The following is a 57,671-nucleotide window of genomic DNA, read 5'->3' as shown; positions in this document are numbered from 1 at the left end:
CAGTGTGGCGTCTGGATTCCGGGCGGCATGCCGCACAGCAACCGCGCCACCGCCAACGCGCGCCTGTGCTACCTGTTCGTCGAGCCCGGCATCGTCGACCTGCCGGCGCAGTGCGTGACGCTGGCCATCTCGCCGATGCTGCGCGAGATGATCCTGCACCTGGCCGACGCGCCGCTGGACTATCCGCATGGCAGCCACACCGACCGGCTGGCGCGGGTGTTGCTGGACGAGCTGGTACAGATGCCGGCCGAGCATCTGTCGCTGCCGGTCAGCCATCACCCGAAGGTGCGTGCGCTGGCGGCGGCGCTGTCGGCGGATCCGTCAGACCGCAGCACCATCGGCCAGTGGGCCGTGCGCCTGGCCCTGGGCGAGCGCACGTTGACCCGCCTCATCGAACGGGAAACGGGATTGTCCTTCGGGCGCTGGCGGCAGCAGCTGCACCTGCTCATCGCCATTCGTGAACTCGCCGCCGGTGCACCGGTACAACGCGTTTCCGAGACGCTGGGCTATGAGTCGGTGACGGCCTTCATCACGATGTTCAAGAAAGCGCTTGGCCTTTCCCCGGCGCGGTACTTTGCGGTGCGCCTGCGTGGGCAGTAGCCGGGAACAACGGGGGAAGCCGTTGCCTGGAACGGCTACTTCAAGGTGCCGGAGACTGATTGAATCGCGGCCACCACCGCAGCGGGATCCTCGCGCTGGAGGGTGTGGCCGGTTGCCAGGTAGCGGTGCGAGCCGCGCGTGAACCCCGAGAAGAGCAGGGCGTGCTGCGCCTTCCAGAGCGCCTTGCCCGCTGCGGTTTCCTCGAAGAACAGCGGTTCGGCAGCCAGCTGCGTTGCAGTCAGCAGCGCTACCGGCACGTCCGGCATCGTGCGCGGGGTTTCCGCACCGGGTGCATCCAGCTGTTCGGTCAGCACGGCGTAGTCGGCGGCCATGGCTGGCGGCAGCATCGCCCGCAGCTGGGCATCATCTGCCTGCACGCGGGCACTGTCGGCCTGCTTGAACGCATGGCGCTGACCCATCGTGGCCGGGTCCACCAGCACCAGGCCCTGCAGGCGCTCCGGATGGCGGCGTGCAAACTCCGTGGCCAGCAGGCCGCCATAGGAGTGACCCACCAGCACAACGCGGCGACCGGGAGCGAGCGTATCGATCACGGCCGTGAGGTCGGCCAGATGCGCATCGATGCGCTTGGGGTGACCGTCGCTGCCGGACTTCCCGAGTCCCGCACGGGCGTAGGCGATGCTGTGGTAGTCGCGCCCCAGACCGGCAACCACCTCCTTCCAGGCCCCCGCGCCCTGCCCGAAACCGGATTCAAAGACCACGGTGATCGGGCCGGCCCCCATCTCTTCGGCCTGCAGTGTGTAAGCGCCTCGATCCACCTGGATTTCCCCTGCGTGCGCGGTGCCCACTGCGGCCATCATGGCGGCCAGCGCCCACAACGTCACTCGGCTGCTTTTCATTGCCATTCCCTTGGGCCGTGACGCGTGCCAGCCCTTCCGATGGGTCAGGTCTGCAGCGGAGTGCCACAGCCTGCCGACCTCGCGACAGGCCGTGCTGGTAATGTAGTGAGGTATAACACCTAATCCCTGTGCAGGAAGTCATGGTGCATGAGGTCGCTGCGCCTGTGATGCGGGTTGTTCCGCCCGCCTATCAACGCGGCTGACCTTGCCGGCATCTGGTGCGTCGGATCTGACGCTGCTTTTGCCCATTGTCGCCGGCGTTGCAGCATTTGGAGGAAGGGATGCCGGCAATCTATTAGGTTGCATTGGCTATCGTCTGCGCTATGGTTGGAACTCAAACTGTGTATTGAGCCCTATGAAGCTGACGCGCGGATGGTTTCTTGCACTATCTGTAATGTGGCTGGCCATTTCCGCTTTGATGCTGTGGCTGGGCCGAATCTGGGATGCGTTTGGTGCCTTCCTGGCTGCGACAGCCTTCGTTCTCGTTGCCTTTAGGAGAAAGCGGCATTTTGCAGACGGGTCCCCGGAATAGCGGGCCTTCTCAACCACCGCTTTGCAAGGGAGCTTGAGATTATGACGTCATAGGTAATCGCATCGCGCTGGTCACCTCGGCAGGTACCGCCAGCTACACCATCCGGCAACTGTTGACCGTGGTGAATGCGAACGTCAGTGCGTTCAACAGGTGCATTAACAATGCGAAGAAGGGGCGAAGGTGAGGTATGCCGCAGCTGTCATTGCCGGTCTGGTTCTGGCCGGCTGTGCAACATCGGGTGGCGATATGATCGTGCGCGTCTCGGGAAGCGTGCCGCCAGGTCAGGGTGACGTTCGCGCTCTCGATTGTGAGCTGAGCATGCTCGGGGAGGGCGAAGGTGTAGTTTCGTCGAAACCGGTTGGAAGCACATTCTCGGTCCCCATGATGGTCGTTGCAGGGCCGGAACCCAGAAGCTACCAATTCGCAGTCGAATGCAGGGACGGTCGAAGGTTCGCATCCAAGGAAGTACGGATCAGTAGTCGGCGGTCCTATGCCCGGGACCTCAACCTTGGGGAGCTTCAGGAGCGGGGAGAGAGAGGAAGGGGCGGATGAGGTCGCACCACCGTCGTATGAATCTGGCGGATTCCAGTAGATGAACCAAGATTTCAACTCCCTTGAATGGTGTGACGCCACGTTGCTGGCCTTCAACATTGACAGGAGCAATCCTGGTGTGTGCGATGAGGTAAAGGTCCGGGTGCGCTGGCCGGATGGTCGGGAGTCAATCGTTTGCTTCCCGGAAGCCTACGGTTGCTCCGCGCTCATGAACTTCGGCGTACTGGGGGAGGAGGGAATAGAGTTCGCCATGGTGGACGATGACGAGCCGGGACTTGCTCATCTTCTTGATCGTTGGAAGGCGGTCGGCTATCCGCTGTCCGGTCTGAAGTGTTTCCGTATCGAGACCAGCTCGACCGGAAGCGTCATTCTCATCTACGCCAGGACATGGCGGATCGAGCATCTGCCGATGGCGGATGCAGTGCCCTGAAGGACATTCCGTGCCCAGATTCCTCACCCCCGACGAGGTCTCCCTCATCCACAGGCTTCTGCCCGAGACGACCGAGCTGTCCGAACGGTTGTTGAAGGATCTGGCACTCGCCCAGGTGGAGGACGTGGAGGTCGTCGGATTCGGGGGCGTGGTGTTCCTGTCCAGCACGACTCAGGTCTTCGGAAGTGACATTGCCACGGCCATGCTTGCCGATGCCGACGGCGTGCCGGTGAGGGTCACCTTGTGCCTGGACAATCAGGATCAGCTCTTCGAGCTGGAGCTGTGCAAGGTGGACTTCTCGCCGATCATCGGCATCGATCTGAGGAGCGCTTTCAGCGAGCACTGACGCCTGCTGAAAGCGATCCTCCCTGAAGGGCGTGGCACATGGCATTCACCCTTCGGGCTGCAACCGCCCCACCGCCTGCGCGCACAACGACTGGCAGGCCATGACCAACCCCTCCATCACCCGGTCGCCCACGTACTCTTCCGGTTCGCCATTCTGCCGGGTGCGTTTGGCCGCCAGCAGCATTTCCAGCACCACCCGCAACCCGTTCAACGCGCAATCGGCATCGGCCAGGGCCAGGCAGCGCCCGGGCAGCTGATGCCGCTCCGGCCAGGGTTGTCCGTCGGCCGCCGCACCGGAGCCGATGCGGTGGAGATTGGCAATGAAGGTGTTCCTGTCCACTGTTGGCGCAGCCGGAGGCGAACCGTCGTCGCCGGCGGTGCTGCGGTAGGCGTGCAGATGCGGGAAGTCCGATTCGTTCATGGCAAGGCTCCGTGGAGGGCAATCGGTAGCCGCCACCCATAAAAGTGGCGGACGGTACGTGGTTCGAACACCGGGTTGATGTCAGTCCGGCGGGCCCGAAGGCCCCCACGCACCGCCCGCCATAGCCGGCAGACGGATTGCCAGCCGGCGCCACGCTAGGGTGGCGCCGGCTGGCAAGCGCATACATCAACATCAACTCGGGTGTTCGAAGCCCGGCCACCCTTTTCCGGTGGCACGCCATCTGAGCCCCTGGCGCTGTGCAATGCCAATCAGAAGAGTTGCAAACATCACTCGATTGGAGACGCTTTTGACATTGTCCTACGCTGTTAAGCCCCGCCAGTGCTGGCTGGCGTAGTGACCCGCCCGCAGCGTGCAATCTGCGACAGGGGTCGAGGTTGTCACGGCGAACGGGACGGGCGGGGAGGGCCTATCACGACAGGTGGTGCCAATTCAGGCTGCGTGGCTCCCGGGTTGACGCTTTCAACGCCCCAGCGCACTCTGCGGGCTGGGGTCGACAACCCGTTCAGGGGCAGGGCTGCAGGGTGGTACCAGGAGGCGGAACAGCCATGAGCCAACTCACCGACAGCTTCGGACGCAGCTTTCCGTACCTGCGCTTGTCGCTTACCGAGGCCTGCAACTTCCGTTGCAGCTACTGCCTGCCCGACGGCTACCAGGCCGATGGCCGCCCGCGCTTCCTGCAGGTGGAGGAGATCGGCCGCCTGGTGCGGGCCTTTGCCGCGCTGGGCATGAGCAAGATCCGCCTGACCGGTGGCGAGCCCAGCCTGCGCAAGGATCTGGACGAGATCATCGCCACCGTGGCGGCGGTGCCGGGCATCCGCAAAGTGGCCATCACCACCAATGGCACGCTGTTGCCGAGGCGCCTGCCGGGCTGGCACCGGGCAGGCCTGACTGCGCTGAACGTGAGCATGGACAGCCTGCAGCGCGAGCGCTTCCACACAATCACCGGCCACGACCGTCTGCCAGAGATCCAGCAGGGTCTGGCGCTGGCGCAGGCGCTGGGCGTTTCGGCAATCAAGCTCAACGCAGTGCTGCTGCGCGGCCTGAACGACGACGAGCTGCCGCAGTGGATGGATTACCTGCGTGACCGCCCCTTCAGCGTGCGCTTCATCGAACTGATGCGCACCGGCGACAACGAAACCTACTTCCAGCGCCATCACCTGCGCGCCGATCGGGTGATCGAGCAGTTGCTGGCCGCTGGCTGGCACGAGCGGCCGCGCGCCGCCGACGCCGGCCCGGCGCGCGAGTTCGGCCACCCCGACCATCGCGGCAGCATCGGCATCATTGCCCCGTATTCGCGTGACTTCTGCAAGGGCTGCAACCGCCTGCGGGTGACCGCCAAGGGCGACCTGCGGCTGTGCCTGTTCGGCGAGTTCGGCGTGCCGCTGCGCCCGCTGCTGCAGCGCGACGAGGACCATGACGCGCTGCTGGCACGCATCACCGCCCAGCTTGGCCTGAAAGCGGCCGGGCATGGACTGCACCAGGGCCAGACCGGGCTGACCCCGCACCTGGCCTCCATCGGAGGATGAGCAACACGATGAGTGGGGAATTGAATGCGGCCTTCCATATGGCCGATGTGCGCAACAAGCGCATCAGCCGCCGCCGTGCGGTGGCGGTGGGCGAGCTGCATGCCGGTCCGGTGGCCTATCCGCTGATCGTCGAGCGCCGCCTGCCCAAGGGCGATGCGCTGGTGATGGCCGAGATTGCCGGCCTGCAGGGCGCGAAGATGGCCTCGATGCTGATGCCGCTGTGCCATCCGCTGCCGCTGGAACTGGTGCAGGTGTTCTGCGCGCCGGTGCCGGAGCGGCAGGCGATCCGCGTGTGGTGCGAGTGCGCCAGCGAGGCGCGCACCGGCGTGGAAATGGAAGCGTTGGCCGGCGTCAACGCGGCGCTGCTGACCCTGTACGACCTGAGCAAGCCGGTGGAGCCGGCGTTGCGCATCGAAGGCATCCGCCTGCTGTTCAAGGAGGGCGGCAAGCGCGGCGTCTGGCTGCACCCGGATGGCATGGACGAGACCGAGCGCGTGCGTTTCAACCCACGTGCACCTAAGGGGTTGGAGGGTGCGGCCTGCGCGGTGATTACGCTGAGCGATCGCGCCAGCGAAGGCACTTATGAGGATGTGTCCGGCCCGACCCTGGTGACCGGCCTGAGAAAGCTGGATGGCGACGTAGTGGCCGCCGAAGTGCTGCCCGATGGCATCGAGCCGTTGGCGGGCCGCCTGCAGGCCTTGGCTGCCGAGGGCGTGCGCCTGTGCCTGTGTACCGGTGGTACCGGGCTGGGCCCGCGTGACCTGACCCCGGAAGCGCTGCGTTCCTTGAACGCGCGGCCGGTGCATGGCCTGGCGCAGATGGTGCGGGCGCTGAGCGCACAGCACACGCCGATGGCCTGGCTGAGCCGCGCCGAGGTGGTACAGCTGGGCAACATGCTGGTGTTTGCATTGCCGGGCAGCCCGAAGGCGGCGGCGCAGTGCCTGGATATCCTGGCGCCGGTACTGGGCCATGCCCTGGCGATGGTCGAGGGGGATGGCCACGCATGATCACCTACAGCGAAGCCCTGCAGCACCTGCTGGACGCGGCCACGCCGCTGCCGGCCGAACGTCTGCCGCTGCATGAGGCCAGAGGCCGTACCCTGGCCAGCGACATCCTCAGTGGGCAGTCGCTGCCGCCGTTCGACAATTCGGCGATGGACGGCTTCGCGCTGCGCGCCAACGGCGCGACGTTCGAGGCCGGTACCGAATTTGCCGTGCAGGGTTGGCAGGCGGCCGGCGATGCTGGCGCCGAAGGCGGCGAGGGTGCCTGGGAAATCATGACCGGTGCGCGCATGCCGGTTGGGCTGGATACGGTGGTGCCGGTCGAGAATGTGGAGATCCTCGCCAGCGAGGACGGCCGCCCGACCCGCATCGCCCTGAAGACATCGGTGAAGCCGGGCCAGAACGTGCGCCTGCGCGGCGAGGATGTGAGCGACGGCGAGCGCGTGCTGCGGGCCGGGCAGCTGCTGGGCATCAACGCGCGCACCCTGCTGCATGCCATCGGCGTGGGCGAGGTGGCAGTGGTGGCACGGCCGAAGGCGGCGGTGATCGCCACCGGCAGGGAACTGGTGACCGAGGCGGCGCAGGCGCTGGAATCCGGTCAGATCCGTGACAGCAACCGGCCGTACCTGGTCGGCCGCCTGCAGGCCGCCGGTGCCGAGGTGGTCTGGCAGGGCACGGTGGGCGATGACGTGGCCGCGTTCAATGCGGTGCTGGATGCAGCGCTGGACGCGGGTGCGCAGCTGTTGATCAGCACGGGCGCGGTGTCGGCCGGCCGCTACGATTTCATTCCCGACGCGCTGCGCGGCCGGGGGGCGCGCATCGTGTTCCACAAGGTGGCGATCCGCCCCGGCAAGCCGTTGCTGTTCGCGGTGCTGCCCAATGGCGCGCTGTATTTTGGCCTGCCGGGCAACCCGGTCTCCGCTGCCGTGGGCCAGCGCTTCTTTGTCGAGCCGGTGCTGCGCCGCCTGCTGGGGCTGGCACCCGAGCAGGTGCTGACGTTGCCGCTGCAGGCCGACGTGCGCACGCCGCCGGGCCTGCGCTTTCATGCGCGGGCCCGGGTGGAAGTGGACGCGCAGGGCCGCCTGAGTGCGCGCGTGCTGGCCGGGCAGGAGTCGTTCCGTTTGATGTCCATGCTGCAGGCCAACGCCTGGGTGGTGCTGGAAGGCGAGGGCGGTCTCGCCCCTGCCGGCACGCCAGTGCGCGTGCAGGGCTGGGGTCATCAGGACCCTGTGCAGCTGGCGAGCCAGGAGCCGTGATGAGACAGGTGAATCTGCAATTGTTCGGTGCGTTTTCCGATCTGGATGCCAGCCGCGAGATTGCCGTGGACGTGGCCGGTGGCACCGTGGCCGATCTGCGCCAGGCGCTGCGCGAGCTGCTGCCGCTGCGTTGGCCGGGTTTCCGTGCCGGCCTGCTGGATTATTCGGCGTTCGCCGACCAGCAACGCGTGCTGCGCGACCACGAGGCGCTGCCCGACGATGGCCGGGTGGCGATCCTGCCGCCGGTGAGTGGGGGCTGAGCGATGAGCGAGATGATCATCGCCAAGGTGGTGGATCGCGCGCAGGCGGCGATCGATCCGGCCGAGGGCATCGCGGCAGTGTCCGATCCTGGCTTCGGCGGCATCAACGTGTTCATCGGCAAGGTGCGCGATGTCAATGTGGGCCGACGGGTGACCGGGATCACCTACGATCTGTTCGAACCGCTGGTGCTGAACGAGTTCAAGCGCCTGGCCGCCGAGGTCGAAGCCACGTTCGGTCCGAAGCTGAAGCTGTATGTGGCGCATGCCAAGGGCCGGCTCGGCATCGGCGATGTGGCGGTGGTGGTGGCCGCCGGCAGCCCGCACCGTGACGAAGCGTTCCGGGCCTGCCGGCAGTTGATCGAGGTGGTCAAGCACCAGTGCCCGATCTGGAAGCAGGAGCATTACGAGGACGGCGACAGCCAGTGGAGCGAAGGTTGCAGTCTGTGCCATGCGGAAAGTGAACCTTCGCACTCCCATGACCATACGCATGACCACGGGCATTGACCGCGCCCTTCAGGGCGCGGGATTCAGTAGATCCACGCCATGCGTGGAAGAGGCCTTTCCCGCGCATCCGGCCGGCGCAGCCACGCATGGCGTGGCTCTACTGCGATGACCATCAACGGCATCGTGCTGGCCGGTGGCCTGTCCGCCCGCATGGGCCGCGACAAGGCACTGCTGCCCTGGCAGGGCCGTACATTGCTGGAACACATGCGGGGGCTGTTGCTGCAGGCGGGCGCCGGGCGGGTGTGGGTGAGCGGTGACTACCCGGCGTTTGGTGGCATCCCGGACCGGGTCGCACGCTGCGGCCCACTGGGCGGCCTCTACAGTGTGGCGATGCAGATGCCCGATGGCCCCGCCTGGGTGGTGCCGGTCGATACGCCGCGGGTGACACCCGCGCTGTTGCAGCGCCTGCAGGCCGATCAAGCGCGCGCCTGCACGGTATTCGACGATGAACCGTTGCCGATGCGGTTGCAGATCGATGATCATTGCCGCCGCGTGCTGCAGGCCTTGATCGATGACCCGACGGCGCGCCGTTCACTGCGCGCCCTGCAGGAACGCCTGGGCGTGACACGGTTGCCACTGGCGCCGGAGGATCAGGCGTTGCTGCTCAACTGCAATACCCCGTCGGAATGGGAGTCCATCACAGCATGAAGGTCCAGCTGCAACAGCAATCGATGCGCCTGCGCGTGGATGAAGAAGAACTGGCACGATTGCTGGCCGGTGAATCGGTTGAGAACCTGACGCGCTTTGGTGGCAGCGGTGGCTGGGGCGTGGCGCTGTCGCTGCATGCCGGCGACCAGGCCGTGCTGCTCGATGGTGGGGCATTCTGCCGGTTGGTACTGCCGCGCCAGGCCGTTGAGTCGCTGGCGGGTCGGCTGCCCTGCCGCGATGGGCTGGGCTTTGGTATCGCGTTGGATGACGACAGCATGCTTCAGCTGCAGTTCGATGTGGACGTGCGCGACAGCGTACGCCAGCGTGGCCCGCAACGACGTGCTGAACCTGCGCCGGAGTAGGCGCAGGTTGCGCAGGGCCGGGTGGCGCGCTGTCGTATGATGGGGGCCTTCGTTCCTGCGTTGCTGCAATGCCCCTGGACCCCTCCGCTCCCTCTGCGTCCCGACCGGCCACGCCCAATCCGGCAGCGGCCGATGACGGAGACGCGCTGCACTTCTGCAGTACCTGTGCGTTCTCCGACGCCTGCATGTCGCAGGGTTACGACAAGGCCGCGTTGGGTGAACTGCATGTGCTGGTCGATCACGTCGGCCCGTTCCAGGCCGGCGACTATCTTTTCCGTGCGGGCGATCCGTTCGACTCGATCGCAGCGGTCCGCGCGGGCATGGTCAAGACCTTTGTCGATGACAGCCAGGGCAACGAGCAGGTGCTGGGTTTCAGCCTGCCGGGCGAGGTGATCGGGCTCAATGCCATCCATGGTGCGCGCTTTCCCTGCAACGCCGTGGCGCTGGACACCGTCTACCTGTGCCGGATCTCGTTCCCGCGACTGAGCCTGCTGGCCACCCGCATGCCGGGGTTGCAGGCGCGGCTGTTCAGCCTGCTCAGTGCCGAGATCGGCAAGGTGGCCACGCTGGCTGCCAACCATCGCACCGAGGAGCGCATGGCGGCGTTCCTGCTGGATCTTTCCGAGCGCTATGCCCGGCGCGGATTCTCCGCCACCCGTTTCAACCTGAGCATGGCCCGTACCGAGATTGCCAACTACCTGCGGATGGCGCCGGAGACAGTGAGCCGGGTACTGCGCCGCTTGAGCGACGAGGGTGTGATTGCGGTGAACCAACGTGAGATGCTGTTGCTGCAACCCGAACGGCTGGCGGCGTTGGCCGTGGCTCGGGAATCCGGACTGGACTGATCAGGCAAGCGAGGGGCCGACCCATGATGCGAGCGGGGCTGTTGGTGCTGGGAATAGTGGCTGCAGTACCGGCCTGGTCGGCCGACTTGACGGTGTCGGCGGCGTCGAGCCTGACCGAGAGCTTCCGCGAACTGGGCACCGCCTACGAGAAGGCACACCCGGGAACCAAGGTGGATTTCAACTTCGCCGCGTCCGGCGTGCTGCTGCAGCAGATCAGCCGCGGTGCGCCGGTGGATGTGTTCGCGTCGGCCGATGAAGCCACGATGGACCAGGCCCAGCAGCAGGGCCTGCTGGCGGCCGGTACCCGCGAGGTGTTCGCGGTGAACGCGCTGTGGGTGGTGGTACCGCCGCAGGCCAAGGCTGCACCGCGTACCTTGAAGGACCTGGCCGGTGCCGGCGTGCAACGCATCGCACTGGGCAACCCGGACAGCGTACCGGTTGGCCGCTATGCCAAGGGCGCGCTGGAAGCAGCGGGCCTTTGGCCGTCGGTGCAGGGCAAGACCATCACCACGCAGAACGTGCGCCAGTCGCTGGATTACGTGGCGCGCGGTGAAGTGGACGCCGGCTTCGTCTATGCCACCGACGCACGGGCGATGCCCGACCGGGTGCGCCGTGCCTTCGCGGTTCCGGTGGCGGGGCGCATTGCCTATCCGCTGGCGGTGACCAGGGCCAGCGCGCAGTCGGCCGAAGCCAGGCGCTTCACCGCCTTCGTGCGTTCGGCGCAGGGCCAGGCGATCCTGGCCAAGCACGGGTTCGGCAAGCCCTGACGCATGGATCTGGACTGGAGCGCACTGGGGTTGTCGCTGAAGGTGGCCGGCTGGGCCACCGCGATCAATCTGGTGCTGGGCGTGGCACTGGGCGCGCTGCTGGCGCGGCGGCGCTTTCCCGGCCGCGAGCTGCTGGATTCGCTGCTGACCCTGCCGATGGTGCTGCCACCGACGGTGCTGGGCTATTACCTGCTGGTGCTGATCGGCCGCAACGGCCCGATCGGCGCGTGGCTGCAGTCGTGGTTCGGCATCAACCTGGTGTTCACCTGGCAGGCCGCGGTGATCGCCGCGGCGGTGGCTTCGCTGCCGCTGGTGTTCAAGCCGGCACGCGCGGCGTTCGAAGAAGTGGACGGGCAGCTGGAACAGGCTGCACGCACGCTGGGTGTGTCCGAAGCAGCGGTGTTCTTCCGCGTCACACTGCCGCTGGCATGGCGTGGCATCCTGGCCGGCCTGTTGCTGGCGTTTGCGCGCGCGATGGGTGAATTCGGCGCGACGCTGATGGTGGCCGGCAGCATTCCGGGCCGGACGCAGACGCTGTCGATCGCCATCTACGAGGCGGTGCAGGCCGGTCAGGATGGCAAGGCCAATGCGCTGGTGATCCTGACTTCGGTGGTGTGCATCGTGATCCTGTTGCTGGCAGCGCGGCTGGTGGGCGGGCGTCGCCGGGAGCTGCGCGATGTGGCTTGACCTGCAGGTGCAGCGCCGCCTGCAGGCGGCCGGCCAGGATTTCGTGTTGGACGTATCGCTGCAGTGCACGCAGCGGCAGGTGGTACTGTTCGGGCCTTCAGGCGCCGGCAAGAGCCTGACCCTGAAGGCGGTGGCCGGTCTGCTGCGGCCGGACCAGGGCCATGTGCGCGTGCAGGGGCGGACCCTGTTCGACGCGGCCACCGCTGTGGATCTGCCGCCGCAGCGCCGCCGGCTGGGCTACGTGTTCCAGGATTACGCGTTGTTCCCGCACCTGAGCGTGCGCCAGAACGTGGCGTTCGGGCTGCAGAAGGGATGGCTGAATCCGCGGGTCGGCCAGCGTTTCGATGCGGTGGAGCAGTGGCTGCACGCATTCCGCATCGACACGGTGGGCGATCTGCTGCCCTCGCAGGTCTCCGGTGGCCAGCGCCAGCGCACTGCATTGGCGCGCGCCCTGGTGACGCAGCCGCAGGCGCTGCTGCTGGATGAGCCGTTCTCCGCACTGGACCATGACCTGCGCCAGCATTTGCGCCAGGAGCTGGAGACGGTGCTGGACCGGACCGGCATCCCGCTGCTGTTGATCAGCCACGATCCACAGGACGTGGCCATGTTCGGTCAGCAGGTGGCGCGCATGGTGGATGGTCGCATTGTCGGCGGTTGACCCGTGATGGACGCACCGGCGATGGTTGGTCACATCTGATGGTAGTGCCGGCCGCTGGCCGGGAACCAAGGGATACTGGGCAGCCGGCCAGCGGCCGGCTCTACCGGTCCAGGATTCGTGCGGTCCAATGGGAGGGATCAATACAACTCACAGTGCGTGCGGCCTTCACTGCGCAGCGCATCCCAGCGCCCTTCGCCACCAATGGCATCGATGGCCTCGCGCACCGCGCCTTCCAGATGGCGCTTGTTGCCGCACAGGTAAAGATGCCCGCCGCGGGCCAGCACGTCGCGCACTTCGCTGGCGCGCTGCTGCAGCACATGCTGCACATAGATCTTTTCAGCGCCATCGCGCGAGAACGCGGTATGCAGGCCGGCCAGCACGCCTCGCGTGTGCCAGTCCTGCAGCTGGTCGCGGTACAGGTAGTCGTGCTGGCGGTGCTTCTCGCCAAACACCAGGTGCACCTCGCGTTCGCAGCCGTTGGCCTGCAGTTCCTGCATCAGGCCCATCAACGGTGCGATGCCGGTGCCGGTGCCGACCAGCAGCAGCGGTGCCTGGCCGGTATCGGGCAGGTGGAAGCCGGGGTTGGAACGGCAGTACACCCGGGCGTGGTCGCCGCCATGCAGCAGGCTGCCGGTGGCAGTGCCGAAGCGTTCCCGGCCGCGCAGGGTGTAGCGCACTTCGCGCACGCACAGGCTCAGCTGGTCGTTGAACGGGTGCGAGGCGATCGAATAGGCACGCGGCAGCCGCGGTGACAGCAGTTCGCGCAGCCTGGCCAGCGGCACGCTGTGCGGGGTGGCGTGGTCCTGCAGCACGTCCAGCAGGTCCAGGCCGTGCAGGTAGGCGTCCAGCTCGCGCTTCTGGCTGACCTTCAACAGGCCCTTCAGTACCTCGCTGCCGCCGAGCCTGGCCAGTTCGCGCAGTACGCCCTTGCTCAGCAGGCGCAGCTCGCGGTCGTGCAGGGCGGCCACGGCGGCGGTGTCGCCATACCAGGCAGCCAATGCCTGCAGCAGGGCGGGATCGTTCTCGGGCACCACGTGCAGGGTGTCACCTGCGCGGTAGGCCATGCCACTGCCGGCAATGTCCAGCTGCAGGTGCCAGGCAGCGGGGTCGCTGCTGTTCAAGCGGCGACGTTCGAGAATGGGGGCGGCAAACGCATTGTCTTCGCCATAGGCGGTGACCTGCAGGCGCAGGTCCTGGCCAGCGTTGAGGTCGCCCTCCAGCACCTGGCCGAGCACCGGCCGCCATTGCTGGAAGAACTGCTCGTAGCCCAGGTCGGCGTCCACCCGATGCAGCAGCGGCTGCGCCTGGCGCTCGCTCAGTGCAGCATCCAGCGCCTTGGTGAAGCCGCAGAAGCTCGGGTAGCCGGTGTCACCGAGGCCGAACACTGCATAGCGCAGCCCAGCCAGCGTCGGGGTCTGGCGCAGTGTTTCGAAGAACTGTTCGCCATTGGCCGGCGGTTCGCCATCGCCGAACGAGCTGGAGATCGCCAGCAGCACGTCGCCGTGACCGAGACTGGCCACCTCGATGTCGTTGAACGGGAGCACCTGCGGCGCGTGCGGCTGCAGGTCCGCGCCCAGGCGCTGGGCCAGGGCGCGGGCATTGCCCGACTCGGACGCGAAACCCACCAGCAGACGGCTGAAGGGCGCACTGGTCGGGAGAGCGTTCACGCGGCCTCGTAGAAGTCGTCGAACTTTTCCTTGCTGAACTCGACCAGGTCGTAGTTCTGCATCAGGTCGTTCACCACGCGGCGGATGCTGATGTAGGAGGTGATGTTGCCGTCGGCGTCGAACAGCGGTTGCACGGTGGTGTCGACCACGTAGAGCACGCCGCCCTTGCCGAGGTTGGGCACGATGCCGGTCCAGGTCTTGCCGGCCTTGATGGTGTCCCACATGTCCTTGTAGACCGCCTTGGGCACATCCGGGTGGCGCACGATGCTGTGCGGCTGGCCGATCAGTTCCTCGCGGGCGAAGCCGGTGAGCGTGCAGAACAGGTCGTTGGCATAGGTGATGTTGCCCTGCAGGTCGGTGGTGGAGATCACCATGACGTTCTGCATGGCGTTCAGCAGCTGGGTGTTGTCGGGGGTGTAGCTCATCGCAGGGTCCTTGTGGATGCCGGTAACGCCGGCGTGTTCGGGTCCTGCGTAGAGATACGCCCGCACGGGAGCGGGCGGTTTGACATTGGTCAAGCGCGTAGCGCGAAGGCCTGCGACCGGGTGTCGCAGGGTGAGTCTCTTTGGAGATCAACCCAGCCCGGCTCAGGCGGCAAGCAGGATTCCCAGCAGCCGGGCGTGGGCTCGGCCCCATGGCAGGAGACACGTGCGGGAGGCGGGCGCCTGTCATGTGTACTGAGCTCATGACGCCTTGTCACAAAGAAATCGCCATGGCTTCACGGTTGATTGATCGCATGCAGGGCTATTGTCGTCCTGAGCCTCTCGCTGGCGTCCCCCACGTCCTGCGTCGACTTCCTTCCCAGCATCAGCGCCCGTCCGGGCGCCGCTGGCGTCTGTCTGCCTGAAGCATCCGAGATCATCCCCATGGCCCGCGCCGCCCAGTCCGCTTCACCCGTTGCGATCTCTCCGGTCACGCCCGTGCCGATCGGCACCCGCCGTGGCCACTCGCAACCACTGCAGCTGCCGGAACTGGTACAGCGTGTGTTGTTCGTCGCGACCGAGATGGCCGACTTCATCAAGGCCGGAGGCCTGGGCGACGTGGCCGCAGCCCTGCCGCGTGCGGTGCGCGGCGCCTGTGATTCGCGCGTGCTGCTGCCCGGCTACCCGGAAGTACTGCAGCGCCTGCCACAGCTGCGGCGGGTGGGACAGGTCAACGCGAGAGCGGGCCTGCCTGCGTGCGGGATCGGCATGGCAGTGCAGGCCGACGGCCTACCGATCTACGTGCTGCTCTCGCCAGAGCTATACGAGCGCGAAGGTTCGCCTTACGTCGATGGGCAGGGCCAGGAGTGGAAGGACAATGCGGTTCGCTTCGCCACGCTCTCACACGCGGCGGCGGAGATTGCGGCCGGGCGTGCCGGGCTGGACTGGTCGCCGCAGCTGCTGCACCTGAATGATTGGCCGGTGGCCATGGCGGCCGCCTACGTGCGTTGGGACCGGACCACCGTGCCGACCCTGCTGACCATCCACAACCTGGCTTACCAGGGGTTGTTTCCGTACGCGCTTGCACCGGTGCTGGGCGTACCGGCCGAACACCTGGATGAACTGCACTTCCACGGGCAGATGTCGTTCCTGCAGGGCGGGATCACCAACGCCACGCGCCTGAACACGGTCAGCCTGCGCTACGCGCAGCAGATCACCGCCCCGGATGACGGCTGCGGGCTGCATGATCTGTTGGCGCGTCGCGCGGCCGGCGGACACCTGAGTGGCATCGTCAACGGCATCGACGCCAGCTGGGACCCGCGCCGCGATATCCATCTCAAGGCCCACTTCGGCATTGGTGAGTGGACCGGGCGCGCCACCAATGCGCATGCGGTGCGCAAGGCGTTCGGCCTGGCGCCGTCGACCGGCCCGCTGTTCGCGGTGGTCTCCCGCCTGGTGCACCAGAAAGGCCTGGACATCACCTGCGACGTGGCGCCACAGATCGTGGCGGCCGGCGGCCAGTTGTGCATCATCGGTGGCGGCGAGCCGCAGGTGGAAGCGCAGGTGCAGGCGCTGGCCCGGCGCTACCCCGGACGGGTGGGCGCATTCATCGGTTTCGAAGAGGCGCTGGCCCGCCAGATGTTTGCCGGCGCCGACTTCCTGCTGATGCCCTCACGCTTCGAACCCTGCGGGCTGAGCCAGATGTACGCGCAGCGCTTCGGCTGCCTGCCCATCGCGCACGCGACCGGCGGGCTGGTCGATACCGTCGAGGATGGCGTGACCGGATTCCTGTTCCACGGCGCGAATGCCGATGGCCTGCGCCGCTGCGTGGAACGGGCGATGCGCACCTTCCGCCTGCCCGGCCTGCTGCAGGCCATGCGCCGCGCGGCCATGCTGCGGCCGGGCGGTTGGGATGCGGCGGGGCGCGCATATCTGGCCCTGTACCAGCAGACCTGCCAGGTGGCCGCATGAGTCACGACAGCCTGCAGCCGATCGCCCTCGAGGACGAGCCCTTGGCGACTGCCGGACGGGAGGAGGGCGTGGTGGCCCCGGCCCTGGACGACCTGGTTCATGCACGGCCGGCCGATGCGTTTGCCTGGCTCGGGCCGCACCAACAGCCCGATGGCCAGCGCCAGCTGCGCGTTCTGGTGCCCCACGCGCGTCGCGTGGAGGTGATTGCGGGCCCGGAGCGGCGCTGGGATCTGCAACCGGGCCCCTTGCCCGGCCTGTTCGAAGGTGCAGCAGGTGACGCGCCCGTGCCGTTGCTCGCCCTGCATTTCGAGCAGGGTGTGGAGCAGGTGCACGATGCCTATTCCTTCGGTCCGCTGCTGGATGAGGCGCTGCTGCAGCATTTCCATGCCGGTGACGCTGATGCAGCGCGGCAGCTGGGCGCAGTAGCGATGCAGGTACAGGGTATCGACGGCGTGCGCTTCGCGGTGTGGGCCCCCAACGCACGAAGGGTTGCCGTGGTCGGCGATTTCAACGGGTGGGATGGTCGGCGCCATCCGATGCGGCTGCGCCACACCGCTGGCGTGTGGGAGCTGTTCCTGCCTGACGTGCAGGCCGGTGCCCGTTACAAGTTCCGCATTGTCGGCGCCGACGGTCGGGTGATGCCCGACAAGTTCGATCCGATGGCGCGCTGGGCCGAGCTGCCACCGGCCACCGCCTCGCGGGTGCCTTCGGCCGCGCCGATGCAGTGGCACGATGATGCATGGTTGGCGGCGCGGCGGCAGGCCGGAACCTGCACGCCGCTGTCCATCTACGAAGTGCATGCGGGCTCCTGGCAGCGCAGCGACGATGGTTCGCCGCTGGACTGGGATGCCTTGGCCGACCGGTTGATTCCGTACGTGGCAGGACTTGGTTTCACCCACATCGAGCTGCTGCCGGTCAGCGAGCATCCCTTTGGCGGTTCCTGGGGCTATCAGCCACTGGGGATCTACGCGCCAACGGCGCGCCATGGCACGCCACAGGCCTTCGCACGCTTCGTGGACCGCTGTCATCAGGCCGGCGTAGGGGTGATCGTGGACTGGGTGAGCGCGCACTTCCCGAACGATGCGCATGGCCTGGCCGGGTTCGATGGCACCGCGCTGTACGAGCATGCCGACCCGCGCGAAGGGGTGCACGCCGACTGGGACACGCTGATCTACAACTATGGCCGCAACGAAGTGGCCGCCTACCTGATCGGCAGTGCATTGGAGTGGGTGGAGCGGTTCCACATCGATGGTCTGCGCGTGGATGCCGTGGCGTCGATGCTGTACCGGGATTACAGCCGTGCCGAGGGCCAGTGGATACCCAACGAGCAGGGCGGGCGCGAGAACCTGCAGGCGGTCGCTTTTCTACGGCGGATGAACCAGACGCTGAGGGAGCGCTTCCCGGACGTGCTGGTGATCGCCGAGGAATCCACCGCATGGCCAGGGGTGACCGCGCCGGTGGAGCAGGGCGGGCTTGGTTTCACCCACAAATGGAACATGGGCTGGATGCACGACACCCTGCAGTACCTCGGGCGCGATCCGGTTCATCGCCAGCATCACCATAGTGAGATCAGCTTCGGCCTGGTCTACGCCTTCTCCGAACGGTTTGTGCTTCCGCTTTCGCATGACGAGGTGGTGCACGGCAAGGGAGCGCTGCTGGCCAAGATGGCGGGCGAGCCGGCGCAGCGGCTGGCCCAGCTGCGCGCGTACTACGGTTTCATGTGGGCGCACCCGGGCAGCAAACTGCTGTTCATGGGCGGCGAGTTCGGTCAGGGACAGGAGTGGTCGCACGATGCGGCACTGGACTGGGCACGGGCGGCAAGCAACGAGGGCCAGGGCATGTCGCGCCTGGTGGGCGACCTCAATGCCGTGCTGCGCGCCGAACCTGCGTTGCATCGCGACGAACGCGACGAACGCGGTTTCGACTGGAGCGTGGCCGACGACAGCCGCAACAGCGTCTACGCCTTCATCCGCCGGGATCCGGCCGGTAGCGGCCGCACCCTTCTGGTGGTGAGCAACTTCACTCCGGTACGTCGCGACGGTTACCGGGTCGGCGTGCCGCAATCGGGGTGTTGGACCGAACGGCTCAACACCGACAGCGGTTACTACGGTGGCGGCAATGCGGGAAACCTCGGCGCAGTGCATACCGAGCCGAGGCCGATGCATGGTCACGCGCAGTCGCTGCGGCTGACCCTGCCGCCGCTGTCCACGCTGTATCTGCAGGTTGATGCATGACCACAGTGGCGCCGCGCCTGGGCGCTTGGCCGGTGGCCGGTGAAGGTGTCGAGTTCCGCGTGTGGGCACCGGACGCAGGCACCGTGGCGCTGTGCCTGCAGGGCGTGCTGCGGCCGATGCACCGCGACCCGGACGGCTGCCACTGGCTGCGGACGCAGGCGTCGCATGGTGACCGCTACCGGTTCCGCCTGCCGTCCGGCCAGGACGTGCCCGACCCCGCCTCGCGCTGGCAACCGGACGGCGTCGATGGTGACAGCGCGGTGGTGCTTGGCACGGATGGAGCACAGCCCACCTGGCAGGGGCATGCCTGGCAGGACCTGGTGATCTATGAAGTGCACATCGAGGCCGGCGGCGGGTTCGCGGCGTTGACCGCGCAGCTGCCGATGCTGGCGGCCCTGGGCATCACCGCCATTGAACTGATGCCGGTCGCGCAGTTTCCCGGTGGCCGCAACTGGGGCTACGACGGCGTGTTCCCGTATGCACCCGCGCAGGCCTATGGCGGTCCGTCCGCGCTGAAGGCCTTTGTCGACGCGGCGCACGATGCAGGGCTCTCGGTGCTGCTGGATGTGGTCTACAACCACTTCGGGCCGCAGGGGAACCGTCTGCGCGACTATGCACGGGGGTTCTTCCGTGACGATCGCACCACCCCTTGGGGCGAGGCCATCGACTTCCGCCAGCCATGGGTGCGGCGCTTCTTCGTCGACAATGCGTTGATGTGGTTGCGCGATTACGGCTTCGACGGCCTGCGCCTGGATGCTGTGCACGCCATTGACGATGACCGGTTCCTGCAGCAGCTGGCCGATGAGGTACGCGCTGCGGTGCCGCAGGCGCACCTGGTGCTGGAGAACGAACGCAACCAGGCGCGGTGGCTGCGCGGCGCCTATCAGGGGCAGTGGAACGACGACTTCCACAACGCGCTGCATGTGATGCTGACCGGCGAGCAGGAAGGCTATTACGCGGCCTATGCCGGTCGCGCCGAAGCACTCCTGGCGCGGTGCCTGGCCGAAGGATTCGCCTGGCAGGGCGAGCCGGACCTGCACGGCCATCCCCGTGGCGAGCCCAGCGTCGACCTGTCGCCTGCGCGTTTTGTGGTATTCGCGCAGAACCACGACCAGGTGGGCAACCGCGCCTTCGGCGAGCGCCTGTCGATGCTGACCGATCCTGCGCCGCTGCGCGCGGCGCTGGCCCTGACCCTGCTGACGCCGATGATCCCGCTGCTGTTCATGGGCGAACCGTGGCAGGCGCAATCGCCATTCCTGTTCTTCACCGACTACGCGCCACCGCTGGACGAAGCCGTGCGCGAGGGACGTCGCCGTGAGTTCGCGGGTTTCAGCGCCTTTGCCGATGTCGCCTCGCGCGCGTGCATTCCGGACCCGAACGATCCGGCGACCCTGCAGGCCTCGTACACACTGCCACCCGGCGATGATCCCTGGTCGCAGCACTGGCTGCGCTGCACGGGTGAGTTCCTCGGCCTGCGCAGGCGCTATCTGCAGCCTGGCCTGCTGCAGGCGCGGTCGCTGGGCGCGCGCGTGCTGGGCCATGGCGCGGTGCAGGCGGGCTGGCAGTTGCCATCGGGCCAGTGGTGGATCGCGATCAACGTGGGTCCGTCGCCGGTGGCCCACGCGATGCCGGCCGGCGAGTGCGTCGTGGGGCCGGATGCGGCCGCGATGCTGCCGGCAGGCGGCGGTGCGCTTGCGCGCTGGATCGCCGCATGAATACGGATGCGGCGGTGCGGGAGGCGGCTCGCCGTGCGGGCCTGCTGGTCCGCTGGACCGACGTGGCCGGAGCAGAGCGCGAGGTTGCGCCCGACGTGCTGCGCGCCGTGCTGTCGGAGTTCGCGTGCGACGGTGTGCCGGTGGTCCACCCGTTGCTCACCGCCTGCTGTGGTCAGCTCCTGGCCATGCCTGAGGCAACGGGCGCGGCGTGCTGGGTGGACGAGCAGGGCACAGCGTTGCCTGCACGTGCGGATGCGCAAGGGCGCTGGCGGGTTCCGGATCAGCCAGGCTATTGGCAGTGGCGCCAGGGCGGGCAGCAACAGGCGGTTGCGGTGGCACCGCAGCGTGCCTGGTGGCCGCAGGGCCTGCTGCGCGGTTGGGGTCTGTCGGCGCAGGTCTACAGCCTGCGCGCGCCCGATGATGCCGGCATCGGTGACAGCGCCGGCTGTGCGCGGTGGCGCGAGCTGCTGCACCGTCACGGCGGCGATGCACTGGCGTTGAGTCCGCTGCACGCCGGCCTGCCACCGGGTCCGGGCTACAGTCCTTACTCACCCAGCGACCGGCGCTGGCTTGACCCGCTGCAGGTGTCGCTGCCGCAGGTTCTGCCGGAGGCCGCCAGCAGCGTGTTGCGCGAGGACGAAGCACTGGCGATGGCCGTTGAAGCGGCTACCGCAGCACGCCGCATCGACTGGCCGCACTCGGCGGCAGTGAAGTGGCGCTGGCTGCGCCAAGGGCGCCAATGGCTGCGGCAGCAGGCGCCGGCACAGTACGAACAGTTGCAGACGTGGTGCGATGCGCAGGGCGAACCCCTGCTGCAGTACTGCGAGCACGCCGCCGATCGCTTCACTGGAAGCGCCGACGACCATGCGTTTGCGCAGTGGTTGGCGCGGCAAGGCTGGGCGCAGGTGCAGGCGGGACTGCGTAGCGACGGCGCGTCGATCGGACTGATCGCGGATCTGGCAGTGGGTTGCGCACCGCAGGGCGTCGAGGCCCGGACCGGCGGCGACCGCCTGCTGCAGGGCCTCGAGCTGGGCGCGCCGCCGGATGCGTTCAATCCGCTGGGCCAGGCCTGGGGTATCACCAGCTGGTCACCCTCTGCGTTGCAGCGTGAGGGGTTTGAACCGTTCATCCGCGTGTTGCGCGCCGTGATGGCGGGTCGCGGTGGATTGCGCATCGACCACATCCTGGGCCTGCAGCGGCTGTGGGTGCTGCCTCGTGGCGCAGGCGCCGGGCAGGGGGTGTACCTGCGCTATCCGTTCGATGATCTGATCAACCTGCTGGTGCTGGAATCGTGGCGCCATCGCTGCGTGCTGATCGGTGAGGACCTTGGGGTGGTTCCTCCGGGTATCCGCCAGCGACTGGCAGCCCGTGGCGTGCTGGGGCTTGAGGTGCTGCCGTTCGCCCGCAACGGTGAGCGCTTCCTGCCGGCGCCACGGTGGCGCCGCGATGCGGTGGCCATGCCCTCCACCCATGATCTGCCGCCGCTGGCCGGCTGGCTGCGTGGGCGCGACCTGCGCTGGCGTGCACGCCTAAGTGAGCTGACCGAGCTTCCCGCGGCGCTGCACGCGCGTGCCAGCGAGGTACAGGCGCTGTCCGCAGTCGCCCGGGGCGAGGGCGCGACGCTGGAAGCGCGTGCGCTGTCACTGATGGCGCACGCACCTTCACGGCTGGCGCTGCTCCCGCTGGAAGACGCGCTGGGCAGCCGCGCGCAGGTGAACCTGCCGGGTACCGTCAACGGTCACCCGAACTGGCGCCGACGCTTGCCGCTTGCGTGGGATCCGGACGCGGCCGACGCGCGCATTGCCCGGTTCAGCGCCACGCGACGCAAGGCGGGACGATGACCCGGTTGCGTGCCACCGCACGCCTGCAGCTGCATGCAGGCTTCAACTTCGAGGCCGCTGCGGCGCAGCTGCCGTACTACACCGCGCTGGGCGTCAGCCACCTTTACCTGTCGCCGATCAGCGCTGCGATGCCAGGGTCCATGCATGGCTACGATGGCATCGACCCGGCCCGCATCAATCCGGAACTGGGCGGCGAAGAAGGCTTCCAGCGGCTGGCGACAGCGGCGCGTGCGCATGGCATGGGCCTGATCCTGGACATCGTACCCAACCATCTTGCGGCATCCCCGCAGACGCCCTGGTGGAACGATGTGCTGCTGCACGGGTGCAGAAGTCCCCATGCCGGATGGTTCGACATTGACTGGGAGGCGCCGGGCTGCGAGGGCCGGCTCTGGCTGCCAGTGCTGGACCGGCCACTGCACGACGCCGTGCGCGATGGCGTGTTGCGCGTAGCAGTGGACGATGAGCGGCCGACGCTGCGTCATCACGGGCTGGCATTGCCGTTGTCTCCGCGCAGCCATCCGCTGGCACCCGCGCAGTGGCCGGCATGGGCGGAACGCTGCAACCGCAGCGTGGAACGGTTGCACACGCTGCTGCGGCGTCAGCACTACCGGCTGGCTTGGTGGCGTACGGCGGGCGATCAGGTGAACTACCGGCGCTTCTTCGACATCAACGAACTGGCCGCACTGCGGGTAGAGCGCGACGGTGTGTTCGCGGCGGTGCATGTGCTGCCGTTGCGGCTGGTGCGTGAGGGATGGGTTGACGGCCTGCGCATTGACCATGTGGATGGCCTGTCGTCACCCGGGCCGTACCTGCAACACCTGCGTGCGGCGCTCGACGCGGCCTGCGCGGCAGGCGGTCGCGACCCACAGGCAGTGAGCGTGCATGTGGAGAAGATACTGGCGGAGGACGAACAGCTGCCCGATGGCTGGGCCTGCGACGGCACGACGGGCTATGACTTCATGGACCAGGTTGGCGCGTGGCTGCATGATCCGGCAGCTGCACCCGCGCTCTCCCGCGCCTGGCAAGCGGCGAGTGCCGACGCGCGCAGCTTTGACGACCTGCAGCAGGATGCCCGCGGCATGCTGCTGCGCACGTCGCTTCACACCGACTTCCAGCGACTGCTGCGCAGCGCGCAGCGGGTCCTGCAGCCCCGGCTGGCCGAAGCCGATATCGGAGCCGCTGCGCTGGCCCGTGCATTGGCCGCGCTGCTGCGGCACTACCGTACCTACCGCCCCTATTCGCTGCAGGATGCAGGTGAACGGAAGGCCTTGGTGGACGCTGCCGTGGCAGCACGCGAGGCACTGGACGGTACGGCACACGCGGCACTGGATCTGCTGCTGCGGGCACTTCCCGGCGAGGCGGAGGCCGAGCGCGCGCTGCGGGTGAGATTCGGGCAATTGGCCGCGCCGTTGAATGCCAAGTCGGTGGAGGACACAGGCTTCTATCGTTACTTCAGGCTGCTGTCGCGCAACGAAGTCGGAAGTGATCCGCAGCGGCTGGGCATGGAGGGACGCGAGCTGCTGGAACACGCAGTGGGACGCCTGCAGCGCCATCCGCGGGCATTGCTTGCGCTGGCGACCCACGATCACAAGCGCGGGGCCGACAGCCGGGCGCGGCTGGCGGTTATCAGCACCTGCACGGTCGAGTGGCGGGAGGCTGTGCGGCGCTGGAGCCGGATGTCGACCCGCGCGGGCGCGTCGATGCCGTTGCCGGGTGCCGAGGCCTATGCGCTGTGGCAGGCGCTCGTGGCCGCGTGGCCGATGCACGGTAACCCGGGCGCCGACTTCGCATCGAGGATGGTGCAATGGCTGACCAAGGCGTTGCGCGAGGGCAAACGGGTCAGCAGCTGGTCCGATCCCAACGTGGCGGTGGAGGAGGCCGCCGCGCAGTGGCTGCACGCACTGCTGGATGGAGCGCCATTGCAGCCGGTGCGGGAGGCGCTGGCGACGTTCGTGGCGCGCATTGCGCCGGCCGGCGCCTGCAACGGCCTGGCACAGCTGTGCCTGCAGCACTGCCTGCCCGGCGTGCCCGACCTCTACCAGGGCGGAGAAGGCTGGGACCTGAGCCTGGTGGACCCGGACAACCGTCGTGCCGTGGACTATCCAGTGCGGCAGGCGTGGCTGCGTGATACGCGCGGGTGGCCCGCCCTGCTGGAGGACTGGCGGGACGGTGGCATCAAGGCATTTCTGCTCAGGCGCTTGCTGGAGTGCCGCCGCAGGCACCCGCAGCTGTTCCTGCACGGCCAACTGCAGCCGCTGTCCGCACCGGCCCGTTCGCCCTGGCTGGCATTCGCGCGCAGGCATCAGGCGCAGGTGCTGCTGGTGATCGTGCGGCGTGGTTCGCCCACCGCCGTGCCCGGGCCCAGCCTGCACGCAGCACACGACGTCGGCACTGGCGTGATGCTGCACGGGCTGCCGACAGGTCCCATGCGCAACCTGCTGGACGGGCGCATCGAACATTTCAAGGCAACCGAGGACGCGGCACGGCTTCTGGCTGGCAGCCCGTTGGCGGTATGGATCAACGAGGAGACGGACAGGAATGGACAGCAGGGAACGACGGCAGCGGATTGAGGCACTGGCCCACCAGATATGGGAAGCGGAAGGGCGGCCGGACGACCAGCAGCAGCGGCATTGGCACATGGCCGAGCGCCTGGTGGAAGCCGAGATTGCCGCTGCGCGCGACGAGGAGGGAACCGATGGCCAGCCGTAAGTGGACGCAGACCTCGCGGGTGCGCGAAGGCCGGCCGTTCCCGCTGGGGGCGACCTGGGACGGATTGGGTGTGAACTTCGCGCTGTACTCGCGGCACGCCACCCGGGTGGAACTCTGCCTGTTCGACGCGCGCAACCGTGAAGTCGAGCGTATCGCGCTGCCCGAGTACACCAACGAGATCTGGCACGGCTACCTGCCGGACGTGCGGCCCGGGCAACGTTACGGCTACCGGGTGCACGGCCCGTATGCGCCGGAAGAGGGCCATCGCTTCAATCCCAACAAGCTGCTGCTGGACCCCTACGCCAAGCAGATCGTCGGCGAACTGAAGTGGGCCCCACACCTGTTCGGCTACACCCTGGGTCACCGCGATGGCGATCTCAGTTTCGACCGCCGCGACAGCGCCGGTTACATGCCACGCTGTGCCGTGATCGATCCGGCTTTCAGCTGGGGCGTCGAGCGTGCACCTGCCACGCCCTGGGACCGGACCGTGATCTACGAAGCCCACGTGCGCGGACTGACCATGCAGCATCCCGACGTCCCGCAGGCCGAGCGCGGTACCTTCTCCGCGTTGCGGCACGATGCGGTGGTCGACCACCTCAGCCATCTGGGGGTGACCGCCATCGAGCTGCTGCCGGTGCATGCCTACGTGGATGACCAGCAGCTGCTCGAGCGCGGGCTGCGCAACTACTGGGGATACAACACCATCGGCTTCTTCGCGCCGCAGGCACGCTATCTGTCGCTGGGCACCGTGGCCGAGTTCAAGCAGATGGTCGCGCGCCTGCACAACGCGGGCATCGAGGTCATCCTGGACGTGGTCTACAACCACACGGCCGAAGGCAACGAGCTGGGCCCTACGCTGTCGTTCAAGGGCATCGACAACGCCAGCTACTACCGTTTGGCCGATGATCGCCGCTATTACATCAACGATACGGGTACCGGCAATACGTTCGACCTGACCAATGCCGGTGCGCTGCGCATGGTCATGGACTCCCTGCGCTACTGGGTGACCGAGATGCGGGTGGATGGGTTCCGCTTCGACCTGGCAACCATCCTCGGCCGCGAACGGCATGGCTTCGACGCCTCGGGCAGCTTCCTCGATGCGGTACGCCAGGACCCGATCCTGAGCCAGGTGAAGCTGATTGCCGAGCCATGGGACATCGGCCCGGGCGGCTACCAGCTGGGCCAGTTTCCGCCGGGCTGGGCCGAGTGGAACGACCGCTTCCGCGACACGGTGCGCGCGCTGTGGCGTGGCGATGGCGGGCAGCTGCCAGAGTTTGCCACGCGCTTCACCGGCTCTGCCGACCTGTTCGAACACCACGGCAGGCGACCGTCGGCCAGCATCAATCTGGTGACCGCGCATGATGGATTCACCCTGCACGATCTGGTCAGCTACAACGATCGCCACAACGAGGCCAACGGCGAGGACAACCGTGACGGACACTCGCACAACCTCTCCAGCAACCACGGCGTGGAGGGAGACACCGATGATGCGGCGGTCCTTTCGTTGCGTGCGCGGCAGATGCGCAACCTGCTGGCCACGCTGCTGCTGGCGCAGGGGACGCCGATGCTGCTGGCAGGCGATGAGTTCGGCCATTCGCAGCAGGGCAACAACAACGCCTACTGCCAGGACAATCCACTGAGCTGGATCGACTGGGAGCGCGCAGCATTGCCGGCTGCACAGGCGCAGGTGGCGTTCGTGCGGCGGGCGCTGTCGCTGCGCCGGCGCTACGGCCTGCTGCGCCGGAACCGGTTCCTGCGCGGCGAGTACGATGAGGCGCTGGGCCTGCGCGATATCGACTGGCGGCATCCCGATGGTCGCGGCATGGAGGAAGCGGACTGGCATGAAGCAGGGCTGCGTGCGCTGGCGATCGTGCTGGACGGTCGCAGTCCGGACAGTGGCCTGCGCGAGCCCGGGCGGCATGTCAGCCTGGCCCTGCTGTTGAACGCCGGGGAGCAGCCGCAGCGGTTCTGTGTGTCACACGACGCCCTGTCGTTCCGGCGCGTGCTCCTGCAGACCGACGAAACGCCGTTGGAGCCGGATGAGGAAGGCGCCTGGACGCTGCCGCCGCGCAGCCTGTGCCTGTTGGCGGCAAGCAGCAGCGCGTGATTGCACTGCTGCGCCGCCACTACGGTACGCCGGGCGTTGCCCGGCGTACCGGTAGCTACCCCATCAGATAGCGCAACACACCCGCCGAGACCACGCCGATCAGCACGGTCGGCAGCATCGACAGCCGCGTGGCGGCCAGCAGGGTGATGGCCAGTGCGGCCAGGTCGGCCGGCTTGTCGGCCACGAAGTCCGGGGCGATCACCGAGATCAGCACGCAGCCCGGCGCGGCTTCCATCACCGTCACTGCGCGTTTGCTCAGTGTGCGGTTGCGCAGCGCGAGGAAGCCGACGATGCGGGTCAGGTAGGTGGCGGCGGCCATCAGCACGATGGTCAGTACCGAGGTCCAGTGGATCAGGCCATTGAAGATCATGCTGCGTCCTCCGCCAGCAGCCAGGCTGCGGCCAGGCCGGCCAGTGCGCCGCTGGCCACGTACCACGCACCTGGCACCAGCAGGTAGGTAGCAGCGGCTACAGCCAGGCTGACCAGCCACGGTCGCGCGGCCTTCATGCCCTGCCACATGCCGCGCAGCAGCACCAGGAACACGGCGGGGAAGGCCATGTCGAAACCATAGGCGTGGATGTCGCCCAGCATCGGGCCAACGATCGCGCCGAGCGCGGTGCAGGCCACCCAGACCGTGTATAGGCCTGCCGATACGCCCAGGTAGTAGGCCAGGCTGAAGCCAAGCGCGCGTCTGCGCGCATCGGCCACGCCCATCGCCCAGCTTTCGTCGCACATGAAGAACAGCGCCGGCAGCACCCGGCGGCGCGGCAGGTGCTGCAGCAGCGGGGCCAGGCTGGCGCCCATCAGCAGGTGACGGCTGTTGACCAGCGCGGTGATGGCCACGATCAGTGCAATGTGCGGTGGCGAGGTCCACAGTTCGACGGCGGCGAACTCCGAGCCGCCAGCGAAGTTGAGGCCGGTCATCAGCGGCACTTCCAGTGCGCTCAGGCCTTTCTGAGCTGCCTGCGCGCCGAGCACCAGGGCGAAGGGAATGAAGCCGATCATCACCGGCACGGCGGCGCGCAGGCCGCGCAGGAATTCGGCACGCGGCGCGGTATCGCAGGTGTCAGGCAGGGGGAGGGTGGTACGGGCGTCCATCGAACGGCACAACAAGGTGGGGGTGGCCCATGCTAGCGGTCCAATCGCGAAATCGGGTTGCGTTGATACCACTTGATTCTGGATGATTGATATTCCATGCGGTCAAAAGTGAAAGAGGTGAAATTCCATGCAGTACCAGCTGGACAACCTCGATCGGCGCATCCTCGACGCCCTGCAGCGCGACGGCCGCCTGCAGAACCTGGAGCTGGCACGCCTGGTCGGGCTGTCGCCGTCGGCCTGCCTGCGCCGGGTGCGTCTGCTGGAGGAGGGCGGCTACATCGACCGCTATGTGGCCTTGTTGAACGAGGCCAAGGTGGCCCGTGGCTTCACGGTGTTCGTGCGGGTGTGGCTGCGCGGGCAGGACGAGGACACTACCAATCATTTCATCAACAGCATCAAGTCGTTCCCGGAAGTGCTTGAATGCCATCTGATGGCCGGTGACTGCGATTTCCTGCTGCGGGTGGCGGTGGCCGACCTGGATGCCTACCGGCAGTTCCAGATGCAGCACCTGAACCGGATTGCGGGGGTGCAGAACACCAAGACCGAGATTCCGATGCAGCGGATCAAGCAGACGACCCAGCTGCCGCTTTGAGGGATGGGGTTTGCGGCCGGGTTGCACCCGGCACCCGCGGGTAGTGCCGGCCGCTGGCCGGCAACCTCAGAAGCAACAGCAACAGCAACAGCGGGCCTGCTGAGGGATGGCGGGGTGGGTCCGGTTGCGGGGGACGCTGCAAGTACGTCCATGTAGCTCGGTCGCCGCATCCATGCGGCTCACGCCCCCGCAACCGGACCCACCCCGCCTTCGACAGATTTCCACGATCTGCCGGAACGGCATGAGCTGCTCCTGGTGGGTGTCGACCTTGGTCGACACGTTTGGGTCGGTACGGGGTCGGATCCCGTTGCTGCGCAACGGGCTCTGACCCTGTGAGCAAATGAACAGGTCTGTTCGATTCATTGATTCCTGATGCGTGACTGGCTTTACGGAGCCTGGCTCGATGCCAGGCCGTGGGCGGCGGTCATCGCAATGACATGTGGCGCCGGTACGGTTTGAGCCCGCTTGCGGGTCGCGCGCGGGCCGGGGTTCCGGTGGTGGCGCGCGTCCACTGCAGCTGCTGTCGCTGCCGAGGGTCATGTGTTCTACGTCAGGGGGCTGAATGGACACCATGCGGTCAGAACTTGGAAGGTGGCCATCGCCGCATGGCTGCTGCTGTCCTTTGCCGCTGCCGCGCAGGACGCTGTTCATGCCTACGACATCCCTGCGCAGCCGCTGGAACAGGCGGTCGAGCGCTTCAGCGTCATCAGTGGGTGGTCAGTGATGTACCCGGGTGACCTGGCCGCCGGCCGCAGCAGCCATGCACTGCGCGGCAGCCTGGCGCCGCTGCCTGCGTTGCAGGTGCTGCTGCAGGACTCCGGTATCGAGGCCGAGGTGATCGGCGAGCAGCGCGTGGTGCTGCGCCGGGGCGCGCCCTCGGCAGGCGAACCCGGTGTTGGCGCCGAACTTCCCGAGGCCGAGCGTCGGCGTCGCTACGGCGGCCTGCAGCAGCGGCTGCGTGCGGCGTTCTGTGACGACCCGGAGATCGCGCCCGGCCGCTATGCCGCAACGCTGCGCTTCCGCATCGACGGCGCGGGCCAGGTGAGCGAGCCCGAGCTGCTGTCAGGCAGTGGCAGCGCCCGCCGCGATGCGCGCCTGCTGCAGGCGCTGCAGGGCCTGGTGCTGGCGCCCGATGCCGCTGCGCTGCCGCAGCCGGTGACGCTGCAGATCCGTCCTTCCGGGACCGACCACGACTGTGGCCGGCGCGCGCCCCTTCCATGACTTCAAGGATTCGAACATGAGCAACGGTACGGCTGGGGCAGTTGACCTGATGGACCACCTTCTGGGTGCCTACGATGAGCTGAAGCGCCGGCTGGTGCGCAAGCTGGGCTCGGAGGAGCTGGCCGGCGACGCGCTGCAGGACACGTGGATGCGCCTGAGCGCGCGGCGTGACCGCCTGGATGCCGTGCAGAACCCCGCGGCCTACCTGCTGCGCATGGCAATGAATACCGTGATCGACCGCCAACGTGCTGACCACCGTCTGCTGAGCCTGGAGGAGGTGGATACGCTGATGGACATGGCCGACCCTGCACCCGGCCCGGCGCAGGCGGCCGAACTGGACTTCGCGCTGGAAGACATGGTCGGCCTGCTGCAGCGCATGCCCGAGCGCCGTCGCCGCATCCTGCTGGCGATCCGCGTCGATGGCCTGCAGCAGCGCGACGTGGCCGACCACCTCGGTGTGTCGCTGCGGCTGGTGCAGCGTGAGCTGAAGGCGGCCCAGGACTACCTGGCCGAGCGCAGCGGGCAGGGGCGCCAGGTGCGGTTCTGAACGGCGGCATCCGTCTACACTTTGACGCCGAGCAGAACCCCGCAGCGTGCGGGTCCGGCATGAGCCCCCATGGATCCTGACGATCGCCCGCAACGCCCGCTGGATGCCGTCGAGCGTCAGGCGCACGCGTGGGTGGTGCGCCTGACCTCGGGCGAGGCGACCGCCGCCGACGGGCGCAGGTTCCGTGCGTGGTGCGAGTCGGATCCGCGTCATCGTGAGGCGTTCGGCCGTGCGCGCCGGCAATGGGAGCAGGTACGGCTGGCCGGCGAGCAGCTGCCCGCCGCCGCCCGCCAACCGGTGGCGCCGACGCCGGCCCAGCGCTGGAGCCGGCGCGCCTTCCTGGGCGCGGCGATTGCCGCCCCGGCCAGCCTGGTGGTGGTGGCGGCGATCCGCCCGCCGCTGGGATTGTGGCCCTCGGTGACGGCGATGACGGCCGATTTCCACACCGGCACCGGTGAACGGCTGCAGATCGCGCCCTTGCCGCAGCTGAAGATCGAACTGGATACGCAGAGCAGCCTGCGCCGCCGCGCGGACGCGCAGGGCGAAGGCTTCGAGCTGATGCAGGGCCAAGCCGCGATCGAAACCGGGGCTGGCCTGCGCCTGGCGCTGTTCGCGGGCCCTGGTTGCGTGATTGCCGATGAAGGCGCGGTGCGCCTGGATGTGCGCAACACCCAAGGCCAGGTACGGGTGACCTGCCTGCAGGGCAGCGCCCGCATCGAGCATCCGCAGGGCCGGCTGCAGCTACAGGCGGGTCAGCAGACCCAGTACGACGAGCGCCTCAGTGGCGTGGTGGCCGAAGCCGTGGCTTCGGAGGTTGGCGCCTGGACCGAAGGCATGCTGGTGTTCCGCCGCGCACCGCTGCGTGAGGTGGTGGACGAGATCAACCGCTACCGCCGCGGCAAGGTGCTGCTGGGAGAATCGGCGTTGGCGCGCGCGCCGGTCAGCGGTCGCTTCCGTATTGATGATCCAGACGCGGCACTGGAGCAGCTGCGACTGACGATGTCGCTGGATCTGCGTCGCTTTCCGGGTGGCATTGCCGTCCTTGGATAGATGAAGACGCTGGCCCTGCGCGCCGCGCAGGGCTGTTGCAAGCGAGGAGAGGCCAAGGATGCGCAACGAGACCATCGGTGTGCTGGATCTGCGTCGCAATCTGTCGGCGCTGCTGGAAACCACGCAGCGACGGCCATTGATGGTGCATCGCTATGGCTCACCTTGGGTGTGCGTGGTGTCCGATGCGCAGTGGCAGCAACAGGCGGTGCTGCTGGACTTTGATCCGCAGTCGCACCCGCTGGCGATGCTGCTGCGCCTGCAGCAGCAGTCGCTTCCGCTGTCTGAAGCTGGTGCGTTGCCGCCCGCGGCGGTTGCACGCGCACTGCTGTTGATGGACGTGCATCGCATTGAGAATCTCGCACTGCTGCACGACCAAGTGCTTCACCATCGCCTCTGGCATTGGTTCGTAGCAGGCACCCATGGTGTGATGGACGGCTGGCAGCTGCCGGCGCTGCGCGTTGCGATGGCGTCATGGTTCGATGACGTGGACATATCCAATGCGCTGGCAACATTCGCCGCGCGCAGCGACGTGGCGATACTGGCACGCCGTTGTGGAGGCGAAGCGCCGCGGCTGGAACGCGAAGCCTGCAGGCAGATGACGCTGCGATGACGTTGTCGATGAAGCGCCACGCAGTGCACAGAGCTGCATGCGCGCTGTCGCTTCACCTGCCTTGCTGACGTCTTCTCCAGAGTACGACGCACCACGCGTCGTGGAGCACGGGCGGCGCCGATGGCAGACAGTCGCAGGATCAGCATGCTGGAGCTGGATCGTCACCTGAGCCAGTCACTGGAGCAGGCACGGCATGCACCATTGAACGTGCAGCGCTATGGGCGCTCGTGGGTCTGGGTGCTGTCCAGCGACGCCTGGGCGGACGCGGCGCGCTGGGCGGCACTGGATGGTAGTGCGCACCCACTGGCGGCGCTGCGAAAAGCCCTCGACCTGCAGCTGCGGCCCTGGCCCGAGGCGGCGATGAGCCCGCTACCGCTTGATGCAGGCGATGCGCGGCTGCTGCAGCGCGCGGCTCTGCTGGTGGTCGTGCGCGATTTGAACAGTGCCCAGCGCGTGTACGACGACCTGCGCTATCACCAGGCCTATCGGATGTTCATCGGCCTCGATCATGGAACGGCATGGTCGCCGATGCAGTGCGTGCGCCTGCTGCAGGCCTGCGCGCATCCGTTGCTGCGCGGCTGCATCGACGATGCGCTGGCCAGCGTGCCGCAGCACCTGTTCGAGTCCGCATGTGCCCCGGCTGCACGTATTGCGCCTGCACAGGGACACGCGCAGCGGATTTCCAGCGGATGTTTATCGTACTGACACATGCACCGCTGACCATGGCGCAGCGGTCTCTTCCAGGATGACGAGGGCGGAACAATGGCAAGGCAGGTTCGTGGTCGCAGGGCTCGGCAGCAGGGTTTCAGCCTGATCGAGATCATGGTGGTGGTGGTGATCATCGGCATCCTCGCTGCATTGATCGTACCGCGGTTGATGGACCGCCCCGACCAGGCGCGCGTAGTGGCGGCGCGCCAGGACATCGCTGCATTGATGCAGGCGTTGAAACTGTTCAAGCTGGACAACGGGCGCTATCCCAGTGCCGAGCAGGGGCTGCAGGCGCTGGTGAAGCCACCGCAGGGCGGTGGCGCGATGCCGGTCACGCCCTATCTGGATCGCCTGCCCAATGATCCATGGGGCCAACCGTACCAGTATCAGATACCAGGCACCCACGGCGACATCGATGTGTTCTCGCTGGGTGCGGACAGCAAGCCCGGTGGCGACGCCGGGAACGCGGACATCGGCTCCTGGCAGCTGTGAGGCAGACCGATGTCAGCCCGGATGCGTTCTGTTTCGAGTGTCCGTCAACGTGGCATGGCGGTGATCGTCGCCATGCTGGTGGTGGCGCTGGTGGCGGTGATTGCCACGGCACTGCTGACCCGGCAGTCGGCCCAGCTGCGTGCGCTGCGTGGCGATCAGCTGCGCGCACAGGTACGCATGGCGGTGGACGCAACGCTGGAGCGTGCGGCGCAACAGCTGCGTGAGGATGTAAAGGAACAGCTGACCACGGTGCGCAGCGGGCGCTGGGCGCGCCCATTGGAGCTGCAGGCGCCGTTGCCGGTGCAGCTGCAGCTGGTCGATGCCCAGTCGATGTTCAACCTGCGCAACCTTCTTGCGCATGGCAGGCCGGACCCCGAGGCGCGGCGCGCGTTCATCGCGTTGTGTGCCGGGCAGGGGCTGGGCCAGGGCGCCTGCGCGTCCGCCGCCGACCACATCCAGGCGCGCCTGCGCGATGGCGACATGCAGGCGCAGGCGCCGCTGCCGCGCGAATCACTGATCGAACAAGCGCTACCTGGTGCCGATCCGGTGGCGTTGCGGGCGCTGGCGCGGCGCACCGTGGTGTTGCCGGCGCAGACCCTGGTCAACGCCAACACCAGCGACCTGCGCGTTCTGCAGGCGGTGACGCCGGTGGTCGAGCCGGCACGGCTGCAGGCGCTGCTCGGTGAGCGCGATGCTGGCCATTGGCTGCTCAATCGCGGCGACATCGCCAACCGACTCCAACTGAGCAACGAACAGATGGCCGTGCTTCCCCTGGGTATCCATAGCGAATGGTTCCTGGCCGTCGGCCAGGTGCAGGCTGACGGCAGTGCGGTCGATTTTCGCGCGCTGTTGTGGCGCGAATACCGCGACGATGGGGTGCGTGTGCAACGGGTGTGGACGAGGATCGGCGCATGAATGTGCAGCTTCGCGTGCGCCTTCCGGCGCTGGAGCACCTGCGCGCCGACAGCGCGGTGGACTGGGCGCAGCTGCACAAGGGCGAGGTGTTGGCGCATGGCCGCGACACACTGGCGACGCTGGGCCTGCGGCATCCGCAGGCTGCGGTTCGTGCCTGCCTCGATCCGAACGACCTGATCCTGCTGGAACTGCAGCTGCCGCCGTTGTCCGGGCGCCGCCTGCAGTCGGCGCTGCAGGGTGAGGTGGAGGCGATGCTGCTGGATGACCTGCAGGAGGTGGCGCTGGCCCACGGCGCGCAGGCGGCAGACGGCACGGTTCCGGTGGCCTGGCTCGGCCAGCAGGCCATCGCGCAGGCGCAGCAGCTGCTGGCCTCGTGTGCGCTGCAGCTGCAGGCGCTCTATCCGACGCCACTGCTGCTGCCCTGGCAGGACGGCCAGGCCACGCTGCAGGTCAGCGGCGAGCACCTGCTGGTACGCAGCGGGCGCGATCGGGGTTTCGTTCAATGGTATGGCGGACGTGACGCCTGTGCGGTGATGCAGGCGCTGGCCGTGCGCCTGCAACAGGCCGGCGTGCAGGCCGTGCAGTGGATCGATAGTGTGCCGCCGACGTGGCCGGACAGCCTCCCGGCCACCGCCGTCACGCATGAACGGCAGACCTCTGGCCCCTTGCCAGGCTGGTCATTGCCGCTGCCCGGCGCAGGCCGGCAAGCACCGCGGCTCGCGATCGGCCTGGCACTGGTAGCAGTGCTGCTGGCTGCACTCGGCCTGCAGCTGCAGGTCTCGCGTTGGCGGATCGAGGGCGAGGCCCTGCAACAGGACATGGCGCGCCAGTTCAGCGCGCGCTTCCCGGAGATCACCGATGTGGTGGACCCGGTGTTGCAGGCAAGGCGAGCACTTGCGGTGCCGCTGCCGGCGCCGCCGTTGCCGGCGCTGCAGCGTCAGGTTGCCAGCACGCTGCAGGCTGTTCCGGAGCTGGCCGGGCAAGTGCGCAGCCTGCATTACCAACCCGGGCAGCTGGACATGGAGCTGGATGCCGATGCCCAGGCATTGGCCGACGATCCGCAGCGGCTTGAGCACTGGCAGCAAGCAGTTCAGGCACAGGGCCTGCAGCTGGCGCGCGAAGCCGGTGGACACCTGCGAGTGAGCGGAGCTGGGCAGTGACGACCCGCACCCTACGGCCGGGCGAGGGGCTGGTGGGCCTGCAGCAGCGCTGGCAACGCCTGCCACCGCGCGACCGGCTGATGCTGTGGGTGATGGTGGTGGCGCTGCTGGTGGCGGGCCTGTGGTCGTTGTGGCTGGGGCCACTGCTGAAGCAGCGCACGTATTGGCAGGCCGAGCTGCCGCGGCTGCAGGCGCAGTCCCGCGCACTGGCACCGCTGCTGCTCGCCCGAGAGCGCCAGCAGCTGGCGCAGGGCCAGCACCCGACACTGGCCGGGCTGCGCGATGGCATCAAGACCGCCGGCCTTGCCGCCGGCCTGCATATCGAAGCGCGCGACGGGCGCTGGCACCTGCAGGTGCAGGCGGTGCCCGCAGATGCGCTATGGAACTGGCTGCTGCCGCTACTGGCCGACCCGGCCATCGAGCTGCAGCAGCTGCAACTGACACGCACAGGGGATGCGAACATGCCTGCGGCACGGATTTCCGGAAACATCGTGATGGTGGCCACCGCGGGTGCCCATCCATGAGGGCGATGCGCAGCCTTGCCTGCAGTACCGCACTGGCCCTGATCGTGTGCATGGCCCACGCACCGGCGCTGGTACTGGCGCAGGACGCCCGTGATGAGCCGGTGCAGTTGAACCTGGTCGACACCGATATCGGTGGCGTACTGCGCATGGCAGCGCGCTTCACCGGGCGCCAGTTCCTGGTCGATCCACGGGTGACCGGCAAGATGACAGTGGTTTCCGATGGCCCGGTCAGCCGTACCCAGGCCTACCAGTTGCTGCTGGGCGCACTGCGCATGCGCGGCTTCGCCGTGGTCGAGAACGGCGGCGTCAGTCGGGTGGTGCCGCAGGCCGATGCCAAGCTGCTCGGTGGCCGCGTTGGCAGCGGCGGTGCGGGGGGCGAGGTTGCCACGCGCACCTTCGCGCTGCGCTACGAGAACGCGGCCGCGCTGGTGGCGGTGCTGCGGCCGATGATCAGCCCGGACAATCCGATCACTGCCAATCCGGGCAACAACACCCTGGTGATCACCGACTATGCCGATAACCTGGAGCGCATCGCGCGGGTGATCGCCAGCGTTGATACACCGGCCGGCATGGACACCGACGTGGTGAAGCTGCAGCAGGGCATTGCCGTTGACGTCGCGGCGATGGTCGCACCGCTGCTGGATGCGCAGGGCGCCGAGCCCACCCAGAAGGTGGTGGTGATGGCCGACCCGCGCAGCAACAGCGTGCTGCTGCGCTCCAGCAGTCCCGGACGCACCCGTCTGGCGCGGCAGCTGGTGGAGAAGCTGGACCGCGCCCAGGACGAGTCCGGCAACCTGCATGTGGTCTACCTGCGCAATGCCCAGGCCAACCAGCTCGCGGGGGTGCTGCGAGGCGTGGTGGCCGGGCAGAGCGATGCACCGGCAATGGGCAGCAACGAAGGCATCACGCCACTGCCGGGTGACGCCAACCGTTCCACGCCCGCGCAGCCGTCGCAGCCGCAGCAGGCCAAGACCGGGGGCAATGCGCTGGAATCACAGCGTCTGGACCCGAGCCGCCGCGACCCGATCGATGCGGGAAGCACCGGCTTCAGCCAGAACGGCATTTCGGTGCAGGCGGACGTGGCCACCAACACGCTGCTGATCTCGGCGCCGGAGCCGGTGTACCGCAACCTGCGACGGGTGATCGATCAGCTCGACCAGCGCCGTGCGCAGGTGCTGGTCGAGAGCCTGATCGTGGAGGTCAACCAGACCGATGCGGCCGAGCTGGGCGTGCAGTGGATGCTGGGCAACGGGCGAACCTTCGGCGGCACCCATTTCGGTGGCGCCACCGGCGGCAGCGGGTTGAGCACCACCGCGCGCACCACCCTGGACGTGCTGCCCAAGGACGGCCTGAAGATCGGTGTGATCGACGGCACCATCAACCTGCCCGGTGTCGGCCAGATCCTCAACATGAAAGCGCTGGCCACTGCACTGCAGAGCAAGGGCGGTGCCAACATCCTGTCCACGCCGAACCTGATGACGCTGGACAACGAGGCGGCCAGCATCATGGTCGGCCAGACCGTGCCGTTCGTCAGCGGCCGCTACGTCACCGACGGCGGTGGCGGCAGCAACAACCCGTTCCAGACCATCGTGCGCGAGGACGTGGGCCTGAAGCTGCGCGTACGCCCGCAGATTTCCGAGGGCGGCACGGTGAAGCTGGACATCTACCAGGAAGTCAGCAGCATCGATGCGCAGAGTGCCAACAGTGCCGCCGGCATCATCACCAACAAGCGTGCGCTGGATACCAGTGTGCTGCTGGACGATGGCCAGATCATGGTGCTCGGTGGCCTGCTGGAGGACAACGTCAGCCATGGCCGTGATGCGGTGCCCGGCCTGGGCAGGATCCCGGTGCTGGGGGCGCTGTTCCGCAGTGATACGCGCAAGCGCTCCAAGACCAACCTGATGGTGTTCCTGCGCCCGCACGTGGTGCGTGACCCGGCCGCCGGCCAGCGCCTGACCCGCGACCGCTACGACTACATGCGCAGCGCGCAGGCGGGCGCGCAGCCGGCACAGAGCTGGGCCTTGCCGGCGCTGTCGGCACCGCAGCTACCACCGCAGGACCTGTCTGTACTCGGCCAGGGCAATGCACGCGATGACCAGGGCCAGCCGCTGCAGAGCAGCAGCCTGGCGGCGCTGTACCCGTCCGGTGACGGCGACGCGCAGCTGGTGCAGTTCGCGCAGGGGCTGGACCCGGCGCGTGCCAGCCAGGGCGTGGCGCAGGTGCGTGCACTGGGCCTGCAGGCCTATGCCGAAGCGACGCCCGGCGAGAGCGGGCAACGCCTGCGCGTGCGATTGCCGCGCGATCCGGCGACGCTGGACCCTGCGCTGCAGCAGCTGCGCGGGCTGGGCTACACGCCGGAACTGGTGATCGGGCCGTGAGCGCTTCCGCGCCGCTGCCGTACGCCTGGGTGCGCAGCCATGGCGTGATGCTGTCCGAAGTTGGCGGCGAGCCCGTGTTGCTGGGCACCGCCGACACCGCAGCGTGGGCCGTGGCCGAACTGCGCCGTCGGCATGGCCCGCTGCCGTTCCAGGCGCTGGATGCTGCGACCTGGCAGCAGCGGCTGGGTGAGCAGTACCGTGACGGCGGCGATGCCGCTGCCGTAGTGGGTGCCGCCGAAAGCGAAGTCGATCTGGACCGGCTGATGCAGGACATGCCGGAAGTCACCGACCTGCTGGACGCGCAGGACGATGCGCCGGTGATCCGCATGATCAACGCGCTGCTGGCACAGGCCGCACGCGATGGCGCTAGCGACCTGCACATCGAACCATTCGAGACCCACTCGGTGGTGCGCTACCGCGTGGACGGCACCCTGCGCGACATGGTGCAGCCACGGCGCGCACTGCATGCGGCGCTGGTATCACGTATCAAGATCATGGCGCACCTGGACATTGCCGAGAAGCGCTTGCCGCAGGATGGGCGCATTGCGATCCGAGTGGGCGGGCGGCCGCTGGATATCCGTGTCTCCACGGTGCCGACCGGGCATGGCGAACGCGCCGTGCTGCGATTGTTGGAAAAGGACGCCGGCCGCCTGCAGCTGCAGCGCCTGGGCATGGCCGATGACACCCTGGCCACGTTCACCGGATTGATCCGGCAACCGCACGGCATCGTGCTGGTCACCGGCCCGACCGGCAGCGGCAAGACCACCTCGCTGTACGCCGCGTTGGGCCAGCTCGACAGCAGCACCAGCAACATCCTCACCGTGGAAGACCCGGTGGAGTACGACTTCGCCGGCATCGGCCAGATCCAGGTCAACGCGCGCATCGGCATGAGCTTTGGCACCGCGCTGCGTGCGATCCTGCGCCAGGACCCGGACACCATCATGATCGGTGAGATCCGCGACCTGGAGACCGCGCAGATTGCGGTGCAGTCGTCGCTGACCGGGCATGGCGTGCTGGCCTCGCTGCACACCAACGATGCGATCTCGGCGGTGACCCGCCTGGCTGACATGGGCGTGGAGCCCTTCCTGCTGGCCTCGTCGCTGCGCGGCGTGCTGGCGCAGCGGTTGGTGCGGCGGCTGTGCACGCAGTGCCGTCGTGCCGAGGTGGACGGCGAGGGTCGCACCGTATGGCGCGCGGTGGGCTGCGCGGCCTGCGCCAACAGCGGCTATCGGGGGCGAACAGGCATCCATGAACTGTTCGTGGTCGACGACCGCGTGCGCGCACTGATCCATGAAGGGCAGGGCGAGCCTGCGCTACGCGAGGCGGCCCGGCGGGCCGGCATGCGGACCCTGCGGCAGGACGGCCAGCGCTGGGTCGACAGCGGGGTAACCACGCTGGAAGAGATCCTGCGCGTCACCGGCGACGATTGAGGCCTGCATGGCACTGTTCGACTACCAGGCCGCCAACGCGCAGGGCCGCATCGAGAAAGGCCAGCTGGACGCCGACAGCCCGCGCGGTGCGCGTCAGCTGCTGCGCGGGCGCGGGCTGACCCCTGTGCAGGTAAGCGCCGCGCGCAGTGCCGGCGGTGGCTGGGGCGCCCGCCGGTTGTCTGCCAGCGAGATGGCCTGGGCCACGCGCCAGCTGGCCAGCCTGCTGGCCGCCAGCCTGCCGTTGGAAGCAGCATTGAGTGCGGTGATTGAACAGGCCGAGCGCCCGCACGTGGCCCAGGCACTCACCGCCGTACGCGCCGACGTGCGTGCCGGCCAGCGCCTGACCGTTGCGCTGGCCGCGCGGCCGCGCGACTTCCCGCCGATCTATCGGGCGCTGGTGGGCGCAGGTGAAGACTCCGGTGACCTGGCGCGGGTGATGGAGCGCCTGGCCGACTACATCGAAGAACGTAATGGGCTGCAGGCCAAGGTACTGACAGCCTTCATCTATCCAGCGGCGATCAGCCTGGTATCGGTGGCGATCGTGATCTTCCTGCTCAGCTACGTGGTGCCGCAGGTGGTGACCGCGTTCGTGCAGGCGCGGCAGACGCTGCCGATGCTGACCCAGGTGATGCTGGCCGCCAGCGCGTTCGTGCGCAGCTGGGGCGTGTGGGTGGGGCTGGGCATCGCTGCGCTGGTGGTTGCATGGCGGTTGGCCCTGCGCAAGCCCGAGCTGCGCCTGCGATGGGACGCGATGCTGCTGCGGGTGCCGATGGTCGGGCGCTTCGTGCTGGGCGTGAACAGTGCGCGCTTCGCCTCGACATTGGCGATCCTGCTGGATGCTGGCGTGCCGCTGCTGCGTGCACTGGAGGCGGCGCGGCAGACCCTGGGCAATGCGCTGCTGGCGCGCTGTGCCGATGACGTGTCCGCGCGCGTGCGCGAAGGTGCCGCGCTGGGTGCTGCGTTGAAGGTGCAGAAGGTGTATCCGCCGATCCTGGTGCATCTGGTGGCCAGTGGCGAGAAGACCGGTTCGCTGGCGCCGCTGCTGGATCGCGCCGCGCAGACCATCTCGCGCGAGATCGAGCGTCGCGCGATGGCACTGACTGCGTTGCTGGAGCCGACCATGATCCTGGTGATGGGCGGCGTGGTGCTGACGATCGTGCTGGCGGTGCTGATGCCGATCATGGAAATGAACCAGTTGGTGCAGTGATGCGCAACGCGCATCACAGGTAGAGTCGACTGTTAGTCGACTAGCGCGGAGATCGAGTGCATTCAGATCGTTTCCGCGTGCGAAAAGCAGTCGACTAACAGTCGACCCTACCCAGTCGATCCCATCGGGTCGATTCAATTCAGTCAATTCAATTCAGTTGGTTCAATTCAGTTGATTCAATTCAGTCGATTCAATTCAGTCGATTCAATTCAGTTGATCGGGCGGCGTCGTTGGAATGTGGCATGGGTCGATTCTCCACACAATCCTCCACACCTTTTTTCGATCTTCCACAGGTTTATTAAGCGGCCTGTCATCGGCGCGGACCAGCATAGCCACGTCGCCGCAGAGTGGGCTGGGAGGCCCTCGGCGGCAGCAGGCGTGTAGTGACCGTTCCTCCCTTGGTGTTTCCCTTCGCAGTAAACCCTTCAGGAGAAGATCATGAACAAGTACAAGACCCTGGCCGCGCTGGTTGCTACCGCGCTGCTGGCCACCGCCGGTGCCGCTTCGGCGCAGACCGCCGTCACCGGTGGCGGTGCCTCGCTGCCGGCCGACCTCTACAAGGGTTCGGCTGACAGCATCCTGCCGGCCAACTTCAGCTACGCCGTGACCGGCTCGGGTACCGGCAAGAAGGCCTTCCTGGAAAACAACTCGGCGCTGTTCTCCACCACCGGCACCGTGCACTTCGCCGGTAGCGATTCGGTGCTGAGCAGCACCGAACTGAACACCTACAACAGCACTTACAACGTGTCCGGCGATGCCAACCGCTACGGCGCCCTGGTGCAGATTCCGTCGGTGGCCACCTCGGTCACGATTCCGTTCAACAAGGCCGGTTCGGCCGTTGACCTGTCGGTGACCCAGATCTGCGGCATCTTCTCCGGCAAGATCACCAGCTGGAGCCAGCTGGCGGGCCTGGGCCGTACCGGTGACATCCAGGTCGTCTACCGTGGCGAAAGCAGCGGCACCAGCGAACTGCTGACCCGCTTCCTGACCAGCGCCTGCCAGCCGGCTGACGTGTCGGGCAGCAACCTGAAGTTGACCAACGGCGTGCCGGCGTTCTCGGTGCAGTCGACCTTCGCCAACCTGTTCACCACCGTGCCGTCGAACTTCATCGCCGCACCGGCCACCGGTGGCACCGCGCTGTACAACGCCGTCTATGCCGTTGACGGCCGCGTTGGCTATGTCGGCCCGGACGTCATCCCGAGCCTGACCGACGCCACCAAGGTCGCCAAGGTCAAGGGCTTCTCGCCGGATGAAGTGAGCGTGCAGGCCACGCTGGAAACCGCTGCGCCGCCGACCGGTGCCGCTGCCGAGAACCCGGCGAACTGGGTGCCGGTGTTCGGCAACCCGAGCGCGGGCTATCCGATCGCTGGCTACACCAACTTCGTGTTCGGCCAGTGCTACAAGAACGCCACCGTGGGCGCCAACGTGCGCGGCTTCCTGACCCGCCATTACGGCAGCACCGTGGTCAACGGTGTCGAGCAGGGCCCGAACGACGTCGCCATCCGCGCGCACAAGTTCATCCCGCTGACCAAGGCCTGGCGCGATGCGGTCCGTGCTCGCTTCGCCACCGCCACCAACGCCGGTGCGGTGAACAATCCGAGCACCTGCTCGGGCATCGGCCGTCCGCTGTAACTGCAATTGCTTTGGTAGTTGCAGGAAGTGCACAAGGGCGCCGGCAGCAATGCCGGCGCCTTCTGCGTATGTCCGCTGCATGACCGTGATGCGCCTGTCGTCTTCACGCCGCCGCCACCGTCTATGAGGTGCAGGGCGTGCCTCGCGCAGGCCCATCCGTACACACGCCGCCGCCGACGCGGCCCATCAGGTTGACGAGGTCCCCGATGTCGCACCCGCATTCGCCCACCGCCCGTTTCCCTGCTGCCCTGTGGCGCAGCCACCCGATGGCCTGGGCCGTCGCCGTGGCCCTGGGCAGCGTGGTGGCTCCGGCCACTCAGGCCCAACAGGCGTTCAGCCCCGGCTGGTTCGCCGAGCGCGGTGCGGCGCAGGGCGCGGCGGCACAGAGCGGGCGCATGCCCAATGGCGTGCCGATCCAGTTCCAGCTACCCGCGCAGCAGCAGGATGCGGCACGGCAGAAGCTGCAGCAGTCGATCGACAACCTTGGTACGGCCGCGCAGGCCATCGCCCTGCAGCAGCGTCTGCAGGAACAGGCACGGCAGGCGCGCCGCGAGGCGGGCTTCGTGATCGCCGATGGGCTGGGCAAGGATGGCCTGAAGGTCGACGAGAATCCGCTGACCCGCGGGTGGATCAACGCCCGCGAGGCGATCCAGTCGCAGGCCGCCGACGGGCGGGCGCTGGTCAACATCGAGCAGACCGCCGACCAGGCGATCCTGAACTGGGAAACCTTCAACATTAGTGGCAACACCACACTGAATTTCCTGCAGAACCCCGACTGGGCCGTGTTGAACCGGGTCAATGATCCCGCCGCAAGGCCCAGCCAGATCCTTGGCCAGCTGAAGGCCAATGGCACGGTGTTCGTGGCCAACCGCAACGGTGTGGTGTTCGGCAACAACAGCCAGGTCAATGTCCGCAACCTGGTGGCGGCGGCCGCGCGCATCAGCGACGCGCAGTTCCGTGAGCAGGGTCTGTACAGTGCCGAGGCGAACACCTCGGCGCTGACCGACGCCGTAGGCAAAGTCATGGTCGAACGCGGTGCACGCATCACCACGCACGAACCGACCACGGCAACGCGGGGCGGTGGCTATGTGCTACTGGCTGGGCACAGCGTGGAGAACGCGGGCCAGATCGAGACGCGCAAAGGTCAGACCCAGCTTGCCGCCGGCGACAGTTTCGTGATCCGCCGTGGCGTGGGCACGGCGCAGAACACTGCATCGACCACCCGTGGCAACGAGATCGCACCGCGCTTCGTCGCTGACAGCACGGCCGGCAGCGTTCGCAACAGCGGTCTGATCCAGGCACGCGAGGGCGACATCACCCTGGCCGGCCGCACGGTCGAACAGGCCGGCGTTGCGGTTGCGACCACCACGCTGAATCAGCGCGGCACCGTACACCTGCTGAATTCGGCGTCCGATGCGGCGGGCAGTGTGACCCTGGCCTCCGGCTCGACCACTGCAGTACTGCTGGAAGACGATGGCAAGAGCACGGCGCTGGACAGCCAGCGCGATGCCCTCATCAGGGAATCGGCCGAGCAGGACAAGCTTCGCGGTGGCAGCAACAGTGGCACCTTCGACAATCTCTCGCGCCTGCAGGACCGCCGCGAGCAATCGCGCATCGAAGTCGTCTCCGGCGGCGATGTGAACTTCCAGGCCGGCGCGCTGGCGGTAGCCACCGGCGGCCAGGTAGTCGCCGACGCCAGCCGACGCAGCTATCTGGATGATGGCGCGCGCGTGGACGTCTCCGGTGCGGTGGGCGTGCAGGTGGCGATGGAAAGCAACAACGTCAAGGTGAAGGTGCAGGGCAACGAGCTGCGCGATTCACCGGACAACCGTGACAGCGGCAAGCTGATCAGTAGCGAGGTGTGGATCGACCGCCGCCAGTTGATCGAAGTCGCCGCCGGTACCGGTGGCTATGACGGCACGCGCTGGTATGCCGGCGGCGGCCTGCTGGAAGTGGGTGGCTACCTGGACAATCAGGGGCATTCGATCAGCGAATGGGCGGCGCAGGGCGGCACCGTCCAGCTGGCAGGCAAGGAAGTGGTGAGCCACGCCGGTTCGCGCATCAATCTGGCCGGCGGCAGCCTGGATGTGCAGTCCGGCGTGGTGCAGCAGAGCTGGCTGCGTGGCCGCGATGGCCAGTTGTACCGGCTTGACGATGCACCGGCCGAGATGCTGTACGACGGTCTGTACCAAGGCTATGAAGTGAAGCAGGAACGGTGGGGAGTGACCGAATCGTTCCGCAATCCGCTGGTGGCACCCACCCAGCGTTTCGACAATGGCTATACCGTGGGACGCGATGCTGGCCGTCTGCTGATCTCGGCGCCCACGGCTGTCCTGCAGGGCCAGGTGGATACGGTGGCCTTTCAGGGCCTGCAGCAGACGCGCCGCCCCGACCAGGGGCAGGACGGATACGCGCAGGCACAGACGGCGGCGGCCCGCAACGCCCAGCTCTGGCTGGGGCGTTTCGACAACAACGGCCGAAGTGCAGTGTTCGATTCGCAGATCCGCATCGGAGCGCTCCAGGCCGACACCCGGTCATGGACGTTGCAGGCACCGATCGGGGAAACACAGCGCAATACCGTGTGGTTGGACAGTGAGGTCCTGAGCGCTCAGCGTTGGGGGCAGGTGGACCTCGCTTCTGCGGGCCGTATCGACCTGGATGGCACGCTCAGGTTGCAGGAGGGCGGTCGGCTTGGGCTCACTGCAAGCCGCGTCGGCTTCGGCGGAACGGTGCAGATTGCCGGCGGGCAGGTGGAGGCCGGCAACCTGCTTCCGGCGCTCGGCGGGCCCTCGGCCCTGCTGAGGTCCGGACGCGGCGCGGTGGATGTTGCGGCGGGCGCGCGGATCGATCTTGGCGGTGGCTGGAGCAACGCGCTTGCAGCGCCGGAGGGCGGTCCGGCACAGGCGTGGACCGACGGCGGGCAGGTGCGCTTCAACAGCAGCCACGACATCGCTGTGGGCGAGGGAGCGACGATTCTGGTCGATGCCGGCGGCGCGATCGATGCCAGTGGCAAAGGGCGCGTAGGCAAGGGCGGCAGTGTCAGCCTGCTCGCGGCCAGCACCGAGGTTGCCACCGACGGCAGCGGGCGGATCCGTATCGGCGATGGCGCACGCTTCAGCGCGCTCGGCAATGGCAGCGGCAACTTCACGCTGGCAACAGGCGGTGCGGTGTCTATCGGCGCGCCTGGCACGGATGCATCGGCGGCGTCGTTGCAACTGCAGCCAGCACTGTTCAGGAGTGGCTTCGCCGGCTATGACATCGCCGGGCACAACGGTTTGACGGTTGAAGAAGGTACCCGGCTGCAGGTGGAACGACCGGCGCTGCGCCTGGCCGAGGGCGCACAGCAGGCACTGGCCCGCGAGCAGGGCGTGCAGACCTGGACGCCATCGTTGTATGAGGCGGATCCGGCCAGCGGGCGTGTATCGCAGCGCGGCGGCGCGAGCCTGGCACTGCGCGCAGGGCATCTGCTGTCCACGGCCGATCTGCGCGTTGGCAAGGGCGCAAGGATCGAGGTCGATGCCGGCCAGTCGATCGAACTGTTCAGCGCCGGCAACCTGGACGTGGCTGGCAGTCTGAAGGCGGCCGGCGGCCGCATCCGCCTGGACGAGGCATTCGACCCGACCGGTGTGCGTGGCGATCAACGCCGCGAACGTCGCTGGACGATTGCCGAGGGTGCCCTGCTGGACGTGAGCGGCGATAGCGTTTCCCTGCCCGACGCGCGCGGGACATTGCGCGGACAGGTGCGCAAGGGCGGAACGATCGAGATCGGGGGGGCGTTGGACTGGGAAGACCAGGACCACGTACGCCACTTGCCGCCCGATACCTTCGTGGTGGTGGAGCGCGGTGCGCGGCTGGACGCGTCCGGTGCTTCGGCGCTGCTGGACATTGATGGCAGCGGGCGCACCCGGGTGGACAGCGACGGCGGCAGCATCGTGCTGCGCGCCGGCAATGCGCTGTACCTGCAGGGCGACCTGGACGCAGCAGCGGGCGGCGACGGCGCGCGCGGCGGCACCCTGGGGGTTGCCTTCGGTGGTGGCACCTACGGCAGAACGGCAGACGGCAAGGAGGTGCTGGCACCGCGGGTGATCTCGTTGACCCAGCACGCCGCGCAGACGGCGGACCTGCCTGCACGCCTTGAGTACGGCCATGCGGCACTGTCGATGGGGCAGATCGAGGCCGGTGGTTTCGACCATCTGGCCCTGTTCGGCGACATCCGCGCCCTGGGAGATGTCAATCTGCGCATGGACCAGAGCCTGCGCATCCAGGGCTTGAATGAGCGTTACCTCGGCCTCGTCCCGGGCAACAGCGAGGGCGGCCGCCTGCAACTGGCCGCGCCATATGTCCGCCTTGCGCATGGGCGCTGGTGGCAGCCGGCCGGGGAAGGCACGTTGCGCCCACTGGAGGCAGCGTTCGACAGCGGCCGGCAGCATCGCCTGGACGTGAGCGCCGATCTGATCGATCTGCGAGACGTCACCTGGCTGGCGGGATTTGACCAGGTCGCGCTGCGCAGCCGCGGTGACATCCGCATGCTGGCCCCGGTCGCCAGCAGTTCACTCGTCTCCACGCTGGCAAGCCCGGGTTCGATCGATATCAGCGCCGCACGTATGTATCCGGCGGCCCGGGCCAAGGGACGCATCGTGGCGGGCGTCCCCGACATTGGTCCTTCAGGCCTGTCCTGGCAGAACCCCGACGCCGTACTGCGCATCCATGGCATTGCAGGCGGCGCGCAACCGGCACCGGACTCTGCGTTCGGTAGCCTGGAGCTGGTGGCGGCGACGGTGGTGCAGGGCGGCAATGTGCAGGCGCCGTGGGGCCATGTACAGCTGGGTGGCAGGGAATTCAACGCCGATGCGGCCAGCCGCGTCGACCTGCTTGCAGGCAGCGTGACGTCGGTGAGCGGTGCCGGCCTGCAGCTGCCGTTTGGCGGCACCGTGGATGGTGTGGGCTGGCGCCGCAACGGTGCCGACTTCGATGTGCTGGGCCCCGGCTCGACCAACATCCCGATCGGTATCGACATCGTCGCCAACGCTTTCAATGGCGTGGCGGGCAGCGTGCTGGACGTCTCCGGTGGAGGCGAGCTGTCGGGTGCCGCATTCGTGGCGGGGCGCGGCGGCTCGGTGGACATCCTGAGGCACGCGCTGGCGGATGCGAACCCGCGCTACCGCTTCAGCGGCAGTGACAATGCGGTCTACGCGATCATGCCGGGACGCTCGGGCACGCAGGCGCCGCAGGCGGTCGCTGACGGCAGCGCCGATCCGCGCATCGGCCAGCAGATTGTCATTCCTGCCGGGGTTCCCGGCCTCCCGGCCGGAACCTACACGCTGCTGCCGGCAAGCTACGCACTGCAGAAGGGCGCATTCCGCGTCGAAGTCGGCGCCGAAAGCGCCATCGGCAGCCGCCAGGCAGTGGCGACCGGCACGGGTTCCTGGCGCGTCAGTGGACACCAGGCGCAGAGCCTGGGCGGTGGAGTCTCATCGCTGCTCACCGATCTGGTGCTGACGCCGGCGGATGTGGTGCGCCGCCATGCCAGCTACAACGAGACCTCCTACAGCACTTTCGTACAGGGCGTGGCTGAGCGGCGTGGTGAAGCGCTGCGCTGGCGGCCAACCGACGCCGGCAACCTCAACCTGGTGTTGGGCGATGGCGCCGGACGTTCGAGCGTGCCAGCCGCGATCTTCCAGGGCGTGTCACGCTTCAACGCCGGCAGCAATGACGGACGCGGGGGCACGCTTTCAGTCAATCTGCTCGCCTCCAATGAGGCAACGCTGGAGATTGCCACCCAGGGCGGTAGTGCCGGCAGCGGCAGCGGCGCCACCCTCTTCGATTCGGCGCTCAATGCGTTCCGCCCGGAAACGATGCTGATCGGCGGCGTGCTGCGACGTGACGCGACGACTTATTCGTTGGAGGGCAGCGCGCAGCACATCGTGGTGCGCAACGGCGTCAACCTGACGGCGCAGGAAGTGCTGCTGTCGGCTGCGTTCGGGGGCAAGGGCATCCTGGTCGAGCAGGGCGCTTCGATCGATACCTTGGCCGGGGCCGATCCCTCGCGCGTGGCGCAGCCCACGGCGCCCTACCTGGTGTCGGGCGGCCTGCTTGCCGTGTCCAACCAGCGCTTGACGGCGCTCAGTGCGCAGGGCGGCAGTGCCGGCGGTCCGGTGGCGATCGACATCGGCGGATGCGTGGTGGACTGCAATGGCCAGACCCGGTTGCTGTCGGCAGGCAGCATCAACGTGGTCACCGACGGCGCGCTGAACATTGGCGACGCGGTGAGCTACGGCACGCGCCAGCTCGGCCTGGGCATGTCGGCGCTCAATCTCGGCAGCGCCGAAGCCATTGCGGTGGCAGCGGCAGCCGGCGGCCTGCCTGCGGGCATGACCATGAACCAGGAGGTCCTGCAGCGATTGCTGCGTGGAAACACCGCCACCGGCGCGCCGGCGCTGGAGGCGCTGAGCCTGACCGCGCGCGATGCCATCAATGTGTTCGGCAGCGTGGACCTGGATACGCGTGACAGTGCGACCGGCCGCAGCAGTCTACGCAGTCTGGTGCTGGGTGCCCCTGCCATTCATGGTTACGGCACTGCGACCGACCGCGCCCGCATCTTCGCCGATGCGCTGATCTGGGACGGTACGCTGGCCGGCACCACGTTGCCCGGCGGTGAGCAGACCCAGCCGGCCGGCGAGGCGATGGTGGGTCGGCTTGGCCAAGGGCAGCTGGAAATCAATACGCGGGTACTTGAACTGGGGCGTGCGCCCTTCACCCGGCCCAGTTCGTCGGTGGCCGCGGATCGCCAGGTGCTTGGCTTCGCCGGCGTTACCCTGGCAGCGTCGGATCGCATGTTGTTCTCCGGCAAGGGCAGCCTGGATGTCTTCCAGCGGCAGGGCGACTACGTGGCAGGCAGCGGCTGGCAGTTCAGTGGCGGCGCGCTGGATATCGTCACCCCGCTGCTTACGGGTAACGCAGGTGCGCAGCTGGCAATCCGCAATGGCGGAACGGTGCAGCTGCGTGGCGCCGCGGCGACCGCGGGCAGCGATGCGTTGGGTGCGGAGTTGTCCATCACGGCCGAACGCGTTGTGATCGACAGCCGGGTGGCGCTGGCGTCCGGCCGGTTCGAAGCCAATGCCCGCCAGGGCGTGGCGCTTGGCAGCAATGCAATGCTGGACATGGCGGGGCGGAAGGTAAGCCTGTTCGACGTGGACAAGTACAGTTGGGGCGGCGACGTAGCGCTGTCGAGCCGTGACGGTGACATCGTTGCCGACGCGGCGTCGCGCATCGATCTTTCCGCCCGCAACAACCGCGGCGGCCGCTTGACGGTCGCTGCGCTGGGCCCGCAGGGCGGCCGTGTAGATCTGGCAGGTACGTTGCTTGGCGGAGCCAGCGGCCGCTACGACGCCGGTGGCACTGAAGTGCCCTACGACGGCGGCGAGCTGGTAGTGCGTGCACGCCAGTTGCAGGACTTCTCCGGCCTGAACACCCGGCTTACCGCCGGTGGCATTACCGGTGGCCGGACGTTCCAGTTGAGCGAAGGCGACCTGGTGATCGGCGATGAAGTGAAGGCGCGCAACGTTGATATCAGCGTCGATGGTGGCAGCCTGCTCGTCAATGGCCGCATTGATGCCAGTGGCGAACAGGTCGGCAGCATCCGCCTGTCCGCCCGCGATGTGTTGCGTATCGACGGAGCATTGGACGCGCATGGCAGCGCCTTGCGCGTCGATAGTTACGGCAAGATCATCGACAGCCCGAACCGGGCGATGATCGAACTGACCTCGGCCAGTGGCAGCCTGCAGCTGGGCGCGATCTCATCGATGGACCTGCGCGCCGGCACCTCCGTGGCCACGGGTAGCAGCCCGGGCCAGAACGATGGCCGCGCACGCGGCAGCGTCAAGCTCAACGTGCCACGCGTGGGCAGCAACGACGCCGCGATCGACGTGGCCAGCGGCATCCGTATCGCCGGTGCCGCCGACGTCCAGGTCAACGCCTTCCGCAGCTATGATTCGGCGCCATTGGCCAGCGCTCCGGACGTGCATGGCCATCGTCCGCAGGTGATCAACCAACACTGGCTGGACACGGTTGTGGACCCGGACAACAGCCAGTGGATGAACGCCGCGCTGACCAATACGGTACTGCAGCGGCGTACTGCCGCACTGGGCAGCTATCGCCTGCGCCCCGGCGTGCAGATCGTGGCGCGGACCAGCAGTGACAACCCGCGTGGCGATCTGGTCGTGGCCGGCGATATCGATCTGTCCGGCTACCGCTACGGACCGCAGTCGAACCGGACCGATCCAGCGCGCCGTGGCTTTGGTGAATCGGCAGCGCTGGTGCTGCGCGCCGAAGGCGATATCAACGTCTACGGCAGCATCAACGATGGATTCGCGCCGCCGCCTGCCAATCCCGATGAGGACGGCTGGGTGCTGCTGGAAGGGCGCAGTGCCGGTACGCCCAACACGGCGTTCGGTGGCGACCTGATCGTGCCCGGCGAAGGTGTACAGCTGCAGCGCGGCACCGAATTCCGTGCTGGCGCGACGCTGAACTATGCACTGCCCTTCGAGGCCGTGACCCTGCCGGCCGGAACCGTGCTGCCCGCGGAAATGCGGTTGTCGGGACCGCTGCTGCTGCCGGCCGGCACCGTGCTGGGCGCAGCAGTGACGACGGCGGGTGGCGAGGTGGTAGCGGCTGGAACCGTGCTGGCCCAGGCATTGACGTTGCAGGCGGGTGCGCGCCTGGGCGCCGGCTTCCGGCTGCGCGCGCCGGCGCCGGTGGCCGCACAGGTGTGGCCGGCCGGCGTCGCGCTGCCGATGGCGATGAAGCTGTCAGGCGCGCTGGACCTGCATGCCGGCGCGATCATCCCGTCGATGACCAAGGTGGAGCTGGCCGGCGATGCGCCGGTGAAACTGCGGCCTGCTGACGCCAGCGGGCGCCAGGGACGCAACTGGGCGCTGGCGGCGATGCTGCCCGAAGGGACCACCTCGTGGGATCTGACTGCAGTGGCCGGTGCCGATACGACCGCTGCCGATCCGCGTACCCGCAGCTGGGGAAGTGACGGCAGCATCGTGCTGGCCGACAGCCACTACAGCACCATCGGGACGGTGACCACGACGACGGAATGGAAGGGTGATCGAATCGTCAATTTGGAAGGTTCTCTGTACTGGTGGGGCGATGTGAGTCTGGCCGGAAAGTCACCTGCCGAGGTGGCCGAGATCATCGGGACCACCGAGGCGGAGATCTGTGGTGCAGGCGCCTTCTGCGGCCCCGCCCCGCGCCTGGTGGACAAGGAAGGCTCGCTGGCATGGTGGGGCGATGAATCCTGGGTCGGCCGCCCGGCTACGGAACTGGGCGCCGAGATGGGCATGTCGGAGGAAGAGATCTGCGCGGCAATGGGCTACTGCTATGGCGGTGGCACGCTGACCGAGGTGACCACCTACGGCAAGCGCCTGGGCGCTCCCGCCTGGAGCGTGCTGCGAACCGGCAAGGGAGACCTGACGCTGCTGGCCGCGCAGGATGTGCGCATGAAGTCCGGCTTCGGTGTGTACACTGCAGGTGCGCCGACGGCGCTGGGTGATGGCCGCGATGCGCAGTTCAACACGGCGCGTGCGGCTGCGCCCTGGCACACCTCGCTGTTGGGCAGGAACCAGGTGTCGGGCAACTATGATGCGGCGCTGGCCAGTTACCGTGCGTGGTATCCCGACCATGGCGGCGATGTCAGGGTTGAAGCTGGGCGCGACATCATCGGCGACGCCTGGACCGCCCGGTCCGAATCGGGTACGGCGCAGCGCGACCAGGCCGGGCATTCAAGCGCAGCCGTGGGTGGTTGGTTGTGGCGGCAGGGTTCGGGCACCACCGAAGGCGTGCAGGCGACACCGACGAGCTGGTGGATCAATTTCGGCACGTACAGCACCGTGGGCGCCGAAGCGGACGCAGCTCCCCGCATGGTCGGCTTCACCGGCTTCGGCTCGCTGGGAGGCGGCAATCTTTCGCTGGAAGCGGGCCGCCACGCAGGCGTGCTCGACCCGATGGGCAATGCCCTGGGTCTGTTGACCGCGCCGCATTCCAGCGCGATTGTTGCTGCGGTCGGGTCGACCGGGCGCGTCAGCAACGGTGAGCTGCATCTGACCGGTGGCGGCGACCTGACGCTGCGAAGCGGCGGAGCGCTCAACCCCGGCCTGCGCGCCAGCGCGCAGCAGCCCGACGGGTTCCTGCAGGATCTGGATCTCAATGGCGCGGTGACCAACCTGCGCGGCAGCACCCTGCTGCAGGCGGCGCGCATCGGTGGCCTCAGCGCGATACAGAGCAGCTACGGAATGCTGGGCCTGAAGGATCCGTTCGTGGCCGACGCGCCGGTGGCGATGGCGGGGCCCCTGCTCATTCTGGGTGATTCCACTGCCCGGCTGCAGGCCCGTGGTGACATTGTTCTCGGTGGCGCCGCAGATGCAGGGCGTGTGCCGACGGCCAACTACAACGACGTGGTTCTGGGCGATGGCCAGCATGCAGCTGGCACGACGTGGTTCTCGCTCTGGACCCGAGGCACGGCACTGGACCTGTTCTCGGTAGGCGGAAATCTCGCACCCAGCCTGGCCGGAAGTCTGCATGCAACCGGTAGCAACATGTTCGCTGAAGGCGTCGCGCTGCGCGAGCAATCCGTTCCCGCCAGCATCAATTACTGGCTGTATCCGTCCAGGTTCAGTGCGGTGGCTGCGAGTGGTGACATCATCAGCGCCACGCTTCGAGGCCTCGGACCGGGGGCGAACACGGGTGATGTGATCCTGCTCGCGCCTTCGGCCAGCGGCCGGCTCGATGTTCTGGCCGGGGGCTCGATCCATGCCGCGACCAATGCCACCGGCATTGCACGTTCCGGTAGCGACGCCCGCCTGCCTGGCCCGCTTGATCCTGCATTCATGGCCCAGCAGGGCGTCAGCCGGACCCGGGTCAGCCACAATCTCTCGGAGGATGGGGTGCAGGGTGCGGACCCGGCGGCGATGCTGCCACTGTTCGCGTTCGGCCCCAGTACCCCGACTACCGGTGCGCTGACGTCCTGGCCCACATCACCCAGCCGCTTCTATGCCGTTGCCGGTGACATCATCGGCTTGGGCAGTGGCGACCGCCGGCAGTTGGAGAAGAACGCCGGTACCGCGAAGCGGACATTGTTCGACTGGTACGAAGCGGGCTCGGCAGTACAGCTGCGCGCCGGTCGCGATGTCATCAATGCACACGTCACCGCGCTCAACACCAGCGGTACCGATATCAGCGGGATCGAAGCCGGCCGGGACATCATCCGCAGCAACCTGACGGTGGCCGGCCCCGGCAACGTCGAAGTGAGTGCGGGCCGGCAGCTGCGCCAGGAAGAGGCAGGCAGCATCGTCAGTCTTGGCGGTATCGTGCAGGGTGACACCCGCCCGGGTGCAAGCATTGCGGTGACCGCAGGCAACCAGCACATTGATTTCGATGCACTGCGCACGCGCTACCTGGATCCGGCCAACCTCGCCGATTCCTCGCAGTCGCTGGCATCGCAGCCCGGCAAGGCGGTGAAGATCTATGACAAGGAGTTGAAACAGTGGCTGCAGCAGCGCTTCGGCCTGGCCGCCGACGGCGCCGAGGCACTGGCGGCGTTCGACCGGTTGCCGAAGGAGCAGCAGCGGATATTCCTGCGCCAGGTCTACTACGCCGAGCTGCGCGAAGGTGGCCGCGAGTACAACGATCGGAATGGGCCACGCGTTGGTTCTTACCTGCGCGGCCGCGAGGCGATCGCCACGCTGATGCCGGACAAGGATGCAGCGGGTGCGACGATCCAGCGCACCGGCGATATCCTGATGTATGGCGGCTCCGGCGTGCGTACCGAAGCCGGTGGCAACATCGAGCTGATGGCACCGGGCGGACAGATCGTGGTGGGTGTGCAGGGCGTGGTGCCACCGGCCACTGCCGGGCTGGTGACCCAGGGGCAGGGTGACATCCGGCTGTTCAGCCAAGACAGCGTGCTGCTGGGTCTGTCGCGGGTGATGACCACGTTCGGTGGTGACATCCTGGCGTGGTCGGAGCAGGGCGACATCAACGCCGGTCGTGGTTCGCGGACGACGTTGTTGTACACGCCACCGCGCCGCGTCTATGACGGCTGGGGCAATGTGATCCTGTCGCCGCAGGCCCCGGCCAGTGGTGCAGGCATCGCAACGTTGAACCCCATTGCCGAAGTACGACCGGGCGACGTCGACCTGATCGCGCCGCTGGGCACCATCGACGCGGGCGAAGCGGGTATCCGTGTCTCGGGCAACATCAACCTGGCGGCGTTGCAGGTACTCAATGCAGCCAACATCCAGGTGCAGGGTGAGAGCAAGGGCCTGCCGGTGCTGGCCACGGTGAACGTGAATGCGCTGGCTTCGGCCAGTGCGGCAGCGAACAGCGCCAGCCAGGCCGCACAGGATGTGATGCGCAAGAGCCAGGATGATGCACGGCGCAACCAGCCGTCGGTGATCAGCGTGCAGATCCTCGGCTTCGGCAATGGCACCAGCAGCATCAACCCGCCGGCGCGTGGCAACACTGCCAACAGCGGTTATGACGCCAACAGTGCCTTCCAGTTCCCGCAGGCAAGTCGCGACGAGGGCACGCAGCGCCGCTAGGCATCGCACGATCCCGGCGAGTGCCGACCTTGATCGGCAGTAAATCCACGCCGTGTGTGGATGCCGCTGGACTGCAGGAACAGACAGCATCGGGCCAGCTGCCACGGAACGGTGGCGGCCCCAGCCAGGACGGCACGGAGGGCAGGGAGCGGCCATCAGCGGTGAGGATCACCGACACGGCGCCGCCGGGTGCAGGAGAGCGCCCGGCGGCAGGAACGACGCGCGAATGTGTCACGGTGGATTCCGACCTTGGTCAGTAGATCCACGGCATGCGTCGATGGCTTGGGCAGCTTCAGTGCCGACCAACGGTCCGCACCCACCAGAGAAGGCGTGGCAGCAGGCGCCGCTCGGCAGTAGATCCACGCCATGCGTGGATGGCTGGGCCAGCTTCAGTGCCGACCAAGGTCGGGACCCACCAGAGCGGGCTTGGCAGTAGATCCACGCCATGCGTGGATGCTTTGCCTGGGAGCAATCCTAAAGCTCCAGCACCCGCCGGTAACTCAATGGCCCACGCCCATCGCGCAGGCCCAACCGCAGTTCCAGCCCGGTGGCTGGCAGCACCTCGCCTTCGCTCGGCAGCATTGCCCACCCAGCGCCTGGTTGCCACGCGCGTACCTCGAATCGCTGCACATCCTGCGCCACCGCGATTCCCTTTGACGGATCCGGTGCGGGCAAGGGGTAGCGATCCGTAGCCGCACCACTGGCCCGCCAAAGCGTACTTCCCTGCCGCCACCAGCGCACCCGCTGCCAGCGCAGCCCATCGCTGCCCACGCTGCGGGTGATCTCCAGCGCGAAGCTGCCATCCGGGTGCCGTTCGCTCACCAGCGACGGCGGCAGCAATCGCTGCGGACGGTCCGCCGGGCGCACCGCGCCATTCATCAGCGCATCGTCTGCGCGCATTTCGATATCACGCTGGAACTGCTGCAGCACGCGCAGCGCTGTCGTGGTCTCGGCATCGGCCTGGCGCAGACGCTGGTCGCTGCTGGCCACGCTGTCGAGCGTCCGCCAGCAGATCAGCGCCAGTACGCCCATGATGGTGATCGCAATCATCACCTCGATGAGAGTGAAACCGCGTACTGCGCGCTTCATTGCGCCGCCGTCCACGGCAACTGCATTCGCGCCAGCGACTGCCGGGGTGCATCTTCGGCAACCACGCTGAGTTCCAGCTGTGGCTGTCCGTCACTCCCGGTGCCGACATGCTGCAGCACCAGGAAACTGCTGCGCCCCTGCACGCAGCGCTGCCGTGCATCCTGCGGAGGCTGCCCGGCCAGGCGCAGCTCCTGCCAGCGGTCCTGCGCACACATCAGTGCCAGCCGGCGGTCGCGCAGGCGCGACTGATCATCGGTCGCCACCGCCACTGAACGCATCACCGCCGCCAACGCAATCGAAACGATCGCCAGTGCAATCAGTACCTCGACCAGGGTGAACCCGCGCATGTTCTGCTTCACTGCACGACCTGCAACTGTCCGCTGCCATCATCGCGAAGACGCAGTTTGCGGCCATCCAACGACAGTCCAAGCTCCCAGGCGATACCGATCCACTCCGGGCTCAGCTCAATGGGGTTGGCGGGCTGCACCGCGATGCCCGTCGCCTGCCACCTCTGCGGGCGCAGCAGATCATCGCGTTCAACGGTCACCCAGCGGCTGCCTTCGCGGCGGCTGAAACGATAGCCGTTGGCGTCGGCCTGCCAGCGCAGGGGGCGGCCATCGATGCGCGCCTCGTCGCGCGCCACCTGCAGGCGCTGCGCCAGCCGTTCAGCTTCCTGTCGCAGCTGCCGGCCCGGGTCGAGCAAGCTGCCCAGGCCCAGGCCGATGCCCGCCGTGCAGATGCCGATGATCACCAGCACCACCATCAGTTCCAGCAGGGTGAAACCACGCGGCACGTGCTGCATCGACGTTGCCTCCTGTCCGGGTCGATACCCGCCAGCGTAGGCCGGCATGATGAAACAAAAGCGTCAGCCGCAGCTGCTAGCGTGGGCGGACACGAACGTGGCGATGGTGCGGAACATGGATGGCAGGCGCTGGGATCGCAATCGCATGTTGACCCTGCTGGCGGCGACCCTGCTGCTGGCGGTGGTGGCCTATTGGGGCGTGACCCTGTCTGCGGTGGCGCCGACGGCGGCGGCCAGCGAAACGCACGCAAAGGCCCCTGCACGCCCCCTGTTCGATGCAGTGGCCAGCCTGCCGCTGGTGCGGTTGCTGTCCCCCGGTGCGGTGCAGACCGAGGTGGTCGTGCTGGGCGTGATGGCCGGCGACCACGCGCCGCTGGCGCTGCTTTCGGTGGATGGACGCCCGGCGGAAGCGTATGCGCCCGGCCAACGACTCGGACCCTGCACGGTGCTGGCCAGCATCAGTGCCAGCGCGGTCGAATTGAACCAGGCCGGGCAATCGCGCAGCCTGCCGGTGCCTGAGCTGCCGCCGGTGCCGAGCGATGGCTTCGTGCCCGCGGCACCGTAGTGCCGAGCCTACGCTCGGCTGCGTCTGGAAGAACAGTCGAGCCTGGCTCGACTCTACAGAATCCTGCCGAGCGATAGCTGGACCCTTCAAATCCTGCCAGGCGTGGGCTCG

At 67.7% G+C, this 57,671-nt stretch carries 46 protein-coding genes (1 of these 46 only partly in view); 37 read left to right on the top strand and 9 right to left on the bottom strand.

The features are described from left to right. On the top strand, window positions 1-600 hold the 3' portion of the coding sequence (locus tag AC5P8Y_RS09905) for an AraC family transcriptional regulator (RefSeq protein WP_033835087.1). 195 nt of this gene lie to the left of the window's left edge; 600 of the gene's 795 nt are visible here — the last part of the coding sequence; its start codon lies off the left edge, out of view; it ends in the stop codon at window positions 598-600. A 35-nt stretch (window positions 601-635) separates the two neighbouring features. On the opposite strand, the gene AC5P8Y_RS09900 is transcribed toward AC5P8Y_RS09905, so the two are convergent. Continuing rightward, entirely contained in the window at window positions 636-1,457 is an 822-nt protein-coding gene (locus AC5P8Y_RS09900; RefSeq protein ID WP_049403415.1) for an alpha/beta fold hydrolase, read from the bottom strand. Window positions 1,458-2,581: 1,124 nt separating this feature from the next. Between AC5P8Y_RS09900 and AC5P8Y_RS09895 the strand changes: the two genes are divergently transcribed. Together AC5P8Y_RS09895 and AC5P8Y_RS09890 are read left to right on the top strand one after the other, a co-directional pair. Continuing rightward, window positions 2,582-2,971 carry a hypothetical protein gene (locus AC5P8Y_RS09895; protein WP_049432813.1) on the top strand — a complete coding sequence of 130 codons (390 nt, stop codon included), beginning with the start codon at window positions 2,582-2,584 and terminating at the stop codon, window positions 2,969-2,971. Window positions 2,972-2,981: 10 nt separating this feature from the next. Then, window positions 2,982-3,317, top strand: a complete 336-nt coding sequence (locus tag AC5P8Y_RS09890) for a DUF6984 family protein (protein ID WP_033835085.1) — start codon at window positions 2,982-2,984, stop codon at window positions 3,315-3,317. A 45-nt stretch (window positions 3,318-3,362) separates the two neighbouring features. Here the strand turns inward: AC5P8Y_RS09890 and AC5P8Y_RS09885 are convergent, their stop codons facing one another. Further along, window positions 3,363-3,737, bottom strand: a complete 375-nt coding sequence (locus tag AC5P8Y_RS09885; RefSeq protein ID WP_049432816.1) for a hypothetical protein — start codon at window positions 3,735-3,737, stop codon at window positions 3,363-3,365. Window positions 3,738-4,303: 566 nt separating this feature from the next. Here AC5P8Y_RS09885 and moaA point away from each other — a divergent pair. The 11 genes from moaA to AC5P8Y_RS09830 all read left to right on the top strand — a co-directional run bounded on the left by moaA (window position 4,304) and on the right by AC5P8Y_RS09830 (window position 12,272). Next, window positions 4,304-5,284 (top strand): GTP 3',8-cyclase MoaA, encoded by a 981-nt coding sequence (moaA, locus tag AC5P8Y_RS09880; RefSeq protein WP_049432818.1) that lies wholly within the window; start codon window positions 4,304-4,306, stop codon window positions 5,282-5,284. An 8-nt stretch (window positions 5,285-5,292) separates the two neighbouring features. Next, a complete protein-coding gene (gene moaCB, locus AC5P8Y_RS09875; protein ID WP_049403410.1) occupies window positions 5,293-6,291 on the top strand; it encodes a bifunctional molybdenum cofactor biosynthesis protein MoaC/MoaB in 999 nt (332 codons plus the stop codon). Beyond that, on the top strand, window positions 6,288-7,541 hold the full coding sequence (locus AC5P8Y_RS09870) for a molybdopterin molybdotransferase MoeA (protein ID WP_049403409.1): 1,254 nt from the start codon (window positions 6,288-6,290) through the stop codon (window positions 7,539-7,541). Before moaCB ends, AC5P8Y_RS09870 begins: the two co-directional genes overlap by 4 nt. Further along, on the top strand, window positions 7,541-7,801 hold the full coding sequence (locus tag AC5P8Y_RS09865; protein WP_005409914.1) for a MoaD/ThiS family protein: 261 nt from the start codon (window positions 7,541-7,543) through the stop codon (window positions 7,799-7,801). The genes AC5P8Y_RS09870 and AC5P8Y_RS09865 overlap by 1 nt, the downstream gene beginning before the upstream one ends. Before the next feature lie 3 nt (window positions 7,802-7,804). Beyond that, window positions 7,805-8,305 carry a molybdenum cofactor biosynthesis protein MoaE gene (locus AC5P8Y_RS09860; protein ID WP_049403408.1) on the top strand — a complete coding sequence of 167 codons (501 nt, stop codon included), beginning with the start codon at window positions 7,805-7,807 and terminating at the stop codon, window positions 8,303-8,305. Window positions 8,306-8,410: 105 nt separating this feature from the next. Beyond that, a complete protein-coding gene (gene mobA / locus AC5P8Y_RS09855; RefSeq protein WP_049403407.1) occupies window positions 8,411-8,953 on the top strand; it encodes a molybdenum cofactor guanylyltransferase in 543 nt (180 codons plus the stop codon). Beyond that, window positions 8,950-9,315: a hypothetical protein gene (locus AC5P8Y_RS09850; RefSeq protein WP_049403406.1), complete on the top strand. Its 366-nt coding sequence runs from the start codon at window positions 8,950-8,952 to the stop codon at window positions 9,313-9,315. Before mobA ends, AC5P8Y_RS09850 begins: the two co-directional genes overlap by 4 nt. Window positions 9,316-9,383: 68 nt before the next feature. Beyond that, on the top strand, window positions 9,384-10,160 hold the full coding sequence (locus tag AC5P8Y_RS09845; RefSeq protein WP_049403405.1) for a helix-turn-helix domain-containing protein: 777 nt from the start codon (window positions 9,384-9,386) through the stop codon (window positions 10,158-10,160). Window positions 10,161-10,183: 23 nt separating this feature from the next. Next, entirely contained in the window at window positions 10,184-10,927 is a 744-nt protein-coding gene (modA, locus tag AC5P8Y_RS09840) for a molybdate ABC transporter substrate-binding protein (protein ID WP_049403404.1), read from the top strand. Between the two features lie 3 nt (window positions 10,928-10,930). After that, window positions 10,931-11,614 carry a molybdate ABC transporter permease subunit gene (modB, locus tag AC5P8Y_RS09835; RefSeq protein ID WP_005409908.1) on the top strand — a complete coding sequence of 228 codons (684 nt, stop codon included), beginning with the start codon at window positions 10,931-10,933 and terminating at the stop codon, window positions 11,612-11,614. After that, on the top strand, window positions 11,604-12,272 hold the full coding sequence (locus tag AC5P8Y_RS09830) for a sulfate/molybdate ABC transporter ATP-binding protein (RefSeq protein ID WP_049403403.1): 669 nt from the start codon (window positions 11,604-11,606) through the stop codon (window positions 12,270-12,272). Before modB ends, AC5P8Y_RS09830 begins: the two co-directional genes overlap by 11 nt. Window positions 12,273-12,409: 137 nt before the next feature. On the opposite strand, the gene AC5P8Y_RS09825 is transcribed toward AC5P8Y_RS09830, so the two are convergent. Next, complete coding sequence (locus tag AC5P8Y_RS09825; RefSeq protein WP_049403402.1) at window positions 12,410-13,939, bottom strand: diflavin oxidoreductase; 1,530 nt, start codon at window positions 13,937-13,939, stop codon at window positions 12,410-12,412. Further along, a complete protein-coding gene (locus AC5P8Y_RS09820) occupies window positions 13,936-14,364 on the bottom strand; it encodes a PAS domain-containing protein (RefSeq protein WP_049403401.1) in 429 nt (142 codons plus the stop codon). Before AC5P8Y_RS09820 ends, AC5P8Y_RS09825 begins: the two co-directional genes overlap by 4 nt. 441 nt (window positions 14,365-14,805) lie before the next feature. Here AC5P8Y_RS09820 and glgA point away from each other — a divergent pair, with 441 nt between their 5' ends. Genes glgA through glgX form a run of 7 tightly spaced genes read left to right on the top strand, consistent with a single transcriptional unit; the run spans window position 14,806 to window position 26,938 of the window. After that, window positions 14,806-16,332, top strand: coding sequence for a glycogen synthase GlgA (gene glgA / locus AC5P8Y_RS09815; RefSeq protein ID WP_080356455.1), 1,527 nt, complete (start codon window positions 14,806-14,808; stop codon window positions 16,330-16,332). Continuing rightward, window positions 16,329-18,566 carry a 1,4-alpha-glucan branching enzyme gene (locus AC5P8Y_RS09810; protein ID WP_049403400.1) on the top strand — a complete coding sequence of 746 codons (2,238 nt, stop codon included), beginning with the start codon at window positions 16,329-16,331 and terminating at the stop codon, window positions 18,564-18,566. The genes glgA and AC5P8Y_RS09810 overlap by 4 nt, the downstream gene beginning before the upstream one ends. Beyond that, on the top strand, window positions 18,563-20,281 hold the full coding sequence (treZ, locus tag AC5P8Y_RS09805) for a malto-oligosyltrehalose trehalohydrolase (RefSeq protein WP_049403399.1): 1,719 nt from the start codon (window positions 18,563-18,565) through the stop codon (window positions 20,279-20,281). Before AC5P8Y_RS09810 ends, treZ begins: the two co-directional genes overlap by 4 nt. Beyond that, window positions 20,278-22,122 (top strand): 4-alpha-glucanotransferase, encoded by a 1,845-nt coding sequence (locus AC5P8Y_RS09800; protein ID WP_049432843.1) that lies wholly within the window; start codon window positions 20,278-20,280, stop codon window positions 22,120-22,122. Before treZ ends, AC5P8Y_RS09800 begins: the two co-directional genes overlap by 4 nt. After that, window positions 22,119-24,692 (top strand): malto-oligosyltrehalose synthase, encoded by a 2,574-nt coding sequence (treY, locus tag AC5P8Y_RS09795; RefSeq protein ID WP_049403397.1) that lies wholly within the window; start codon window positions 22,119-22,121, stop codon window positions 24,690-24,692. Before AC5P8Y_RS09800 ends, treY begins: the two co-directional genes overlap by 4 nt. Next, a complete protein-coding gene (locus AC5P8Y_RS09790; protein WP_005413658.1) occupies window positions 24,661-24,831 on the top strand; it encodes a DUF2934 domain-containing protein in 171 nt (56 codons plus the stop codon). Before treY ends, AC5P8Y_RS09790 begins: the two co-directional genes overlap by 32 nt. Beyond that, window positions 24,818-26,938, top strand: a complete 2,121-nt coding sequence (glgX, locus tag AC5P8Y_RS09785) for a glycogen debranching protein GlgX (RefSeq protein WP_049403396.1) — start codon at window positions 24,818-24,820, stop codon at window positions 26,936-26,938. The genes AC5P8Y_RS09790 and glgX overlap by 14 nt, the downstream gene beginning before the upstream one ends. 55 nt (window positions 26,939-26,993) lie before the next feature. Here glgX and AC5P8Y_RS09780 read toward each other — a convergent pair whose 3' ends face one another. Together AC5P8Y_RS09780 and AC5P8Y_RS09775 are read right to left on the bottom strand one after the other, a co-directional pair. Continuing rightward, on the bottom strand, window positions 26,994-27,308 hold the full coding sequence (locus AC5P8Y_RS09780; protein ID WP_005409898.1) for an AzlD family protein: 315 nt from the start codon (window positions 27,306-27,308) through the stop codon (window positions 26,994-26,996). Next, entirely contained in the window at window positions 27,305-28,036 is a 732-nt protein-coding gene (locus tag AC5P8Y_RS09775; RefSeq protein ID WP_108269769.1) for an AzlC family ABC transporter permease, read from the bottom strand. The genes AC5P8Y_RS09780 and AC5P8Y_RS09775 overlap by 4 nt, the downstream gene beginning before the upstream one ends. Before the next feature lie 127 nt (window positions 28,037-28,163). On the opposite strand from AC5P8Y_RS09775, the gene AC5P8Y_RS09770 reads away from it, so the two are divergent. The 15 genes from AC5P8Y_RS09770 to AC5P8Y_RS09700 all read left to right on the top strand — a co-directional run bounded on the left by AC5P8Y_RS09770 (window position 28,164) and on the right by AC5P8Y_RS09700 (window position 55,104). After that, window positions 28,164-28,628: an Lrp/AsnC family transcriptional regulator gene (locus AC5P8Y_RS09770; protein ID WP_049403394.1), complete on the top strand. Its 465-nt coding sequence runs from the start codon at window positions 28,164-28,166 to the stop codon at window positions 28,626-28,628. A gap of 540 nt (window positions 28,629-29,168) precedes the next feature. Then, window positions 29,169-29,849, top strand: a complete 681-nt coding sequence (locus AC5P8Y_RS09765; protein WP_049454580.1) for a TonB C-terminal domain-containing protein — start codon at window positions 29,169-29,171, stop codon at window positions 29,847-29,849. Between the two features lie 16 nt (window positions 29,850-29,865). Beyond that, window positions 29,866-30,396, top strand: coding sequence for an RNA polymerase sigma factor (locus AC5P8Y_RS09760; RefSeq protein ID WP_019337777.1), 531 nt, complete (start codon window positions 29,866-29,868; stop codon window positions 30,394-30,396). A 69-nt stretch (window positions 30,397-30,465) separates the two neighbouring features. After that, window positions 30,466-31,446 (top strand): FecR family protein, encoded by a 981-nt coding sequence (locus tag AC5P8Y_RS09755; RefSeq protein ID WP_049432849.1) that lies wholly within the window; start codon window positions 30,466-30,468, stop codon window positions 31,444-31,446. Window positions 31,447-31,504: 58 nt separating this feature from the next. After that, a complete protein-coding gene (locus AC5P8Y_RS09750; RefSeq protein ID WP_495201945.1) occupies window positions 31,505-32,056 on the top strand; it encodes a hypothetical protein in 552 nt (183 codons plus the stop codon). A 144-nt stretch (window positions 32,057-32,200) separates the two neighbouring features. After that, complete coding sequence (locus AC5P8Y_RS09745) at window positions 32,201-32,761, top strand: hypothetical protein (RefSeq protein WP_227415366.1); 561 nt, start codon at window positions 32,201-32,203, stop codon at window positions 32,759-32,761. Between the two features lie 57 nt (window positions 32,762-32,818). Then, complete coding sequence (gspG, locus tag AC5P8Y_RS09740; protein WP_049403390.1) at window positions 32,819-33,256, top strand: type II secretion system major pseudopilin GspG; 438 nt, start codon at window positions 32,819-32,821, stop codon at window positions 33,254-33,256. A 9-nt stretch (window positions 33,257-33,265) separates the two neighbouring features. Next, window positions 33,266-34,171, top strand: coding sequence for a type II secretion system minor pseudopilin GspK (gene gspK / locus AC5P8Y_RS09735; protein ID WP_049403389.1), 906 nt, complete (start codon window positions 33,266-33,268; stop codon window positions 34,169-34,171). After that, window positions 34,168-35,331 (top strand): type II secretion system protein GspL, encoded by a 1,164-nt coding sequence (gspL, locus tag AC5P8Y_RS09730; RefSeq protein ID WP_049403388.1) that lies wholly within the window; start codon window positions 34,168-34,170, stop codon window positions 35,329-35,331. Before gspK ends, gspL begins: the two co-directional genes overlap by 4 nt. Further along, window positions 35,328-35,855 carry a type II secretion system protein M gene (locus tag AC5P8Y_RS09725; protein ID WP_049403387.1) on the top strand — a complete coding sequence of 176 codons (528 nt, stop codon included), beginning with the start codon at window positions 35,328-35,330 and terminating at the stop codon, window positions 35,853-35,855. Before gspL ends, AC5P8Y_RS09725 begins: the two co-directional genes overlap by 4 nt. After that, window positions 35,852-38,233 (top strand): type II secretion system secretin GspD, encoded by a 2,382-nt coding sequence (gene gspD, locus AC5P8Y_RS09720; protein WP_049403386.1) that lies wholly within the window; start codon window positions 35,852-35,854, stop codon window positions 38,231-38,233. The genes AC5P8Y_RS09725 and gspD overlap by 4 nt, the downstream gene beginning before the upstream one ends. Continuing rightward, a complete protein-coding gene (gene gspE, locus AC5P8Y_RS09715) occupies window positions 38,230-39,663 on the top strand; it encodes a type II secretion system ATPase GspE (RefSeq protein WP_080356453.1) in 1,434 nt (477 codons plus the stop codon). The genes gspD and gspE overlap by 4 nt, the downstream gene beginning before the upstream one ends. A gap of 7 nt (window positions 39,664-39,670) precedes the next feature. Then, the gene (gene gspF, locus AC5P8Y_RS09710; RefSeq protein WP_495201944.1) at window positions 39,671-40,870 is read left to right on the top strand and encodes a type II secretion system inner membrane protein GspF; all 1,200 of its coding nucleotides are present in this window, start codon (window positions 39,671-39,673) and stop codon (window positions 40,868-40,870) included. A gap of 438 nt (window positions 40,871-41,308) precedes the next feature. Continuing rightward, the gene (locus AC5P8Y_RS09705; RefSeq protein ID WP_049403384.1) at window positions 41,309-42,502 is read left to right on the top strand and encodes a substrate-binding domain-containing protein; all 1,194 of its coding nucleotides are present in this window, start codon (window positions 41,309-41,311) and stop codon (window positions 42,500-42,502) included. 206 nt (window positions 42,503-42,708) lie between these two features. Continuing rightward, window positions 42,709-55,104, top strand: coding sequence for a filamentous hemagglutinin family protein (locus tag AC5P8Y_RS09700; RefSeq protein ID WP_495201943.1), 12,396 nt, complete (start codon window positions 42,709-42,711; stop codon window positions 55,102-55,104). Between the two features lie 474 nt (window positions 55,105-55,578). Here the strand turns inward: AC5P8Y_RS09700 and AC5P8Y_RS09695 are convergent, their stop codons facing one another. Genes AC5P8Y_RS09695 through gspH form a run of 3 tightly spaced genes read right to left on the bottom strand, consistent with a single transcriptional unit; the run spans window position 55,579 to window position 56,995 of the window. Continuing rightward, complete coding sequence (locus tag AC5P8Y_RS09695; RefSeq protein ID WP_049403430.1) at window positions 55,579-56,193, bottom strand: prepilin-type N-terminal cleavage/methylation domain-containing protein; 615 nt, start codon at window positions 56,191-56,193, stop codon at window positions 55,579-55,581. Further along, the gene (gspI, locus tag AC5P8Y_RS09690) at window positions 56,190-56,540 is read right to left on the bottom strand and encodes a type II secretion system minor pseudopilin GspI (protein WP_181453268.1); all 351 of its coding nucleotides are present in this window, start codon (window positions 56,538-56,540) and stop codon (window positions 56,190-56,192) included. The genes AC5P8Y_RS09695 and gspI overlap by 4 nt, the downstream gene beginning before the upstream one ends. Window positions 56,541-56,548: 8 nt before the next feature. After that, window positions 56,549-56,995: a type II secretion system minor pseudopilin GspH gene (gene gspH / locus AC5P8Y_RS09685; protein WP_049403381.1), complete on the bottom strand. Its 447-nt coding sequence runs from the start codon at window positions 56,993-56,995 to the stop codon at window positions 56,549-56,551. Between the two features lie 103 nt (window positions 56,996-57,098). Between gspH and AC5P8Y_RS09680 the strand changes: the two genes are divergently transcribed. Continuing rightward, complete coding sequence (locus AC5P8Y_RS09680) at window positions 57,099-57,560, top strand: general secretion pathway protein (RefSeq protein ID WP_181453269.1); 462 nt, start codon at window positions 57,099-57,101, stop codon at window positions 57,558-57,560. The last annotated feature ends 111 nt before the right edge of the window (window positions 57,561-57,671 follow it).

It is taken from the genome of Stenotrophomonas sp. YJH_SMC_12-1, from assembly GCF_059370935.1.
This window is presented reverse-complemented; position numbering and strand designations above follow the sequence as displayed.

Bases quoted from the DNA above. Each gene is read 5' to 3' on its own strand.
- AC5P8Y_RS09820 (WP_049403401.1), bottom strand. From the start codon at position 14,364: ATGAGCTACACCCCCGACAACACCCAGCTGCTGAACGCCATGCAGAAC.
- AC5P8Y_RS09780 (WP_005409898.1), bottom strand. From the start codon at position 27,308: ATGATCTTCAATGGCCTGATCCACTGGACCTCGGTACTGACCATCGTG.
- AC5P8Y_RS09830 (WP_049403403.1), top strand. From the start codon at position 11,604: ATGTGGCTTGACCTGCAGGTGCAGCGCCGCCTGCAGGCGGCCGGCCAG.
- AC5P8Y_RS09860 (WP_049403408.1), top strand. From the start codon at position 7,805: ATGAGCGAGATGATCATCGCCAAGGTGGTGGATCGCGCGCAGGCGGCG.
- gspK (WP_049403389.1), top strand. From the start codon at position 33,266: ATGTCAGCCCGGATGCGTTCTGTTTCGAGTGTCCGTCAACGTGGCATG.
- AC5P8Y_RS09790 (WP_005413658.1), top strand. From the start codon at position 24,661: ATGGACAGCAGGGAACGACGGCAGCGGATTGAGGCACTGGCCCACCAG.
- treY (WP_049403397.1), top strand. From the start codon at position 22,119: ATGACCCGGTTGCGTGCCACCGCACGCCTGCAGCTGCATGCAGGCTTC.
- AC5P8Y_RS09865 (WP_005409914.1), top strand. From the start codon at position 7,541: ATGAGACAGGTGAATCTGCAATTGTTCGGTGCGTTTTCCGATCTGGAT.
- AC5P8Y_RS09770 (WP_049403394.1), top strand. From the start codon at position 28,164: ATGCAGTACCAGCTGGACAACCTCGATCGGCGCATCCTCGACGCCCTG.
- AC5P8Y_RS09900 (WP_049403415.1), bottom strand. From the start codon at position 1,457: ATGAAAAGCAGCCGAGTGACGTTGTGGGCGCTGGCCGCCATGATGGCC.
- AC5P8Y_RS09755 (WP_049432849.1), top strand. From the start codon at position 30,466: ATGGATCCTGACGATCGCCCGCAACGCCCGCTGGATGCCGTCGAGCGT.
- AC5P8Y_RS09870 (WP_049403409.1), top strand. From the start codon at position 6,288: ATGATCACCTACAGCGAAGCCCTGCAGCACCTGCTGGACGCGGCCACG.
- AC5P8Y_RS09895 (WP_049432813.1), top strand. From the start codon at position 2,582: ATGAACCAAGATTTCAACTCCCTTGAATGGTGTGACGCCACGTTGCTG.
- gspI (WP_181453268.1), bottom strand. From the start codon at position 56,540: ATGCGCGGGTTCACCCTGGTCGAGGTACTGATTGCACTGGCGATCGTT.
- AC5P8Y_RS09705 (WP_049403384.1), top strand. From the start codon at position 41,309: ATGAACAAGTACAAGACCCTGGCCGCGCTGGTTGCTACCGCGCTGCTG.
- AC5P8Y_RS09885 (WP_049432816.1), bottom strand. From the start codon at position 3,737: ATGAACGAATCGGACTTCCCGCATCTGCACGCCTACCGCAGCACCGCC.
- AC5P8Y_RS09700 (WP_495201943.1), top strand. From the start codon at position 42,709: ATGTCGCACCCGCATTCGCCCACCGCCCGTTTCCCTGCTGCCCTGTGG.
- AC5P8Y_RS09810 (WP_049403400.1), top strand. From the start codon at position 16,329: ATGAGTCACGACAGCCTGCAGCCGATCGCCCTCGAGGACGAGCCCTTG.
- gspG (WP_049403390.1), top strand. From the start codon at position 32,819: ATGGCAAGGCAGGTTCGTGGTCGCAGGGCTCGGCAGCAGGGTTTCAGC.
- AC5P8Y_RS09695 (WP_049403430.1), bottom strand. From the start codon at position 56,193: ATGAAGCGCGCAGTACGCGGTTTCACTCTCATCGAGGTGATGATTGCG.
- AC5P8Y_RS09760 (WP_019337777.1), top strand. From the start codon at position 29,866: ATGAGCAACGGTACGGCTGGGGCAGTTGACCTGATGGACCACCTTCTG.
- AC5P8Y_RS09745 (WP_227415366.1), top strand. From the start codon at position 32,201: ATGCTGGAGCTGGATCGTCACCTGAGCCAGTCACTGGAGCAGGCACGG.
- modB (WP_005409908.1), top strand. From the start codon at position 10,931: ATGGATCTGGACTGGAGCGCACTGGGGTTGTCGCTGAAGGTGGCCGGC.
- modA (WP_049403404.1), top strand. From the start codon at position 10,184: ATGATGCGAGCGGGGCTGTTGGTGCTGGGAATAGTGGCTGCAGTACCG.
- AC5P8Y_RS09850 (WP_049403406.1), top strand. From the start codon at position 8,950: ATGAAGGTCCAGCTGCAACAGCAATCGATGCGCCTGCGCGTGGATGAA.
- glgX (WP_049403396.1), top strand. From the start codon at position 24,818: ATGGCCAGCCGTAAGTGGACGCAGACCTCGCGGGTGCGCGAAGGCCGG.
- glgA (WP_080356455.1), top strand. From the start codon at position 14,806: ATGGCCCGCGCCGCCCAGTCCGCTTCACCCGTTGCGATCTCTCCGGTC.
- AC5P8Y_RS09750 (WP_495201945.1), top strand. From the start codon at position 31,505: ATGCGCAACGAGACCATCGGTGTGCTGGATCTGCGTCGCAATCTGTCG.
- AC5P8Y_RS09845 (WP_049403405.1), top strand. From the start codon at position 9,384: ATGCCCCTGGACCCCTCCGCTCCCTCTGCGTCCCGACCGGCCACGCCC.
- AC5P8Y_RS09800 (WP_049432843.1), top strand. From the start codon at position 20,278: ATGAATACGGATGCGGCGGTGCGGGAGGCGGCTCGCCGTGCGGGCCTG.
- gspH (WP_049403381.1), bottom strand. From the start codon at position 56,995: ATGCAGCACGTGCCGCGTGGTTTCACCCTGCTGGAACTGATGGTGGTG.
- moaA (WP_049432818.1), top strand. From the start codon at position 4,304: ATGAGCCAACTCACCGACAGCTTCGGACGCAGCTTTCCGTACCTGCGC.
- gspF (WP_495201944.1), top strand. From the start codon at position 39,671: ATGGCACTGTTCGACTACCAGGCCGCCAACGCGCAGGGCCGCATCGAG.
- mobA (WP_049403407.1), top strand. From the start codon at position 8,411: ATGACCATCAACGGCATCGTGCTGGCCGGTGGCCTGTCCGCCCGCATG.
- treZ (WP_049403399.1), top strand. From the start codon at position 18,563: ATGACCACAGTGGCGCCGCGCCTGGGCGCTTGGCCGGTGGCCGGTGAA.
- gspD (WP_049403386.1), top strand. From the start codon at position 35,852: ATGAGGGCGATGCGCAGCCTTGCCTGCAGTACCGCACTGGCCCTGATC.
- moaCB (WP_049403410.1), top strand. From the start codon at position 5,293: ATGAGTGGGGAATTGAATGCGGCCTTCCATATGGCCGATGTGCGCAAC.
- gspL (WP_049403388.1), top strand. From the start codon at position 34,168: ATGAATGTGCAGCTTCGCGTGCGCCTTCCGGCGCTGGAGCACCTGCGC.
- AC5P8Y_RS09680 (WP_181453269.1), top strand. From the start codon at position 57,099: ATGGTGCGGAACATGGATGGCAGGCGCTGGGATCGCAATCGCATGTTG.
- AC5P8Y_RS09775 (WP_108269769.1), bottom strand. From the start codon at position 28,036: ATGGACGCCCGTACCACCCTCCCCCTGCCTGACACCTGCGATACCGCG.